Here is a 57,671-nt window from a genome sequence, read left to right on the forward strand (position 1 = left end):
CTTACAAGCTGGGCTCCCTCTGCTTCGCCTTTTTCAATGTATTGGATTGTTCGTGCTTTATGCGAATCTCTAATAACCGGACCGAGAAAAACACCTTTATCCAGGCCGTTGCCGATCTTTATTTCTTCTGCTGCCTTTACTAACGCATCAACCAATTTGTCCCCAATATCACCAACCGCGACAACAACCGCGCAAGCCATGCAACGCTCACCGGCAGAACCAAAGGCTGCACCAAGAATGTTCGTCACTGTAAGATCAAGATCGGCATCAGGTAAAACGATGGTATGGTTTTTTGCACCTGCAAGAGCTTGAACACGTTTTCCGTTGGCCGCTGCATTTTTGTACACATATTCTGCAACTGGCTGAGAACCTACGAAGGAGACTGCTTTCACTTGTTCATGATCAAGAATTCCATTGACCACATCATGAGCTCCATGTACAACGTTCAGAACACCATCCGGCAGACCTGCTTCTTGGAATAGCTCGGCTAAGCGGCTTGCAAGCAGCGGTGTGCGTTCAGAGGGTTTTAAAATAAACGTATTTCCGCAAGCAATCGCCAGCGGGAACATCCAGCAAGGAACCATCATTGGGAAATTAAACGGTGTAATCCCGCCGACTACTCCAATCGGATATCGATACATACCCGATTCAATTCCTGTTGCAATGTCCGGAAGCTGTGATCCCATCATTAGAGTTGGTGCCCCAGCGGCAAACTCCACGCATTCAATGCCGCGAAGAACCTCTCCATATGCTTCATCGTAGCTTTTTCCATTCTCACGGGTAATAAGACGGGCTAATTCATCCCAATGGTCCACAAGTAATTGCTGATAACGAAACAAAACACGGCTCCGCTTTGGGACAGCAACATTTTTCCATGTATGAAATGCTTCTTCCGCCACAGCTACTGCTCGATCTAAATCCTCGCGATTAGAGATGGGAACATGAGCAAGCGCTTCCCCTGTAGCCGGGTTTGGCACTACTTCAGTCTTTTCAGAAGTGGAAGCAACCCACTTGCCTCCAATAAAATTTTTAAGTGTTTGTATTTCTGTTGTAATAGACATTTTCATTCTCCTTTTCTATTTATCTGGTAAATTAATTATGATTGAATCGTCGACTTGCTGACAGTAAAGTCATAGTTGTAACAACGGTGGTATAGATCCACAATTTCTTGAAAGGAAGGAACTCTAGGATTATTTGCCGGGCTGCCGCTTGCCAGCGCATCTGTTGCCATTTTTTCAACCACCTGCTTGAACCTTTCTTCGTCCACGCCCCATGTTTTCATGTTCGGGATGTTTAGATCCAAGCACAGTTTTTTAATTTCATTAATGGTCACATCTGCCAGTTCTTCACTTGTCAACGCTTTCAAATTTGGTGAAATCATCCGCCCTATAGCTGCTAACGAGTCAAGCGCTTGTTCTTTAGTGAATTCAAGTACTGCAGGAAGCAGCATTGCATTTGAAACACCATGGGGCACATGAAACAAAGCCCCAATCGGGCGCGACATTCCATGAACCAGTGTAACAGAGGCATTGGTAAAAGCAAGGCCGGCTTGCATGGCAGCAATGGCCATTTCCCCTCTCGCCTCCAGATCTTCCCCGTTCTCATAAACGGCTCTTAAATGGTTTGTTATTGCTTCGATCGCAGAAAGTGCCAGTGTGTCCGTTAACGGCTGAGATAACCGTGATAGATAAGCTTCGATTGCATGGCAGAGAGCGTCAATCCCGGTTGCTGCCGTCACGTGCTGAGGCGTTGAAATCGTAAGGGATGAATCAACAATGGCTACACACGGAAGAAACGATGGATGTTTAATCATCATCTTAATATCTTCTTTAGTGTTCGTGATTATCGTCACATTCGTTACTTCCGAGCCTGTACCGGCTGTTGTCGGAATCGCTATTAGTGGCAGGGGGGCCTTCTCAATCGGAGTTCTGCCTCCCACATAATCGCCAATATACCCGCCGTTTGTTGCCAGCACCGCTACCGCTTTGGCCGCATCTATACAGCTGCCGCCTCCTACAGCCACGATGACATCACATTGCTCATTTAAACAAAGCTTTAGTGCTTCAGCGATATGTAAATCTGTTGGTTCAGTATTCACATCGAGATATGAACTGTATCGAACATTGGACTTCTCGAAATATTGTTTACAAATTTTTACATGACCTACTTTTTCCATGACACGATCACTGATCAAAAATACCTTTTTTCCGTGAGATACTACTTGCTCCCCGAGCTGAGTTAAGGAATTTTGACCATAAAGAACTGTTTTGGGCATACAAAACTCTGAAAATTCTTTCATAATTTTCCCTCCTTGAATTTCCTTTCATTTTCAAAGATGCAAGAAGCGTGCCACAGATAAAATTTTGTTATACATGACTTTTCAACATGCAAAGGTGTCCGAATTCGCAGACAATAGTAAGTTATGTGTGTACATTCATACGGACACTCAGCCGGATAAACCATGTTTTTTTAGCTTTTCATAAAGAGTAGAACGCTGGATTCCCAGGTTCCTAGCGGCGGCCGCTTTGTTTCCATTTACTTCTTCAAGCGCCTTAATAATTGCTTCTTTTTCACTAATCAATATCCGATCTTTTACTTCCTCTAATGTCTTTTTGGTGTCAGTGGAAATCTCGGCGGTTTTTGCCGCATGATTAGGAAATATTACTTCGGTATGAAATTGGGCAGGTAAATCTTCTTTAGAAATCTCCTGGTCTTCTACTAAACTCACCAGCATTTCAATCGTGTTAACAAGTTCGCGGACATTGCCCGGCCAGTGATACTCTTTTAGAAGCTCCATCGCCTCTAAAGTGAAGACCTTCTGAGGCATACCAAACCGCTGGCAAAATCCCTGCATGTGATGCGTCAGCAAAACCGGAATATCGTCTTTTCTTTCACGCAATGGAGGAATATTCATCCGGATAATATTAAGGCGATAGTACAGATCCTCTCGAAATGTTCCTTCCCCCACCATTTTTTCAAGAGCCTGGTTGGTTGCCGCTACAATTCGTACGTCCACCTGTTGCCTTTTTACCCCTCCAACCCTTTCCACTTCCCGGTCCTGTAATACCCGAAGTATTTTCGATTGCATAAGGAGCGGCATGTCCCCTATTTCATCAAGGAACAAAGTCCCTTTATTAGCCTGTTCAAACTTGCCAGGCTTGCCTCCCTTACGTGCTCCTGTAAATGAACCTTCTTCATAGCCAAATAACTCCGACTCAAGCAATGGCTCTGGAATCGCTGCACAATTCACACTGACAAATGGTCCTTCTGCAAAAGGACTTAATTGATGAATCGCCTGTGCAAATAACTCCTTACCTGTACCGCTTTCCCCAGTGATCAAGACGGTAGAAGGAGTGTTGGCTGCTTTTTTGGTCATTTTTTTTACAGAGTGAATCGATTCACTATCTCCAATGATTTGTTCAAAATGACTATCCATTTTTAAATGACCAGGGTTTGACACGGCAGGTTCGGTGACTTTTCTTGATAATTCTTGCATCCGGCCGAGGATATTATAGAGCTCCGTTACACCTTCAAAAATAAGCATGCCAATGACGCCGATGATCTTTCCCTCTTTCTGGATGGGAATGCGATGAACGACCATATCCTGTCCCTGAATTCGTTGAACGTAGCCCTTTTCCTCGATACCTGTTTCACCAACGATATGTAATCTTGTATTTTCGATGATGTCTGTTACATGTTTTCCAATAACATCCTCACGCTTCTTGCCGATGAAACGGCAGTACGCATCATTGAATTCTTGAATAACACCATTTATGTCAATTACAGCAATACCTTCGTAGGCGCTTTCTAGAATAATGCTTAACGTTTCAGCCGTATGAAGCGTTTCTTGCAGTTGCCGCAAATGGTAAGAATAGGAATGGAGAATATCGGTTCTCGTTAATATCCCAACCAAGCATCCCTTGTCATCTACAACAGGTAGACGACCGACTTTTATTTGCCAGGCATTAGCGATGGAGTCATCAGACCCGACAGTAACGATTGAACGCTTCATGACTTTCTCAACAGTTGCATTTGGCGAGTTCCCTTCAACAAATAACTTCATCAAACGCGACTTTGTGAGTAGACCAATCACATGGCGATCTTGTGAAATCACGGGTAATCCATCAATGCCATGCAAATCTAGTAAATGGACTGCCTCTCTTAAGGTTTGATCTGGCTGTACTGTAATCGGAGAAGGGGTCATCCATTTATGAACGGGCTCTTCATTTTTTACCTCTTCATAATTGATGGCTGTATCTTTATTAAAATCCTGAAGCATTACCCGACCTCCTTCTGAATGATCAATGTGGTTGAAATCATTATATACAAAATTTTTCAAAATGTCTGTCTCTCGATACACATGCAGGAAAATCCGACACTTTTTCTTATAAGCACAAGAGTAAGATATTAATCCCTCGATTCCTCCCTAATGTGTTATAATTCTCTCATTGTGAACCCCTCCACCTAAATCAAAGATTAAGATGGAGCTTGCGCCGCTTCGGCTTTTGGTTAAAAAAAACATATATAGAGGTACATAGATGAACGTCACTTACAAAAGGTCAGAAAAGTTACGCCAGTTTTTCATTATTTTACTTCCGATATTAATTACCCAGCTTGGTTTATATTCGATGAATTTTTTCGATATCATGATGTCAGGCAAATATAGCACAGACGATGTTGCCGGAGTATCGATTGGAAGCTCGATCTGGGTCCCCGTGTATACCGGTTTAAGCGGGATTCTGTTGGCGATTACCCCGATTGTATCTCAGCTTATTGGCGCAAGGGAAAAAAAATCTGTTCCATACTCTATCATTCAGGGAGTCTATTTGGCAGTTGTGATGGCTATTTTGATTATCATCATTGGTTCGATTGTATTAAATCCGATTTTAAACGGAATGGACCTTGCCCCGAAGGTACATCAGGTTGCCCATGATTACCTTGTCGCTCTGTCATTGGGAATGATTCCTTTATTTATTTATAATGTGCTGCGTTCTTTTATTGATTCACTCGGCCAAACAAGGATTTCAATGATCATCACCCTCCTTTCACTGCCGGTTAATGTCCTGTTCAATTATCTGCTTATTTATGGAAAGTTTGGGTTTCCTGAGCTTGGCGGCGTTGGCTCTGGCTATGCGACAGCGATTACCTATTGGGTCATCACTTTCATTGCCTTCTTTGTGATTATCAACATACATCCATTTGCGGATTACAAGATTTTCAAGACTTTTTATAAAGTTTCCTTCAAGGAATGGGCTTCTTTATTAAAGATCGGGGTGCCGATCGGATTCTCGATTTTTTTTGAAACAAGCATTTTCGCTGCTGTCACTCTCTTGATGAGCGGGTTTGATACCATCACGATCGCTTCTCATCAAATTGCGATGAATTTTGCTTCATTTCTGTATATGATGCCTTTAAGCATTTCGATGGCGCTTACGATTCTTGTCGGTTTCGAGGTAGGAGCAAGACGACTGAAGGATGCCCGGGAATACGGTTTGATTGGAATCTTTATGGCGGTTTGCATGTCATTGCTTTGTGCACTTGTCATTTTCCTTTTCAGAGAACCGGTTGCTTCGATTTATACTGAGGACGCAAAAGTAATGAAGCTTACGGCCCATTTTTTAATCTATGCACTATTTTTCCAGCTTTCTGATGCAGTCGCGGCCCCGATTCAGGGAACGTTGCGCGGTTATAAGGATGTGAACTTCACATTTCTAATGAGCTTACTTTCTTATTGGGTTATCGGTCTGCCAACCGGTTATCTGTTTGCCAATCTTACTGACCTCGGAGCATCCGGCTATTGGATCGGCCTGATCACGGGCCTCGCCGTTGGTGCTCTTGGTCTTTTAAGCCGATTGATATATGTGCAAAGAGTTAAATTTCCGAAGCAATATGGATATAATGAATAGTCTTGCATAATAAAAAATAACGTGCGCAGTGCACGTTATTTTTTATTCCTGATGAATTTTATTCAATACGTCTGTTCCTCCGGTAACTGGAATGACACTTCCCGTTATAAAATCAGATTTTTCGTCGCAGAGGAAGCTGATGACCCTGGCCAGATCCTCACCCGTTCCCGGCCTTCCAATAGGGACAGCCGCGTCCTTTTGCTGATTTGCCGCATCGATACTGCTTTCTTTCCACTCACCAATAATATCACCTGGACAAACCATATTTACAGTAATGCCATTTTGCGCTTCTTCAAGGGCGAGTGTTTTCGTCAGTGAGGTCAAGCCGCTTTTCGCCGCTGCAAAAGCCGAGCGATAGATCCATCCCGGCGCAGTGTCACTTCGCTCAAAACCAAAGGTTACGATCCGGCCCCACTTCTGGCTCCGCATATAGGGAATTACTTGCTTCGCCATATAGAAAAAACCATTTAAATTCCCGCTTATTAAATAATTCCATTCTTCGCTGGTGTATTCGATCATCGTTTTTCGTTCATGTATATACGGACCCGCATTATGGATGAGAATATCAATTTTGCCGAATGTATGCAGCACTGTGCCGACTGCTTGTATGCATTCGGCTTCATCCGCCGCATCCCCTTGGACTGCAATGCAGTTGACCCCGTATAATTTCTGGAGTTCATTGATAAGTACTTCTGCTTCTGATTTGCTCTTTCGATACGTAACAGCGATAGATATTCCCGATTGTGCCAGCATTATCGCTGTTTTCCGGCCAATGCCCGTTGCCCCGCCTGTAATCATAGCTATCTTTTCCTTCACAGAAAATTACCTCTTTATTCGTGACTTTATTTTATTATACATAATTTTCTTGCATTCTCTATCTTAAAGCTATTCTCGATTGCTTTTCTTTAACCGATAGGCTGGAGGCTGCATAGGATAAAACATCAATTTATGATGCCGGTTGGGAACCAAAGATAACGTATTATGGATCTTTAAGAAAATAGAAGAGAGGAATGCAATATGTTTCCCTGGAATATGCTTTTCCCTTTTCAAAAAAATGACAGTAACAACATTAAAAATATGCAGCCTGACGAAATTCAATCATTTATCGATCAATTATTTTCCCAGGTAATTCCCGGTAATATGCAACAAATGATGGAACAGCATCAGTCAGGAGCACCCTTTCAGAGCGCACAGCAGAACGTTCAAGGCAACAAGGCTAATCAATATCCGCTAAATGCTGAAATATTTGAAACACATTCAGAAGTATATGTACGGATTCCGATACAAAGTCCTGAAATGGTTAAACAGGCAAAGATCTATCATACATCTAATCAATCGATCATTGAAGGCATACCAGCCCCAGAAGATAAACATGTGTTTACTCTGCCGGCCATTGTCAAGAAGAAAGGTGCCTCGGCGAGATATAAAGAAAAGACATTAGAAATAAAGCTACTGAAAAACTTTGATTTTCAGTACTCCCAAATCGACGTATCCGAAGTATGAGCGATACGTTTTTTGTTCTTTATAACTTGACTTGTACTTCTTGTGAATGGCCTCTTTACGATATGTATCCGTTTGGTGGGAAAATTCACAAGAAGCAGATGACCCGAATGTCAACTTCAATCTAGAAAGGAATAATTCGGGGAGTTTAAGCCATAATAGTAAAAGACCAAACCGAAAGACGGCTTGGTCTCGAAAAGAAATATTTTATTATTTTCCAATGAACATTTGAGTCCAGTAGTCTCCTGAAGCTACATGCCCCACTCCAATGTGTGTGAAGTTGGCATTCATGATGTTTTCGCGGTGGCCCTGGCTGTTCATCCAACCTTGTACAACTTCTTGTGGTGACTTTTGACCCATGGCGATGTTTTCACCTGCATGGCTGTAGCTAATGCCGAATTTTTTCATCATATCAAACGGAGAACCGTAAGTTGGGCTGTTATGGTCGAAGTAGTTTTTGTCTTTCATATCCTGTGATTTGATTCCTGCTACTTTGCTAAGCTCATTGTCAATTTGAAGAGCTTTCAGGCCTTGTTTTGCACGCTCTGCATTTGTAAGTTCAACAACCTGTTTCTCAAATTGGCTTACTTCAGAGCTAGTAGGTGCGGCAGTATTATCTGCTGCTGGTTTTTGCTCTGCTGGCTGCTGTGCAGCCGGCTTTTGTGCTGCTGGTTGTTGTGGCTGTTCAGCTTGCTCTTGCGGTTGTGCAACTGGCTTTTGTGATTGTTCAGTCTGTTTCTGTGGTTGTGCAGCCGGCTTTTGTGGTTGTTCAGCTGGTTGTTGTACTTGCTGCTTCGGTACATTATATTTTGATAGATATTGGTTTACTAGTTTTTCAGCCTCTTGTTGATTAGAAACCTGGAAAATAACAGGTTTTACTTGATAGTCTATAGTAGAAGCATCAGCTTGCTTTACTCCTGCCCCTGATAAGATGACAGCTGCGGCAGCTGCGGCTGAGAAAAACATTTTCTTTTTCATATTCTAATTCCTCCCGTAAATTCTTAGTTTGTTTCGTGCAAAATCATCATAACATGCGTTTTTCGTAATATTAGGACCATGTATTTCCATTGCAGTTTATTGCTTTTTAATTAGGGTAAAAGAACGAAATGTAAATCTATAAAATTATCAAGAAATCTCGTAAAAGTACGGTTCAATGGTAGAATGGCGTAATTTTCGTGTTCTCTCTTAATTTACCTGCTTCTGGTAGCCATGTCCCTGTATTTCCATTTACCTACTAGTAATGAAGTATTGACAATGGTTTCTGATAGGCCACCTTTGTAACATATGTTACTTCGGTATTACAATTGTTAACTAGATTACTAAGATATTTACTTTCTATTTATTGCACAAAAAAGAACCCAGTTTGCCAACAGGGCCCTTCTTTAATATATCGCCTATTAATGTTGATGGGAGGATTCTTTTGCTTCCTCCTCATTATGGTCACTATGATCCATTTGCCCGCTGCCTTTCTTCTCAGGAGCGCTCGGCTCACCGACGATAAATTCCTTTTTCGGCATCGTATGCATCCTTTTCGCCGTAACATGGGCATAGACATAATACGTTCCTTCTTCAGAGAAGGCCTTCTCAAGCTTATAAATCCCATCATCTCCGTTTACAGCTTCAAGTTTTTCGTGTTTATCGCTTTGTGAACGCCATATTTCAAATGTGACCTCATCGGCATCCGTCACTTTCTCATCTCCATAAGTAACCTTTGCTTCAAAACTGACTGGTTCATCTAGCTTCGCCTTTTCTGGCTGCACAGTAAAATCGACATTCAGCATCTTTGGCATTTCTTCCTTTTGCTCGCTTGTGGCACAGCCGCCCAAAAGAGCAAGCACCGCGAGCGTGAGTATCAGCCATTTCCTCATCCCAATTGACCCCTTTTAATCATTTATCCTATTTTATTGCAAATAATATAGATTGTGAATACTAGCAACTAAATTAGAAAAATCCTTAAACAGAATCCTTCCCTAGAGTCCTTCCATCGTCCTTACATATATTGAAATCAATTCTGCCTTTTCACGTTCCGATAAATCCGAAGAAATCACTCGTTTTACGCTGCTGAAAAACTTTTCGAATTTATGCTTTCGAGTTCGCGGATGTGCATTCTCATCAAGTAACTCCCTCCTTACAAGCTCGTACAATATATCTTCTCGATCAGAACTTTCAGCTGACATTGTCCGATTGTTCCATAGCAGCAAATAAGATTTTAATAATTCCCTTGAATGATGTTCGTTCAACACGTACTAACCACGCTTCCTTTAAAATGTTTTCCTATATCGTACATATTTTGATCGACTTTGGCAAAAATAAGGAGTAAAAAGGAGTGAATAGATTGTCACAAGTATATCGATGCCCTAACTGCAAAACGAATAAATCCCGATTCAATCTAATCCAGCAGGTTTCCACTCCTGTTAAAAAGGATCCGAACTCCGGAGAAATCGTCCAACAATTTACAAGCGACACGTTAGATCCATTCCACCTTGCTTATAAAGGTCCGGAGGTAAGGGTTCAATGCGGGGCGTGCGGACTGATTGAAGACGAAAAAACATTTGCCGCTTTTGGAGAAATGGATCGATAATCGCATAAAACGAGGCAGGAAAATGCCTGCCTCGTTTTATGCCTGGATGTATTTCATTGTAGCTTCTTAATGAGCTCATGCAATGTCGACAGCTCTTCCTCCGTAAACTTGCTGAATTTCGCAACCATATATTCCGTCTTCTTCTGTTCCAGATCATTAATCAGCTCTTTCCCCTTTTCGGTTAACTCAAGATTTACGATCCGGCGGTCATTTTCGACACGATTTCTGGTAATCAGTCCCTTTTTCACAAGCGAGTCTGTCACTGTGGTAATATGGCTTGCAGAGACGTCTAATTCCTTTGAAAGTGCCGAGGCCTTTTGCGAGCCGGAAACCGCGATAAATTTAAGAACTAGAAATTCGTTGCTGTTAATGACGGAACCGAATAGTTCATTGAATTCCTTTCTCATGTTGCGAAAAATATTTTTAAATTCTTTTTCAAGAAGATACATTTTTTCTTGATTAATAATGGTAATCATTCCTTTTCCCTATCATTATATAGTTAATATCGATTATAAGTATATTGTAACCTTCGTCAAGGATAAATGAAGCAAAAATAGTATAAAAAAAGAAAAACCCGTTTTCATATACGGGTTAAATCGGGTTACATCTAATTGTTTCTTTTCGTTTAGTCCTCTTTGGCCATTCCAAGCATTATCACTTTACTTCTTCTTTTTCATAGATAGGCACCCAGCCCTCTGTGGTCACGAAAATTCGCACAGCAACCACTTTCCTGTCTTCCTGAAGGGTGAAATAATGGCGGGTTGACTCAGGTACAGAGATCAAGTCGCCAGGATTCAAATTTACGTCAAACCATTCTTTGTCCTTGCCTTCGATTACAAAGATGCCATGTCCGCTGACAATGAAGCGGACTTCATCATCGGAGTGATGGTGTTCCTGTTTGAAATTTGTAAGAAGCTGATCTAGATTTGGTGTACCATCCGAAAGGGAAATCACATCGTGAGCTTTATAGCCCCTTCGTTTAGAGATATCAGCAATTTCCGTTTTAAATGTTGCTAGAATTCCATTTTTGTCTTCATCGGAAAGCTTGAACTTTTTTTGAAGGTTTTCCGGAAGCTTTGAAATTTCCCATTGCTCATAGATGACTCCCTGTTCCTCTAAAAATACGATTACTTTTTCTTCATTTTCAATTACTTCGTTAGTGGTATGGATTTTAATGGTTGCCATTATTTTTCCCTCCTCATTTTTATACCTTCGTTGTAAAAGCTTTTTGCTGATTGAGCACTAGTGTATATTGAAATAGGAATTCACAAGCTTCGAGAATTTTTTTTGCTTCAAGGCCTGTTTTTCCCCAAACAGTAATGCCGTGATTTCTGATTAAAACAGCTCCGGCGTCATCATGAATGTGATGTGAAAATTCATCAGTCAGTGTTGGAATATCAGCATGATTATAGATAATTGGCACAACCAATTCGGCATCTTCTTCCCATCTGCCAGTTGCTTTTATGATTTCATGTCCTTTAAAGACAACCTTTCCTGCATCGCCAAACAGTTCAGATATGACATTGTTTTCGACGGTATGGATGTGGAGCACACTTCCAGCCGCCGTCCGGCTGTATATTTCTGTATGCAGCAGAGTTTCTGCAGAAGGCCGTAGATATGTTTCTTCTGCTGGATTTCCATTCGCATCCACTAAAAGAAAATCTTCGTTTGTTTTCTTCCGTTTATCCTTGCCGCTTGCCGTGATGAGAAAGTTTCCGGACTGCGCCACTTTGATAGAAAGGTTTCCGCTTGTACCCATGAACCAGTCCCTGCCTGCCAGTTCATCCTTAATGTCGGCAAGTTCACTCCACAATGCTGCCAATTCGCTCATACGCTAACCTCCAGACGAGTCCTAAGGTGAGTGAGGCAATCAAAAAAGGTTTCAAAAGGATGGAAGGCAATCCCTTCCGCGCGGCATTTTTCAATCAAAAAATCTCTCGCAAATACGAGATCTGCCTGTTTAGCGGCCTCTAAATCGGTAATCGAATCCCCGATGACAATTTTATAATGATCGTCATCAGCAAGCTGCCGCATGATGGTCGGCTTGCAGCAGCCGCAGTCATTACTGCACTGTTCATCACATGTATGCGGCCAGTCAATTCTGATGTATTCCCCGGAAAAGTCAGCCCTGTTACAGTACACATGATCCAGTTCAAGATAGCTTTCCAGCAGAGGCTGAACGAAAAAGTCGATTCCGCCGCTGACTACATAAAAGGGAATGTGCTGTACTTGCGCAAATTGGAGTAATTCCCTGAAACCCGGCCTAATTTTCGCCTCCCGAATGACAAAATCAATCATATCCTGCCGTAAGTCTGACTTCATCCGGGAAAACATCTTTCCGACGCCTTCTGAAATGCTTACTTTTTTCTGAAGCACGTCATTCGCTATTCGCTCCCAGCCCTTAGGTGCAAATTCCTTCATCAAGGCAATGATATTGTCGCTGTCTGTTATCGTTCCGTCAAAATCACAGAAAATGATCGGTCTCATTTCGGCCCCGCAGGTACACCTCCCCAAAGTTCGAGCGCTTTTCGTAGTTCAGCGTTATCATTTGCACGGCTTGTAAGTTCCTCGCCTGCCAATACAGCATCAACCGCCTGCCTGAACGCCTTGCCGCCGCCTCTTGCCCCATCAGGATGGCCATGGACGCCGCCGCCTGCATTGATAATACTGTCTATACCGAAATCAGCGATTAAATTCGGAACCATTCCTGGATGGATCCCGGCTGAAGGAACAGGAAAAGCGGTTTTCCATTCACTTTCCTGCTTAGTCAGCTCGCATGCAATGCCCAATGCATCTGTCTTTGGAATCGCGACATTGCCATAAGGGGAAGGAAACAGCGAGTAGTCTGCTCCCGCATAACGGACAAGCTTACCGAGAAGCAATGCATTGGACAACCCGTAGAATGCTGAAGCAGTCAACCCGCCGCTGAATGCCGGGTGAGCCATAAGCGGAATCTTAATATCCTGATCTTCCCTCAGGCTCTGGAGTACATCAAGCCCATAGGAGAACACATTGAATAATAAAGCATCCGCCCCCGCTTCAACCGCTCTCTTCGCTTTGTCGGCAAGCTTAAATGTCTTCCCGGTCAAATTGACTGCATAAAGCGTCCGATGCCCTGTTTCTTCATAAACCTCGCTTAAAATTTTCTTGCCGTTTTGGATCCGCTCGTCAAAAGGCGTCAGGTCGCTATCGAACAAAATTTCATCGTCCTTTACCAGATCCACGCCTCCCAGCGCCTGTTCCCTGAGTTGTTCGCCTAGGTAGGAAATGTCACGGCCGATGACCCCTTTAAAAATGCTCATAACAAGCGGCCGATCGTACACATCCAGAATATCGCGGATGCCCTGGATTCCGTATCTTGGTCCCGGAAATGACTTTCTCAGCTCCCCTGTAAATTCAAGATCCAAAAGCTTAATTTCTCCGTCAAGCGAAAGTTTTCCGAAAGCCGTCGTTAAAATCGCAGGCAAATCTGCGGAAAAGTTTGCGGCCGGGTAAGCAATTTTGACAATCGATCTATATGTGGATGCTCCGAAATATGAATTGACATTTTCTAATTCTTCCAGTGCTTCGACCGAAAGTACACGCCCTTTATGCTTTTTCAGCTGCTCCCTTTGAAGCTCAGGCAAATCGGTCCAGGTACCTATAGTCAAGCCTAAGGCAATGCCTTCCGCTTTTTTCTCATGGCTGCCTTTCGTATCATGCAGTAAATATGTAGCAATAGCCTCACTCATTCGATTACATCTCTCCTAACTTTCCTCTCTGGGAAAAATAAAAAACCCCTTCATAAGAAGAGGCTTTGTGCCATCTTCTTATCTCTCAGCCTATTAAAGCTGCCAGAATTAGCACCGTGCTTTGCGGATTTTCTCCGGCGTTATCGCCCCATTTCACAATGGTATTACAGTCGGTTGCCGGGTTTCATCGGGCTAGATCCCTCCACCTGCTCACAATAAGAAAACGAATATGAATTTTTTCATAATTGAATATACATAACAAATCACTTTGGATTATGGCAGTAATTTTTCTTCCTGTCAATCCAAAAGTATTTAAATGACATATATTTTTGATCAGCTAAACATCTGGAGTGATTCAATCCGGCGGACAGCTTCTAAAAGACGTTCTTCTGTTGTAAGCAGGCCTGCGCGGACGTATCCTTCGCCAAATTCGCCAAAGCCTATCCCGGCGGCCACGGCTACATGGGCATGATTCAGGAGATAATCTGAAAATTCCTCGGACGTGTAGCCTTTAGGAACCTTCAGCCAGGCAAAAAATGAACCTGCGGGGGCTTTCACATCCCAGCCAATCGACTGTAACCCTTCTATGAATACATTTCTGCGTGATTCATATGTTTTTACTAACTTTTCAACAGACTCCTGTGAAGCTAATAACGCTTCTGCAGCGGCTTCCTGGACGGCCGGGAAAAGGCTGACATAAAGGTGATCCTGCAACAGCTCGATCGCTTCGATCACGCTCTCGTTTCCAATGGCGAATCCAACACGCCAGCCGGCCATATTGTATGTCTTTGACAAGGTATAGATTTCGATTCCCACCTCTTTGGCACCGTCAATCTGCAGGAAGCTTACCGATTTTTCTCCATCAAAACCAATTCCCCCATAGGCAAAATCATGCACGACACAAATCGACTCTTTCTTGGCCAGTTCTACTGTTTCCTCGAAGAATTCCTTTGTGGCAATTGCCCCAGTAGGATTATTCGGGTAATTCAAGAACAACAACTTTGCCTGTTCAAGGGCATTCCTGCTTAAGTCACGATAATCTGGCAAAAAGTCATTTTCCTCTTTCAATGGCATCCTTTCTATTTTCCCTTTAGCCAAAGCGACTCCTGACAAATAGTCAGGATAACCCGGGTCAGGAACCAGCACAGTGTCTCCAGGATTCAACAAACATTGGGGAATCTCTACCAGGCCTGCTTTTCCGCCAAACAGAATCGCTACCTCTTTGTTTGGGTCCAGTTCCACACCAAATTCCCTTTTGTAATATTCACAGGCTGCTTCTTTCAGGTCCGAAATCCCTCTAAAGGGTGAATACCTATGATTTATCGGGTTTTCTGCTGCTGTCTGCAGCTTTTTGACAATATGGTCAGGTGTCGGCAGATCAGGATTTCCCTGGCCGAGGTTAATGACGTCATGTCCTTGAGCAGCGATTGCAGCCACTTTGGAAACTAACGAGGCGAAAAATTGTGTTGGAAGTGTATGTAATAAATCGGATTTCTTGAATTGCACCGTATGCCCACCTTCTCTGAAATGTCTTGAAATATTAATCACAAATGATATATCTTTAGTTTAATGATGTAAAGGAAAGTTTTCAAGAGACTGTTTAGGGCCAAGATTCACTGTGAATTCCCGGGAAGTTTGGTTGAATGTTTCGTTAAATTAATTTCAGTTTGGTTGATTTCATCGTTGTTTCATTGAATTATTTTTTAGGACCTTTTATTGGTTGAATTAATCTCTAATTGATTCCCCGTTTTAAGAGCGATTACCCAAATTTATGAGCTTTTAGCCAAATATAAGCGGTGGTCGTCTTTCCCAAGAAAGACGGCATGTAATTCCGGTGATTTTACATTTTTTTATTGACAAAGGATTTTTAATATTGGTATTATTTTTATCAAGAATGAACAACTGAATCTATCATGAAATGCAAGTTGGCTATGCAAATATACGTTGCCGTGTTCTGCTAACTAACCGATACTTGCATTTACATACTACTCTTATCAAGAGCAGGCTGAGGGACAAGGCCCGATGAAGCCCAGCAACCGACCGTAATACCATTGTGAAATGGGGCGAAAAATTCGCCTGAACGCTGTAAGGCACGGTGCTAATTCCACAGAAAGGGAACTTTCTGGCAGATAAGAGGTGCGAAGCTGCATCTTCAAGCCTCTTTCGTTGCGAAAGAGGCTTTTTTCGTTCCATTCGAAGTCGAAAATTTTATGTTGCTAAACTCAGCTTTGGCTGCTTACCTTTTGATTTTTGCTGATTTCGGAATTTAGTTGCTGAATTTTTGATTTTGTGGTTAATTTTTGGATTTGGTTTCTAAACCTATGATTTTGTTGGAATTTCCGCGTTTAGTTGCTAAATTTTTAACTTGATTGTTATTTTTATATTTTTATAGTGAAAAAGATTATTATATGGAGGAAAAACGATGAATCAACAACCTCAATCAGCATACGAACCATTGTCCGAAGGTTCGGCGATCCTACTTACAAAAAAGCTTGGACTATTCAATGAGACAGCTTCACTTGAGTGCAGGGAAATCGGCGATGGCAACTTGAATTATGTTTTTCACATAACAGATAGCAATTCTCGGAAAGGAATTATCATCAAACAAGCACTTCCTTTTGCCAAGGTCATTGGCGAAGCTTGGCCGCTGACATTGAAAAGGGCAGTGATTGAAGCAAATGCCCTTAAATTGTTCGGGAAGCTTTGCCCGGAATATGTTCCTGAAGTCTATTACGCCGATGAAGAACTCGCAATCACGGTTATGGAAGACCTGTCCCATTTAACGATAACACGAACCGGGTTTATTGAAGGAGAATCGTATCCGCTTCTTTCCAGGCATATTGGCGAATATATGGCAAAAACGTTATTCCACACCTCGGATTTTGCGATTGAGCACGGCAGGAAGAAGGAATTGGCAGTTCAATTCTCCAATCCGGAATTATGCAAAATCACGGAAAGCTTTGTTTTTACCGATCCTTTTTTTGATGTGGAATCGAATGACTTTGAAGAAGAGTTGAAAGCGGAAGTTGTTTTGCTCTGGAACGATTCAGAATTGCAGCTTGAAGCAGCAAAACTAAAGAAAAGCTTCATTACCGAGCAAGAGGCGCTTCTGCATGGCGACCTTCATACCGGAAGCATTTTTGCATGTGAGACAGAGACAAAGGTCATTGATCCGGAATTTGCGTTTTATGGTCCGATCGGCTTCGATGTCGGCCAGTTTTTTGCCAATCTGCTCTTTCAGGCTATCACACGCAAAGGAAAAGACAGGGAACTCATGTTCAAACATGTCGAAGTGACGTGGGACGTTTTTACGGAAACTTTTAGAACGCTTTGGGAAAACGAAGGAATGGAAGCATTCTGCAAAACAAAAGGGTATTTGGATTATATTCTTCAGAAAATCCTTGAAGATGCGTTCGGGTTTGCCGGCTGTGAACTGATCCGCAGAACGATTGGCCTCTCGCATGTGAAGGATCTTGATGGCATTGAGAATACTGCTGAACGCATTGCTGCCAAAAAAGCGGCTCTCCAGGCAGGGAAAATCTTAATCAAACAGCGCAAAAACAAGACGGATATCTCCTTTATTATCAATACAGTTAAGAAGCCAGCATTAACAGTGAATTATTAATCGATTTTTTTCAGAAGGAGTATTGCCATGCAGAAAATACTGAACATCCCATATTCCGTCCAATGGAACGATACACATATTACCATATTGAATCAGCAGGCGCTGCCGCATCATACGGAATTTATCGATCTGCATACGCCCGGCGATGTATTTCAGGCAATCGTCAGCCTCCAGGTCCGCGGCGCACCGGCAATCGGGATTACTGCAGCGTTCGGAGCGGCTCTATCAGCGATAAATGCAAAGGAAGAAGAGCTTGCGGCATTTAAAAAGAAAGTCGAGGAAGATATTCAGCATTTAGCTTCCTCCAGGCCTACAGCGGTGAACCTGTTTTGGGCTCTGAGAAGAATGGGCAGCGTCCTAGCCAAAGCGAAGACGGTGAACGGTGCAAAAACGGCTCTTGTCCATGAGGCTATTTCCATCTTTACAGAAGATGAGGCTGTTGGCCGCACAATTGGGGAACACGCATTATCCTTATTCAATACCGGAGACTCCATCATGACGATTTGTAACGCAGGAAGCATCGCGACCGCCCGCTATGGAACGGCCCTCGCCCCGTTCCATCTTGCCAGGGAAAAAGAGATCTCCTTAAAGGTGTATGCTTGTGAGACCCGCCCCGTCTTGCAGGGTGCACGCCTGACAGCCTGGGAGCTCATGCAATCAGGGGTGGACGTAACGTTGATTACGGATAATATGGCTGCACATACGATTCACGCAAAGGGGGTCCAGGCGATTATTGTCGGTGCTGACAGGATTGCCGCGAACGGCGATACAGCCAACAAAATTGGTACATTGGGACTGGCTATTCTCGCCAATCATTTTGGGATCCCTTTTTATGTTGCGGCTCCTTCCAGTACTTTCGATTTATCGTTACCTGATGGGACTACAATTCCAATCGAAGAACGTAATCCGGAAGAGATCACCCATATCCAGAATATCAGGGTGGCACCCAAGGATGTTGCTGTGTTCAATCCCGCTTTTGATGTGACGTCTGCTGAATTAATCACGGCTATCATCACTGATAAAGGAATCATCTCTCCTGATTATAAGGAAAATATTGCGGCAGCGATCAGATAAAATGACGAAGGCCATTTCATAGCGAAATGGCCTTCCAACTATTTTTCGAAAAAATCCTTTAACTCTGTTTGGTTACGTTTCATATCTAATAATAAAACGGATCCTGAATGGGGATATATCTGATCAGTGAAACTTCCCTCAACTGGTATTCGCAACGTGTTCACTTCTTCAATTGGGTTAAAAAGTAGGGACGAGCCATATTCGAGATAATCCTTCATTTTCATATCTGAATCAGTCAATGCCATCGCTTCATTAAGTAAATGGGGCATCGATACGATCCCTTCAACAGATGAAAACCGTTCCGTCATGTTGTCTTTTAATTGGATAAGCACCTCCTGCTGCCGCTGTACCCGGCCAAAGTCACTTTCACCATCATGGCGAAAACGGACGTATTTCAGGATTTCCTCTCCATGGAGAATATTCTCCCCCTTACTTGCTTCAATGCTCATATCTTGAATCATTTCAGGTTTCACGTCTACCTTTATGCCTTCCGGGGCTAGCAGATCGACTAGCTTTTCAAATCCTTTAAAATCGATCGTAACTACATGATCCACCTTAATATGAAAGTTATGATAAATCGTCTTTTTCAAAAGCTCGCTTCCGCCAAGATAATAGGCGGTATTGATTTTATTGGAGCCAAGCTTATATCCGGGGATTTTTACATAACTATCCCTCATGATCGAGGCGAGCTTGACTTTCTGTAGATGCGGATCATACTGGGCTAACAGGATCGCATCCGACCTGGAAGAAGGCTCTCCCCTCGAATCCACGCCAGTCAGTAAGAAAGTTTCGCTACTGCTCGTAACATCATCATGTGCTGACTCAGTAGCATGATTTTTCTGATTTTGTTTAGCTGCAGAGTCAAGCGGATTTGTTTTGCTGTCATGCGGCACTCCCATACAGCCGGAAAGAAGAAGCATCAAACATAAGAGTGCAAGTACGCGTTGTCTCATCACGTTCACCTCTGTTGGGAAAAGTAACCATAGCATCCCCCAACCATTGGCAGAATATACAGCCCGAGTAAATAAGGAAAGGAAGAACTACATATTGATCTACCATTACGGATGCAATCAAAATGCTAGATGTAGGGAATATTTCTCCTCAGAAAAAGGCCACCTCTTTAAGATGGCCTTTCCAGCTTATTTCACTTCATTCTTTAAAACTTCTACTGCTTTCTTCATTTGTGTATCATTTTTAAGGATCTTTTCGCGTAATGTACCCATCAATTTTATGGTTGTTTCGCCCTTTATTGTACCGGTGACTTCAAGCTTATTGTCTTCCTGGAACTTTTGCACCGCTGACTTAGTCTTTTGATCATAGAAACTGTCAGTATTGCCCGGATTGTATCCGGCTGCTTTCAGCATTTCTTCGGCTGCTTTAACTTCAGCAGAAGAGGTGGATACTTTCAGCTCTTTATCCGGAGAGATATAAGGCAAATTCGCATAAGCCGGTAATGAAACGCCAATATCGGGCTTTATTCCTTTTTTATGAATCCAATTGCCTTTCGGCGTCAGCCATTTGGCTGCCGTGTATTTAAAGTTGGATCCGTCTTTGAAATCCTGTGCTGTCTGGACTGTGCCTTTACCAAATGACTTTTCGCCGATAAGCTGAACATCTGCGGCTTCACTGACGGCAGCAGCAACAATCTCCGATGCACTTGCGCTGCCTTTATCAATCAGGACGACAAGCGGCGCTTTGAATTCACCATTGTTTTCTGATTTAAAGGTTTCTTTCTTGCCTGTCCGGTCCTCCACCTGCAGGATTACTTCTCCCTTTGGAACAAACATGCTGGCAATCTTTGTCGCCTGGTCAAGCAGTCCGCCGGGATTGCCGCGCAAATCAAGAACAAGGCCTTTCATGCCTTCTTGCTTCATTTTCTCTAAGGCAGTACGAAGCTCTTTCTCGGTGTTCTCGGAGAAACTTGTTACCTGGACTTTAGCGATGCCGTCCGGAAGCATTTCGGCATAAACGGTTTCAATTGGGATCGTATCGCGCACAATGGTAACTTTAATTGGGTCAGATCCACTTCCGCGGGAAATCATTAAATCCACTTTCGTTCCTTTTTTTCCACGGATATGTGTGACAGCCTCTGTTGAGCTCATCCCCTGGAGGCTTTTCCCATTAACGCTTAAAATAATATCATTAGGCTTTATTCCTGCTTTCTCAGAAGGAGACCCTTTGATCGGAGAGACGATCATGATCTTTGAGTCCTGTTCCTGTATTTCTGCGCCTATCCCTTCAAAGGAGGATGATATGCTTTGATGGAAGTTTCCCGCTTCCTTTTCAGTCATATAGTCTGAATACGGGTCGTCGAGTGATTGCACCATGCCGTTTATGGCCCCATTTAAGAGCGTGCTGTCTTCAACATCTTTATAATATTGTTTTTTTAACGTGTCATATGTTGAATATAATTTACTGAATTCCTCACGCTGATTTCCGACATTTGGGGCGATAGACTGAACCTTTTCGTTGCCGAAAGTCAGGGCAATGGTTGTAATTCCTGCTGTTAAAAAGATTAGCAAAAAAATACCCATGATAAACGGGAATTTTTTTATCTTTATGAATTTAGAAGCATCGTTTGGCTCCTGCTGCTTATTATCCTCTTCCACTACCGTTTCACCACTTTCACTGCACTGTTATATGCTAAGCTTTTGGATTATAGACTCTTTTTCAGGATGGCTGAACACCATTTACCGATCACTAAATTTCAGTAACGGATCATTCCTGGATGGCCGCTTCTAGTGCAACTTCGATCATTTCATTGAATGTCGTTTGCCTCTCCTCAGCGGTAGTTTCCTCTCCCGTCAGGATGTGGTCGCTGACAGTTAGCACGGATAGGGCTTGACGGCCGAATTTAGCCGCAAGTGTATACAAAGCTGCGGTTTCCATTTCAATAGCAAGGATTTGGTACTTTGCCCACTTTTCCAGCTCGCTGTTATCATTGTAAAATTGGTCTGCTGTAAACACATTGCCTACTTTTAGCTGAAGGCCTTTTTTAATGCCTGCTTCATATGCTTTTCTAAGCAATTCGAAATCTGCCGTTGGGGCATAATCGACTCCGCCGAATGTCAGGCGGTTCATTTGTGAATCGGTTGACGCACTCATAGCGAGGATGACGTCCCTTACGTTCACATCTTTTTGGATGGCTCCTGCAGTCCCTACGCGAATTAGCTTTTGGACGTTGTAACTTTGCATAAGTTCGTTCATATAAATGGAAATGGAGGGTACACCCATTCCGGTTCCCTGTACCGAAATCCGTTTTCCTTTATATGTGCCTGTATAGCCGAACATGTTGCGAACTTCATTATATAGCTTGGCATCCTCTAAAAAAGTCTCGGCAATATATTTGGCACGAAGCGGGTCGCCGGGAAGCAGCACCGTTTCTGCTATTTCATTTTCATTTGCTCCAATATGTACACTCATTTGCAAGCCTCCTCTTAACTCAGGGCATTTCGCATCAAGCGATATTCTTTACAACTATATCATAATGTCCCCACGAATGGAAAAAGGAACCCTATTAACACGATAGTTTCCTGCTTAATTTTCGGCGATTAGCCCTAAAATATAAAAAGGGACGGAAATCCCTAAAAATTCACTTATTACACTTCTTTACGGAGGTTAACATGGGAAAAAAACATCGGAATCGCTTAAGCCCTAAAAGGAATAATCATATCCCTGCAGAGGCCATAATCGCTGAGCATGAAGCACACAGAAAAGAGAACTCAGCCAAAGAAAGAAAGTAATAAGAAAAGCGCAAGCGTCTTGTAAAAATGAACGTCGACTAATATTCGCCACGTCCTTATGTCTTCGGCAGCACCAGCACGTCCTGTCCGTCGGGCTAGGCTGCTTGTACTAGACATCGATACACATTGAAAAAGTAATACTTTCTTACCGTTTAAAAAACACCGCCATTTACAGGCGGTGTTTCCCTTCATCTCGAATATTAAGGGGCTGTTGTGAACGTTTCTGTCAAAATAGGTACGATTTGTTTTTTGCGTGAGACTACACCTTTTAAAAGAGCTGTGTTATTGGAAAGTTGAACGTTATAAGCTTTTTCCACTACTTCTTTTGCATTTCCTAACGCAAGGACGACCGAGTCATTCGTTAAGATATCTGTTACAACAAATAAGAATAGATCCAGGTTCTTTTCTGAGATAACATATTCAATTACGGCTTCAAGCTCACTTTGAAGAGCAAGAACTTCTGTGGCATCCACAGTATTTACTTGAGCAATTTCTACCTTGCTATTACCCATTGGAAATTCTTTGGCATCAAGAGTAATAAGGTCTCTTACTGTTTTATCGCTGAGATTTGCACCAGCTTTTAACATTTCGAGTCCATAGCTTTGGATATCCACTCCTGCAATTTCAGCTAATTCCCGAGCTGTTTCAACATCTTCTTCCGTGCATGTTGGGGATTTGAAAAGCAAGGAATCGGAAATGATCGCAGATACCATTAAGCCTGCAGTTTCCTTTGTGATTGCGATTCCCTTTTCTTTATATAATTTATGTAAGATCGTCGCTGTACAGCCGACCGGTTCGGCACGGTAATATAAGGGATCGCTCGTTTCAAAATTGGCGATGCGATGATGGTCGATAACTTCCAGTATTTGCACTTTGTCAAGGTCGTCCACACTTTGCTGGCGTTCATTATGGTCAACAAGAATGACGCTATTCACTTCGTTTGCTACCGTTTCCATTAAACGCGGTGCCTCAGCCTTAAAGTAGTCAAGGGCATATTGGGTTTCCGCATTGATCTGCCCTAAACGGATCGGTTCGGCATTTACGCCTGTTTTTGTTTTGAGTTCAGCATAAGCGATGGCAGAACAAATAGAGTCTGTGTCTGGGTTTTTATGTCCGAATACTAGTACTTTTTCCATGATTCTCTCCTTGGTCATTGATAAAATAGTTGACGGGGCAATTCAGCGAACTGGTTCCCCATTCTTCTTTTCTATTTTATCATAAACTGATGCTGTGTGAACCTTTCCATCTAACTTTAGAAATGCAATGTTTTCCTCGATTTAAGAAATTGGAAAAACTTAACCATACCGATAAAGCTTTATCCTTGCTTATACATACCTGCTGATGAACCCATTTAATTTGTCCTTCATTACAGGGATATCGGAAGACGATATAAATCCTCTCACCTTTGTCTCGTCCGTCTCCATTGCTTCGGCGAACAATCCGGCAAGCCCCTTAACTTTTCTATCCACTTCAATCAATATTTCCGCTTCATCGCTGCTCTTCATGAAAAAAACAACTTCAAGTTCATCCAATTTACCCCTGTAAGACCCTGAGTAGGCGGCAAACTCAAATTCCTGGATAAACGGTAATCTATTTCTGAAACGGTGAGGAGCTTCTTCACAATCGGCATTTTTCAGTTTGAAACCAAGACCGCCCAGCGCAGAAAAAGCGGATTCGACGAGTTCATTAGGTTCAATCCGAATAAAATCCTCGTCTTTTGGATCAACGGCATTTTTGATATCAAGGCCTGTCGAAATCCACACTTTCGTTTTTCCATATGTCAGAGGTGTTTCAATTGGTAGCTTGATGCTGAATGGGATCTCATGTTTCCCTTTCGAAGCAATCTCAAACGGTTCATTCAAGCGAAATCTTTCAATTGTCGCTATCTGTTGATACTTTCGATCATCATGTTCTTTCATAAAATTTGTATGCAGGGAAAGGTAGATTTCACCAATGCTCTGGCCGACACTGCCGCCTTTGATTTCCACTGCTCCAGTGACCAGATCTCCCGGCCTGAACTGCTCCCTTTCAAGTTTAGTATCAACCTGTGCATTGCCAATGCCAATGCTTGCCAACACTTTGTTAAAAACGGACATTCTGCTCACTCCCATTGTTTTTCAATATGTTTTTTTATTTCCGATAACGCCTCGCTGCTGCTCTGGAATGGCACATCGCTCATGAGCAGCTTTTTAATAATTCTTTTGGATTCTGGAAGAAGTGTTAACTCTTCGTCCCAGGGCCTCTCTTTTTTTATGGTAGCCTGATAACTCGAATACAGCAAAAATAGCAGGAAATGACCCAAGGAATATAAGTCACTGCTAAAATGGACAGGTTTTCGTGGATTTTCCTCTTCCTTTTCAGAACTGGTTTTTTCCACTTTGCGCGCAAGACCGAAATCGATAATTGATAAACATTCCCCATCAGTGAGTACATTAGGGATGCGGAGATCGCGATGGATAATGCCTCTTTGATGCAGTTCAATTATCTTTGTAAGCAGCCGGGAGACTATTAAAAAAGACTCCTGTTCGGTAAAAACTTTTCCCTCAGAGAAGATCAACTCCTCAAACGTTTTTCCGGCTTTATATTCCATGATAATATAAGGAAGGCCCCTCCAGTTTCCTTGGTCGATAAGAGCTGGGAAAGCACCATCCTGAAGCTCATCCAGTAATTGGGTTTCAATTGTAAAACTGCTCCTTGCTTCCCCTGAACGCAATTTATGATAATTCATTCTTTTTAAGATATAAAAGCGGTTTTCCGAAAAGTCATAAATTAAATAGGCAGTCCCGAAGCTTCCCTTTCCTATTTTTCTTTTTAGCTGCCATCTTTCCTCTTTGAAAAACGAATGGATAAAAATCCAATCAACAAGCGGTTCTGCTATCGACCTTATCACGATTCATGACCTTTCCTGCGCCTGTATATTTTCAACTGCTTCGGAAGCCGCGGGCAGAAGAAGAGAAACTCTTCTTGTGCTTTTTCTGGTAATGCTTGTGTCCGTACTGTTGATGGTTTTTTGTATGCTTCCAGTTGCTGCTTGAATGCTTATGCTTAGAATGGCCGCCGTTCAATAATTGTTGCAACAGTTTTTTAATCATTACATATCCCTCCTGTCATCTTTCTAGTTAATACGTTTCGATTTCTGCAAGGTTTCAAAATTTGCATAATAAAACGACGGGGAGTCCGTCGTTTTGTATTCCGCTACTTAAATTAAGGGTCATACGATGTTTTTGGATGCCGCTCATTCCTCTGTTTCTTCATCAATAATGCATTTGTCAAGTAAGTAATCAAAGGTAATATCAGCGAGATCTTCCAACTCATTCTCTGAAGGAACATAACCACGCCTCATAAGCTCCTGAAAAAAGAATTCGGCAATTTCTTCTGTATCAATCACAACTTCAATTTCCCGCATATCATCGCCCCCTTACTCTAAGGTGTATGAATGAAGGTCCTCATTTATTCCTAGCTTGTTTTCATGGAGATTTTGCTAGTCCCTCTTCCCTTTGTGATGCACTTCACCTGCTATAACTTTGATCTTCATCATCGCCAGATCCATCACTTGTCTATACTCATCGTCTTCATACATCTTGTATAAAATCTGGTAATCATTATATAAATCGAGCAGGCCGTCGATTAGCTGTTTTTTTTCTGCGTTCAGTTCGATTCTTTCTTTTTCGGATTTACGCGAAGCCGGAGGTGTGTCATTCTGATCCTTTTTCACCGGCTTCTGATTGATTGGATGCAGCAAACCAAGTTTTTGGATGATTGTATCGGCCCTCTCCGCGTCGGCAATTAAGGTTAACTCTTCCTCATGTGCTTCAAGCCACTCGCCGTCGGAAATTCTCGATAACTCATAAATGACGTCTTCCCACGAGTTTTCCTTATATCTCCATATTTCCGTGCGGAAGCCATTCACTTTAAAATAATCGCCTCCATACCCTTCCACCTGGACCAGGTCGCCAAAGAAAAATTTATACTCTATATCAATGTGTTCTTTGTCTAATAAGACTTCTCCTTTATATTCCGAGATATACTGAAGGGTACTTTCTATATATAACCCTTTACTGTGATTGACTTCATACACATATGTTCCATCTATATACGTTACATCGGTTATATTACCAACAGTGCCATACATCGTAATGACTACTGTATCACCTTTCTTGAATTTCGGTTCTTTTCTTTTTTCCATTAAAGACATCCCCTCAGGCATCCTCAAGTTTAATTAACTTAGTATATGCAGGAGGAAGGGTAACGGTTTCATAGGAAAAGTCCCTTACTAAAGTGATGGGATCAGCCTTCCATGTGAATATATAAATCCCATGCTTGATCAAAAACAGACATATTGTCAAGATAATTCCCGTTCATTTCAAGATATGAACTTATTTCATGATAACTAGAAGATTGCTTTGGAAAGCCGTGATCTTCATATGCGTTGTTTGCAAACGCCGTGATGTCATCAATATTTTTGGCCTGCCGGTATTTCATTAAAAAATGATAGAAAGATTTCATGATATCCTCCTCATAGAATTCATTAACGTTTATTATAAATAATATCCCGTAAAATGAAATAAAAAATAACCCGGACCCGGGTTATTTTTTATCGTCGACTGTTTTATCGCGAATTAACGGACAGTAAGTTTGAAATGTAGCAAGGCAGGGAAAAGAATCCCCGCCTATGTTTATACCGATATTAACTGAAATCGAAGTAATTTCTTTTCAGCAGCCTTGGCAATTTCATTAATCCGTCAAATGAAATCGCTTTTGCCAGCTGTGCGGTATTTATCAAAAAAAGCTGGTCTTCAATCTCTTTAACGATATCGTCATCTTGAAAACAGGCGCCACAGCCGTCACATTGCTTGGATGGGGTGTCGGTAATTTCGATCGCTTTCGTGCCGTCCGGCAGTTCCCAATAAACTGAGTCTGAAGTGTTTACAACAGTGCCTTCCTTGCACCATGGACACATCTCCATTTTACTCCTCCTTCCCCCCCATTTGTTCGTGTTTGGTTTTGTCTTTCGCTTGCTGTGCCAAAAACTTCTTTTCTTTAAGGGCATCCCGTTTCTCCCGCTGATCTTTTAACGAAGCATGCCCTGGATTGGTATGATAATCTTTTCTTCTGTCCATTCGCTTCAACCCATCCGGCACAAGGTTCAATCGTTTATCATTCATTAAACCGGAAATGCCGATATCAGACCTTTTCTCTTCCATTTCGGGATAAATCTGCTTGAAATAATCATCCGCTTTACCCGGTGTGTAGTTCTCTGTCTCTGGATAGGTGGTGATGACTCCTTCAAAATTGCGAAGGACCGTTTTGGTCGGTGATTGTGAAATAATATAATTGGGTTGAAGCGTTATTTTCCCGCCTCCCCCTGGTGCATCGACGACAAAGGTAGGTACGGCATAGCCGGACGTGTGGCCGCGGAGCCCTTCGATGATTTCCAGGCCTTTTGAAATCGGTGCCCGGAAATGCCCGATTCCTTCCGATAGATCACATTGATAAATATAATAAGGACGCACCCTTATTTTCACAAGGTCATGGACCATTTTTTTCATGATCGCCACACTGTCATTGATACCGGCAAGAATGACAGACTGGTTGCCGACCGGGACCCCTGCATCCACAAGCATTTCACACGCCTTTTTGGATTCTTCGGTAATCTCAATTGATGTATTGAAATGGGTATTCAGCCAGACCGGATGATATTTTTTTAATATATTGCAAAGATTTTCGGTAATCCGCTGTGGGAACACAACCGGCGCTCTTGTGCCAATGCGGATGATTTCAACATGTGGGATTTCACGCAAATTCTTTATAATGTATTCCAGAATCGTGTCATTGATAAGCAAACCATCTCCGCCGGAAAGAAGGACATCGCGCACCGCCGGCGTATCCCTGATGTATCCGATTGCGGCATCGAGCTGCTTTTTGGGAACCCCCATGCCAATTTGCCCCGAGAATCTGCGCCGCGTACAATAACGGCAATACATCGAGCACTGGTTTGTCACCAAAAACAACACACGGTCCGGGTATCTGTGTGTTAACCCCGGAACAGGTGAATCTTCGTCTTCTTCAAGCGGATCTTCCATATCGTATTTCGTTTTGTGCAATTCCTCTCCAATCGGGACAGATTGCATTCTAATCGGGCATCTCGGATCATCGCGATTCATCAGCGAAGCATAGTAAGGTGTTATATTTAAAGGGATGGTTTTCGTAGAGATCCTGACGCCTTCTTCTTCATCAGGGGTAAGGTTAATCACTTTTTTTAAATCATCAAGGGTGCGGATCGTATTGGTCAGCTGCCAGATCCAATCATTCCATTTTTCCTCTGGAACGTCTTTCCAAAGTTCAATGTCTTTCCAATTTCGCTTCGGTTTATATAAATCATGAAACACGGCAATACCTCCTGTTTTCGATTATCTATAATATAATGCAAGAAGCATGCCAATACGCTGAAAAAATCATTCTCTTTCGTTTAACTGTCCGGTCAGTCGGCCGCGTTTTTTGATTTTATATTGAAGGGTCTGCCGGGGGATTTCAAGGATTTTCGATGCCTGCAGAACATTGCCGTTAGTCTGGATCAGCGCCTGTTGAATTAACTCTTCCTCTGTCTTCTTGACCGCTTCCCTTAAGGGGAGCAGCGGAGCGTCCTTCCAATTTTTTGAACCGGAAAATCCGTTAAAAAAGACAGGCAGTTCATTTTCTGTCAAAACGGTTCCTTCAGTAACGTTCATCATATATTCGATCGTATGCTTTAATTCACGCACATTCCCCGGCCAATGGTAATGCAGAAATGCACTTTTCACCTTAAGGTCAAGTTCTTTTACAGCTTTGCCGAGGTTTTGATTAAATGTGGAAATAAAGTTCTCTGACAGCAGGAGGATATCCTCCTTACGCTCCTGTAAGGAAGGCAGCCTATAGCTCATCACATTCAAGCGGTAAAACAAGTCGGCGCGGAGTTTATTTTCCTTTAATGCTTCCTCAGGATAAATATTCATTGCCGCAATCACCCTTACATCGACGGACGTGCTTTTCATCGCGCCTATCCTCCTTACAAGTCCGTCTTCTAACACTCTTAATAGCTTTGATTGCAGTTCAATCGGCATCGATTGCAGTTCATCAAGAAAAAGCGTTCCGCCATCTGCCAGTTCGAACAGCCCCTGGCGGTCCATCGCCCCTGTGTAACTGCCTTTTGCCGTACCAAAAAGCAGGCTTTCCAAAAGCGAATCAGGGAGTGCCGCACAGTTTTGGGCAATGAACGGCCCCTTTCGTCTGCTGGATTCATTATGGATACTTTGGACAAATAATTCCTTGCCGACTCCGCTTTCCCCGAACACCAGTACAGATGAAGAGGAATCCGCTGCTTTTTTCCCCTGTTCAATAATATGGAGAAACTGAGCGCTGACTGTCAAAATATCAGTAAATGTATAAATGGCTCCGTTATGGTTTGTAGGCTTTTTCTTCTGCTTTGTCATGCTGCTTTCCAGATCCAATAACCGTTCTGACAGTACCCTTAGTCTTGATACATCTTTTGCTATTTCGACAGCCCCGATGAGGTCACCCTCCACGAAGATAGGCAGCGTGGTGTTCATGGTTTCAACCATTTTCCCATGAAGATTGACATACGACTGCCCTTTGTACGTAATCGGCTTTCCTGAAGATATGACTTTCAATAGTGTGGAAGAGCGCCTTGTCAAGGAAGGGAATGTTTCCAATAAGGGCCTGCCCAACACCTCGGATATTTCCATCCCATCATTGTCCGCGGCTACTTGGTTATAAAAAACCGTGGTTCCTTTTGTATCGATTACATGGATTCCTTCATCAATGCTCGTTAAGATTGCTTCTAAAACTTCACGGGTGTTATATTGTTCTGCAGACACGATCTCACTCCTCATGGCTTTCGTTTATCCCGCTTTACCGCCGCATGAAATCGACAGGCAGTCGCGGCGAACCGTTAAGCGGAGATAATCCCTCCTGACGGTCGTTTCGCTTTTTACCATGTATATGAGAAAGTGCCGAAAACTTGCCGCTTTAGGCTGAAAATCAGGCATCAGCTATCAATCTTCACCCAGAGGTTCATATCTTCGATTTTATCGAAGATGTAGCAGTTGTTTGCCAGCCGTCCCCTATATCCATACCCTAGCTGAAAAAAAACCGCATTCATCCCAAAAGAAAGCGCGCGGGAAATCGAATAGACACAAAATATTTCCTGATCTGCCAGGTATTTTTCCAATTGCGATATTAACAGCTTTATTAAGCCAAACTGCCGGTGATCCGGCAAAGTTGCACAGTCGGTGATTTCTGCATGATGGTATCTGTAATTTACTTCGGCAGAAGCAGCGCTGACGATATGGCCTTCCCATTCATATACATAAAAAACCGTTCCAGCCTTCATGCATTTTATTACATATTCCGGATCATTCATCGGAACCGGATAGATCTCGAACACTTTCCCATACAATCGGGCCAGTTCCATAGCATCCGCTTCATCGGCTTTACGTATTTTGTATTCTAGAGGCGGATCTGCATAATCTTTCTTTTTTAGAAGCGAAAGGACTCCATTGAGGATGCGATCCTCTTCTATCCAATGATCGCTGTTCCTCCTGTCAAGGATGAAATATTTTGCAAAAAAGAAGCAATCACTGCCTAAAAAATATTTATCCACCGATCCTTCATAAAGGAAGCCGCGGCTGACCATGTCCTGAAAGTTTTCGACCCTGGCCTTAAATATCAGCTTTTCCACCGTATTTTCAACTGCAAGCTTCATCGCTTCCGCCACACAGAGATCAAAGTTCCCAAGATAATCATCAACCCTTACCCTGCGATTAAAAGGATCCACGGTAATATCCAGAGAATACCCCTGCTTTTTTATCTGGAGTTGCTGTAATTGATTTTCCATCTTTTCCTCCTGCAAATTAGCTTTTGGCGTCTGGTTTTCTAGTTTGTCGTCACTTTTTAATTTTTGGCGTCTGGTTTTTCTGGTTTGTTTGTCGTCACTTTTAATTTTTGGCGTCTGGTTTTCTGTTTTGTCGTCACTTTCATTGGCTAAAGTGTAACAAAAGGCCTGATTAAATGGGAATCAGGCCTTTTGCTGTAAAAAAAACTATTTATATAAAATGCTTATAATTTCAACGAATTGCTGCAAGCAACAATTGCTTCCTCCAAGACCTCGAATCCCTCATCAAGCTGTTCTTCGGTAATAACCAGTGGAGTAAGCAGCCTGATCACATTACTGTGCAGCCCAGCACTCATCAGCACCAAACCGTTTTCATGGCAGCGTTCCAGAATCTGCTGTACCAATCTCTTCGCTGGCTTTTTTGTCGTTTTATCCTCAACTATTTCAATTGCACACATAGCGCCAAGATTGCGGACATCGCCGACTTGTTCGATCTGTTCTTTCAAGGGCGCAAACCGTTCTGTGAATGCTATCCCTATCGATTGTGCATTTTCCAGAAGATTCTCTTCTTCAATCTGTTCAATGACTGCCAGTGCCGCTGCACATCCCAGCGGGCTTCCACCGTATGTGCCGCCGATTTCTCCGGCATTCGGGACATCCATGATTTCACTCCGGCCAGAAACGGCACTGATCGGAAAACCTGCGGCAATCGACTTGGACATCGTTATCAAATCGGGGACGACGCCGTGATGTTCCATTGCAAATAGCTTCCCTGTTCTGCCGAAACCGGTTTGCACCTCATCGGCAATGAACAGAATCCCGTGCTCTTCACAAATGCTTTTCACACCTTTTACAAAATGGCCGGACGGAATATTAAAACCGCCCTCGCCTTGAACGGGCTCCATAATGACCGCCGCCACTTCTTCCGGGGATACCTCAGCCAGGAGATATGTTTCAAACTTTTTCAGCAGCTCTTTGTCATGTTCTTCAGCAGTCTGCCCCGATTGATAGTAGTCCGGGTATGGAAGCTTATACGTATCCGATGGAAATGGACCGAAGCCAAACTTATAGGGCTTTACCTTGCTTGTAAGCGACATCGCCATGTAAGTCCGTCCATGGAACCCTCTCTCAAAGGAAATGATCCCTTTCCGGCCGGTATATTTGCGGGCAATCTTCACAGCATTTTCAACAGCTTCCGCCCCGCTGTTTAAGAAAAACGTTTTTTTCACATGTGATCCTGGGGTTATCTCGTTTAACTTTTCGGCAAGCTTGATGTAAGGTTCATACATCATGACATGGAAGCATGGATGTATGTAGGAATCCAGCTGTTCTTTGATTGCTTGGACCACCTTCTCAGGGCGATGTCCGGCATTCATTGACCCAAGCGCCCCCGCGAAATCAAGGAATGTATTGCCGTCTACATCCGTAAGCAGGGCACCCTTTCCTGATTCGGCAAATACTTTCATCGTATTGAAGGGTCCCCGGGGGATGCTGGCATCCTTGCGCCTCATTAATGCCTGTGATTTCGGGCCCGGTATTGCTGTTTTAAGATCAATGAATTTATGTTTCATTTTCAGTTCCCCCTTCATAGACTGCCGGTTCCGCTGTGCCGCACCAGTTAATGATTGAAAGCGCGATAATTTCCGCGGCTTCGATGACTTTGTCTATTTCAATATATTCATCGGCATCATGGGCCAATTCAGTCTTCCCCGGCCCAAAAACAACGACCGGTATCCCGCCAATATTGGAAAGATAACCGCCATCGGTGCCCCATGGTGCGGCTTCAATTACAGGCTGTTTACCTTTGACTGCTAAAAAACTCTCGGAAATGGTTTGCATTAACGGGTGATTCAACTCAAGGTTTCCCGGAAGCCACCTGGCCCCAAACAACTCCAGCTCAATCGGTTTTGCTTGAAACCATTCATTGCCTGTATTCAAACGGGCAATACAGTCCTCAAGTGCTCTTTCAGCAGCTTCCATTGTTTCAGCGGGTGCAATCCCGAACCTGCCTTCAATGACAGCTGTATCCGGGACAGATGACGGCCATTCACCGCTTGAGATCTTCCCGATATTAATTGGTATTGGGATCGGAATCGTTTTATAGAGCGGATGATTCAGCATATCATTTCGTTCTTTTTCCAGTTTCGTAATTTCATTGATCACATCCATCGCCAGTTCTATCGCATTAACCCCTTCATATCTTGTGCCGCCGTGGGCGGACTTGCCTTTTATCGTGAGCCTGAACCACATCGACCCCTGCTGGAGTGGAAATAGCTTCATATTCGTCGGTTCCGGGATAATCGCCCCATCGGCATGATAGCCCCTTAATACAGCCGCCAGGGTTCCGGCACCGCCGCTCTCCTCTTCGATGACACTTTGAAAAATGACATCCCCCTTTAATTCGATTTCCAGGGATATAATCGCTTCCAGGGCCAGAATCAATGAAACAGTTCCGCCCTTCATGTCGGTCGTTCCCCGGCCAAACACCTTGCCGTCTTGCACCATGCCGCTGAATGGATCCTCTTGCCAATCTGTAAGATTGCCTTCAGGTACTACATCAATATGGCCATTCAATATCAGTGACTTCCCGCCGCCTTTTCCTTTCTTGACAGCGACAAGATTAGGATTGCCGCTGAAATCCGTTCGATCACAATAAAAATTGGGATGATTACGCAATTTCTCATCGCCAATTTCCCATAAATCAATGGACAGCCCCAGCTCCCTGCATGTTTCTGCCATCAGTGCCTGGGCCTTTCCCTCCTGCCCTCTTCTGCTCGGTTCCTGGACGAGTCTTTGCAAAAGCTTTATTCCTTTCATCCGGTGTTGTTTCAGCCATTGTTGGATGTCGTGCCCATGAGCCATATAACACTCCTCCTGTTTCTACTCACGATAAACCGTAAGCGTATCTGACACTTGAAATGAAGCTTCTGTATATTTTTTTATGTCATCGATTGTAAAAGGGGCAAACAAATCGGTTAACAGCAGCCCGTCAGCCAAAACAGAAAATACACCCATTTCTGTTATCACCATATGTACACACTCTTTAGCAGTCTGCGGCAGGGTGCAATTTTTTACAAGCTTTGATGAACCGGTTTTTTCTCGATGATTCATGAGGACAATCACCTTTTTTGCTTTTGCGGCAAGCTCCATGGCCCCTCCCATACCGGGTACCCTTTTACCGGGAACAATCCAGTTGGCAAGATCGCCGCTTTCGCTTACCTGAAGTGCGCCGAGTATCGTCACGTCCACCAGGCCTTTACGGATCATCCCGAATGCAGCCGTGCTGTCGCAATACGAAGCACCGACCTGTAACGTGACCGGGTAACCGCCAGCATTGCATAAATGGGCGTCTTCTTTCCCTAAATCCGGTGATTTTCCCATCCCGACAATTCCGTTTTCAGCGTGGAACATGATTGTATGATCCGCTGGCAAATGGTCAGGTACAAGAGAAGGAATGCCAATGCCGAGATTAACAAGCATCCCGTCTTTAATTTCCATTGCAGCGCGCCTGGCAATCTTATGTCTTACTTCTACTCCCAAACCCATTGCCAATCAACCCCTTTCGATTCGACGATATGGTCGATAAACACGCCCGGTGTAACCACTTCCTCTGGATCAAGGGTACCGAGCGGGACAATTTCAGCAGCCTCAACGATCGTAATCTTCCCTGCCATGGCGGCTAATGGATTTGTATTACGGGCACTTTTATCAAATATCAGATTTCCATACGGATCTGCTTTTTTGGCGTAAACAATCGAGACGTCTGCTGTCAGGGCTGTTTCAACTAAGAAGCTTTTTCCAGCCAGGGTGACTGTTTGCTTGTCGCTGTTTACAATTTCTTCTTCCAATCCAATGTCTGTAAGGATGCCGCCAAGACCCATTCCTCCGGCCCGCATCCTTTCCACAAGCGTCCCTTGCGGCGAAAATTCAACTTCGAGCTCTCCTGAAGTCATATATTTCCCGGCATTCGGATTGGAGCCGATATGTGAAACGATGATTTTCTTTGCGCGCTTTTCCGTCACTATTTTGCCGATGCCGATATCAGGGAATCCGGTATCATTGCCGATCAAGGTCAGCTCTTTAATACCAGAGTCCAAAATTAAATTAACTAAGCCAGGCGGTGTACCGATTCCTCCAAACCCGCCGAACATGATGCTCATTCCATCCTTGAATAAATAGGTAATATCAGTTAGCCCGCATATCTTATCAAACGTATTTTGTATCAACACTTTCCACTTCCCTGTTAAGGAGTCATCGGTTCGGACAACAATGTTTCTGCAAATTGCGAAAATGTGTTTTTCAACCTGCGGATGAGCTCTTCGATTTCGCGTTTGTTGATCGAAAGCGGCGGTGAAATAATGATGGCGGCCCCGGTGACCCCATCCAGCCCGGCAGCGGCCGGATACAAAAGCAGGCCGTTATCGGCTGCCAGGCCGATGATTTTATTGGTGATGTCAATGCCGGCCGGGAATGGTTCCTTGGCTTTTTGATCTTTGACAAATTCAATTCCGATGAGAAGACCCTTTCCGCGGACATCGCCAATAAATGAATAGCGACTTGCGAGCTTATCGAGCAGATTGCGTAAATACACACCGGCTGTCGCGGCTTTTTCAAAGATCCCGTTTTTCTCCAGATACTCAAGGACCGCCAGTGAAACGGCACAGGATTGGGGGTTTGCACTGAAGGTATGCCCTCCCATGATCGATTTTGAACCATTTAAAATTGGCTCGATTACTTTATCCGTCATCACTGCGGCAGCGATCGGCGTATACCCTCCGCTCATTCCCTTGCCGAATGTGATGATGTCAGGCTCCACACCCCAGTGATCACAGGCAAGCATTTTCCCGGTCCGGCCAAATCCGGTCATCACTTCATCAGCAATAAATAAGACTTCATATTTTTCACAGATTCGCTTTATCTCAGGGAAATAGCCATCCGGCGGGGCAATCGCCGCCCCCGCTGCGCCGATTACAGGCTCGGCAATAAAAGCGGCAACATTGTCAGGGCCTATTCTGCGGATAGCCGACTCTAAATCCGCTGCACAGGCCAGCCCGCAGCTTGTTTCCTCGAGGTTATATGGACAGCGGTAGCAATACGGCGGGGAAACGGCCGGGTAAGACTCCAGAATAGCTGTAAACCTTTCCCGCCTCAGCGGATGCCCTGACATTGATAATGCTCCAAGTGTAATTCCGTGGTAGCTCATCCATCTGGAAATAATTCTATTTTTTTTCGGTTTTCCTTTTTCCTGCCAGTGCTGTATCGCAATTTTAAGAGCTGTCTCCGTTGCCTCCGAGCCGCTGTTCACAAAAAAACTCCAGGTGTATCGGTCATCCGTCATCGCAGCAATTTTCGATGCAAGAGCTTCAGCTGCCTCGCTGGTAAATTGTGACCGATAAACAAACGAAACCTGCTTTGCCTGTTCAACCATTGCTGTTGCAATCTCTTCCACTCCATGTCCAATGTTTGCGGTCACGGCCCCGGACGCGGCATCAAGATATTCCTTTTCGTCCGTATCATATAAATAAACACCTTTTCCATGACTGATCATCGGATATTCTCCATCGAGGACAGGCTTGATCAATGATGAATGCTTCATGCTCCTCTGCACGCTCCTTTTTCGCCTCAGGCAAAACTGGCAATATAGTAAAGTGTATGATGAAGCAGCTATAATCTTTCATGCTATTTAATAATTAGCCGGCATAATAAAAAACAGCTGAAATCGTGATGATTTCAGCTGTTTTTTATTGATTGTATGAAAATACTATCCAAACTATACGATTTACTATCCAACCCTGCGATGCAACTGCGACTTTATTGGTAATAAAACAACTTTTAATCTTGTCCTTTTTTACCTGCAAAAAAAGGCCGGCCCCAAGTATGAGACCGGCTTCTTATGACTATTAGTTGTAGCTGAAGGAGGCACCGATAATGATTAGAAGAATGAACAATACGACGATTAACGCAAAACCGCCGCCAAAGCCGCCGCCGTAGCCACCACCGTCACCATATCCACCCTGACCATATCCACATCCGCATCCGTACATGAAATCCACTCCTCTTCATTTCTAAATTCTCATTACACCCTTACAATATGTAAATCAGCCCGCCCTGGTGTGTGTATTCGCCTATTTTAAAAAAAGATTACATTTTTGTGTTTTTTCTATTTCTGTCTATTACAAATTGGAGTATAATTTGAAAACAGACAGAAAATAGTATAAATAATAAATTGACTTTTGGGGGAAAGGTTTTGAAAAAGAAGGACTGGTTCAATGCTCCTTACATCACAGTTTCAGTCGTGATTATATTGTTTTGTTTTTTCACGTTCCAAAAAAGCCAGACAACATACGGTTTCGATGAAACATTAACTGTTTATGAAAAGATGAAAGAGAAAGACCCAATAAGATATACGGTGATTGGCGACAGTATCGGCCGCGGATCTGGTGCCGAAACACCCGGACAAAAGTGGTTTAAAGTTTTAGAGAGAAGGATGTTTAGCGAGCATGGCATACGAATGTCCGGTAGCTATATTGTCCAAAGCGGCGCTACTTCTTTTGAAGGATTATATAGGCTGTCACAATTTGAGAATTCGGGCAAGTCAGACCTTGTTTTCATCATCTTTGGGGAAAATGACCGGAAATATATGAAGGCTAAGGATTTCAGTGTCATATATGAGTCGCTTATCAGAAAAGCGAAAGCCGTTTATCCTAAGGCCGAAATTATGACGATCACTGAGAGCTGCCTGACATCCAATGACTTTGCTGCAGAAATCGATGCTATTTCAGACCATTATCATGCATCACATATTGATATGCGGCCCGTATTTCAAAAAACAGGATTATCCGCTGCGGAGCTTACAAAGGATCTTGTTCATCCAAATGGACGCGGTTATCAACTTTATGCCGATGCGATTTATCAGCAGTTAACACAGGATACGATTAGAAAAAAAGAGATTGCTGCAATTGTTGATCCTATTCATGAAGACACGTATGAGAATTACGAGTCGATTTCTTCTTTTCAAAGAAAAGAAGGATTTATCATAAAGGATGGCTATATGACCAGCGGCCAAAAAGGAAGTCAACTTGAAGCAGAGTTCTATGGAAATGCACTCGGGGTGAATCTTCTGAGAAGTCCTGACGGCGGGGAAATAAAGGTATATATCGATGGGAAATTCGTGACTTCCATGAGCACCTGGTGGCCCTTTGCAAGTGAGCGAAATCTATATATCGCCAACGGTTTATCAAATGGCGTCCACACCGTTCGCTTCGAAGTATCGGGCGGGAAGTCACATAACAACATTTCAAATGACTCGATGACCCGCATCTCCTCGATTATTGTAAGTAAATCTTCTAAATAAAAAACTCCGCGCCGGGCGCGGAGTTTTTTTATTTCGGTTTGATTGTCAAAAGAGGTGTTTCTCCTCTTTTCAATTGTACTTCGGTCGTCTTATCGATACTTTCAGCAAGATCCCCATTTGTAATGATGATCGGCGTCACTGTACTTTTTGCTTTTTCCTTGATGATCGCAAGGTCGAATGTTACCAGTTTATCACCTTTTTTAACCTTGTCTCCTACTTTTACAAAGCTCTCAAAACCTTCTCCATTTAAGGAAACTGTCTCCAAGCCGATGTGTATCAGTATTTCGATGCCATTGTCTGTCTGCAGACCAACCGCATGCTTGGTAGGAAAAACTTGCAGCACCTTGGCATCGAGCGGTGCAACCACCACTCCTTCAGCAGGTTCAATCGCAAGTCCATCCCCCATCATTCTCTCTGAAAAAACGGGATCCGGGACGTCTTCAAGCTGTACAAGCTTCCCTGTTACCGGAGAGGTCACGATTTCTTCGGTTTTCTTGCCAAATAATTTCTTAAACAAATCATACACCAACCTTTGCTCAAACAATTGTCTATACAGTGTTGCCCTATTAATAAATGCTGTATTTATTGTTTAATTAAACAAATTTTTGTATTCGCCATAGCCTTCTTTTTCAAGTTCATTCACAGGAATGAACTTTAACGCCGCTGAGTTGATGCAATATCGCAAGCCGGATGGCCCTGGTCCGTCATTAAAGACATGCCCTAAATGGGAATCTGCTGTTTTGCTGCGTACTTCCGTGCGCCTCATTCCGTGCGTTAAATCGGTTTTTTCGATGACTTCTTCTTCACCGAGCGGCTTAGTAAAGCTTGGCCATCCGCAGTCAGAATCAAATTTATCCTTGGAGGTAAACAAAGGTGTTCCGGAAACAATATCCACATACAGCCCTTCCTCTTTATGATTCCAAAATTCATTATAATGCGGCCGCTCTGTGCCGTTATTTTGTGTGACCTCGTATTGTATAGGAGTCAGCTTCTGTTTTAATTCTTCTTTATTAAACTTACTCATTTGATTCACCCCAATTTTTGTCAATAAATGCAGCACGTCCTGAACCTATGCGGTACGCGTTATAGTGTGCAGGCTGTTTTTTGTAGTAATCCTGATGATACCCTTCAGCAGGATAAAACTCTTTCACAGGCAATATAGGCGTTACAATCGGACGGGAAAAGCGGCTGCTTTCCTGTAATTTCGCTTTCGATTGTTCGGCCATTTCTTTTTGTTCCTGGTTATGGTAAAAAATTGCTGTTTGATAAGAACTTCCCCTGTCACCAAACTGGCCGCCCGCATCAGTCGGATCAATCTGCTGCCAAAACAGTTCAACTAGCTTTTCATATCGGAACACTTTCGGATCGAACGTGATTTGAACAGCTTCGTAATGTCCGGTTGTATCCGAGCAGACCTCTTCATATGTGGGGTTTGCTTTCGTCCCCCCGGTATATCCGGAGACGACTGACTCGATTCCGGGCTGTTCGTGGAACGGCTTTACCATGCACCAAAAACAGCCGCCGGCGAAGGTTGCTTTCTCAAAAGTCTTTGTCATTGACCATCATCCTCCATTTCAGCCTATTTAATGCATTCTAACGTTTTTTTCGATTGCTGTAAAATGATTTGCAACATGTTTAACCTCTACTGCGATGGCACAGTCAACAAAAAAGTAATATTATCGTTTTTCAAATCAAATCTCTCCGTCTTCACCCTTACATCGCTTTTTAGTTTCATATTTTGCAGGGAGACATATATGGATTCATCATTTGGCTGGATACTGACCCAGTCTGGGGTTTTATAGCGTTCATTTACAAAATTCAATACATAAGAAACAGGAAGGTTCATCTGTCCGAGTGATATCGATTTTTGCCGTAAAACGAGATCTCCGTTTTCAAGCGCTTTCGGTTCAAAGGTCATTTTCAGCTCCATTTCTTTTCCGAAAATGGGCAGCGTCCCAAATAGCTCGACATCATTTGTGAGGTATACTTCATAATGGATCGGACCGGTCATTCCTTCCTTGGCGAGATACTGATTAATCAGCTTATTTAAATCATTTTTGTTCGTGTTAATTTCAAATTGAATATCCTCTTCTCTGGAAACACTCCGCCTGATTTTTTCATCTTCCACAGGCAGAGCAGCAAGGAAAACCACTGTAAAAATGGCAAACAGATTTACTGCTAACAAACCAAAGAATAAGAATTTCCATTTAAGGCTTTTCATGCTTTATTCCTCATCCCCTTTGGCACTGGCCTCCAATGTATCTTCAGTAAATTTGTTCTCTTCCATATTTTTGTAAATCCGTGCTGCAATCAATTCATACCCACGGTCATTTGGATGGAAATAATCTTCTGTAAAAAGCAAATCTTCTTTTGATTGTTTGAAGATGTCACCTATTTCTATAAAATAAGCATCGCCATACCGGGAAACAATTTCGCGGCTGCTTTCATTCCATTCGTCCATGATCAGATCCAGTTCCTTGAAAGCAGTCAGCCATTTCGAAAATGGATTGTATAAGCCGACCAGATAAATTTGCGTACTGCTATTATATGAACGGACCCTGCTCATTATTTTCTCTAATCTTTCTTCATACCCTGTTTTTGCCTGTTCAAACTGGCCCATCGTTAAATTCGAGAAGTTCTCACGTACGACTTTCATAATATCATTGCCGCCAATCGTGATGATCACACAATCTGCCCTGATGATATCCTGACGAAGCTTTTCACTGTCCAGTCTTTTTAATAACTGGTCCGTCCTGTTCCCTCGTATGCCATGGTTGATGAAATTGGCAGTTGTAATCTGTGGTTCCTTTTCAAGCCGGTTTCTCAAATATGGCAAATAACCGCCCGCTTCTGTGCTGTCCCCTACCCCCTGGGTAAGGGAATCTCCTATCGAAACAATCCGGATTGGATCGGGAAAAAAAGAAACCGGGATGTCCTTCTTAGCCAGACTGATGCTTTTATTCTGTCCGACACTCTCTACATAAACGGGCCTGTCATGGGAACAGGCCGATACCACAATGGCGCACAAGAAAAGATAGGTGATTTTTAGCTTCATGGTCCTCACCTTCCTTATAAATTATTCTCATTTTATTATTTCCTAAAAGCAAAAAAACAGGTGAAAGAAGACCTGTTTAATATTTCTGCAATATCTTAATATGTTTGATGATTTCTTCAATAGGTATTTTATTAAGACCGGTATAATATTGGATGATCTTGCCTTCTTCGTCAATCAAATAAAAATCGGTTCCATGGATGACCTGATCTTCATTCTTTGGTTTTTGGACTATCGTCTTAAAGTTATCCATAGCGAATTGTTCAATCTCTTTTTGGCCATAGCCGGTCAAGAAATGCCAGTTGGAAAAATCGGCATTGAATTTTGCGCCGTATTCTTTCATAGCTTCAGGTGTATCCACCTCTGGATCAATGGAAAAGGAAACAAATTCGATGTCTTTGATCCCCTCATCTTTCACCTGTTTTTGCAGTTTTGCCATATTTGCAGTCATCGGAGGACAAACCGTTTCACAATTCGTGAATATAAAATCAGCAACCCAAACATGTCCTTTCAGGTCACCTTTCGATAAAGGCTTTCCTTCCTGATCATTGAAGGTAAAATTTTCAATGTCCCAGTTTTTCGCGTCAGGAACGCCCTTGGAACTGCAGCCTGAAAGGAGCAGGCATACCATAAAAATGGCAGCTAGCGGTTGTTGAAGCTTTTTCATTATTCTCCACCCTTTGATGTATTAAGTACCTATCAATTTTATCAGACGGGAATAAAGCAGGGAAGAAAATAGTTTTACAAATTAGTGTCTGTTACATGGCTCTTGCTGTTAATGCCTGTCATGAATGTTTCGACAAACGAATTAATGTAGCTGGCATAATTAAAATCAGATGCAACTCTGTGGATTGGATAATCCACTGTATCTACCCTTTTACGGAAGTCGCCGATTGTCTGGCCATACCCCGCTCCAGAAGTGGTAATCACTTTTACAGGCACTTCTTTGAACTTTACATTCTCCGGCTTCTCAACAGCCCACATGACCAATAAATCATGAAACGGCGCCCCCCCAATCATAGAAGGAATCATTTTCTTATAAGCCTGGGAGTAAAAATCATACATTAGCTTGAGCATATTGACCGCTTCCTTGCCATTTTCCTCAAAAGCGATTCCCAGATAATCCATAATCTGAGGAGGAATAGTCGCCTTCTGCGTCACATTTAACGGGAAGATATTTATTTTGGCAGAGGCGTAGGTAAAGACAACGTTAGCTGCAAAAGGATCTCCGTAAATATTCGCTTCTGCAACAGGCGTCACGTTTCCAGGAAAATTAAAAGCGCCGCCCATAATGTAGAACTGTTTGATTGTTTTCATCAAACTGGGGAAAAAAATAAATGCAGCCGCAAGTGAGGTCAATCTTCCTACCGACACTATTGTTAATTGTTCACCGTATTTTTCGATGAGTGGAATAATCTCATAGATATTCTCTACATTTGATACCGGAGTTTTCGGCATGTTTATTGGTCCCAGCCCACCGAGTCCATGTATCTTCGGATAGAATTTCGGTTTTCTTCCGGTAAGCGGCATTTCCGCACCGCCAATGATCGGTATGCTTGCCTCTTTACATATCTCATCAAGATACCTCGCATTCCGGACAGCATCATGTTTTGCTACATTTCCATAATCGGCCACTATTCCTATTACGTCAATCTCTACAGAGTAAAAGGCATACAACAAAGCGAAAATATCATCTATCCCAAAGTCGCCAAAAAATAATACTTTTTCACCCAATCCAATCACCGCCTCCAGAGGATAACCTTTTACATTTGTATTTATATTTATTGTATGTTTGAGTTAATGGATTTTTCTTGATAAAAATTTAATTGATGAATCACGATAAATATGGAAAACGAAAAAGAAAATCAGATTTTCTCCGGCTACTATGATAAGATATATCCGAACATTCAAAAGTAGGTGATATGATTTGAAGAGAAAATACACAATTTTTGGCTCGATCATTCTTTCGGCTTCTCTATTTTTAGCAGGCTGTGGAAACGAACCATCCTCCAAATCGGACAAAAAAGAAGATACCCACTCGGATAGCCATCAACAACATGCCGGAAATGGAGACATCCGTGAAGAAACAAAATCAGCGGATTCACTGCCCCACTTCTTGAAAGGGAAACCGGAGGATATGACCGCCATTTATGCCGCTTCGGCTAAGCATCAAGAACTTCTTGAATCTATCCCATGCTATTGCGGATGTAGTGAATCTGCGGCCCACCGCAATAATTATGATTGCTTTATCCATGAGAATAAAAAAAATGGAGCAATTGTGTGGGATGATCATGGTACAAAATGTGAAGTCTGTCTGGTGATTGCGGCCGAGTCCATCAATCAAAAGAATGAAGGCAAAAGTTTGGAAGAGATCAGGCAATATATTGACGATAAATATAAAGAAGGATACGCGGAACCGACCCCAACGCCAATGCCAAAAGGATAACTTTCGAACAAAGTTATCCTTTTCTTTTCAATAAACCCCGGTCCATAATTGGATCGGGGTTTGCTGTTTTTTATAATTAATCCCAATAATACATAAGAGCCATCGCTCCCTCACCGGCATGTGTACTTATGACGGCAGTCGTGCCTTCAATTTTGATGTTCTCAATTCCTGAAACTTCCTTAACGGCGTCCCTTACTTTTTCCGAAAGTCCATATCCATTCGCATGGGCGATTCCGACACCTTTGACGATTTTCCCTTTTGTATCCGCTAAAAACCGGTTAATCAGATTTTTGACTATCTGAGATTGGCTGCGCGCTTTTGCGACGGGATTTAGTACACCGCCCTCAAGGATCGCAATCGGCTTGATATTCAGCAACGAACCAATAAACGCTGACGCCTTGCCGATTCTCCCGCCTTTGACAAGGTTTTCAAGCGTATCAATGACAATGATCAGCCCGGTCTGATTTTGAATCACAGCCACCCTTTCAGCTATTTCAGCGGCTGACTTTCCTTCACTTGCCATTTTCGCAGCTTCGATCACTTGAAAGGAGAGCGCCTTCGAAATGAATTTTGAATCAATAACAGTCACTTTTGCGTCTGTCATGCTTGCTGCACTCTCGGCGGAACGGACAGTGCCGCTCATGCCGCCGGTCATATGAATCGAGATGATTTCGCTCCCATCTGCTGCAAGCCTGTTATACACATCCAGGAATGTACCTGCAGATGGCTGTGAACTTTTTGGAAGCTCTTTTGAACTTCTCATCATATCAAGAAACTGAGCCGATTCAAGCCCTAATTTATCTAAGAAAACCTCACCATTAACCGAAATGGATAGAGGAATCATTTCAATATCATACATCTTTAATTCTTCTACTGTCATATCAGCCGTAGAATCAGTCACAATCTTCACCTTGCCCATCATTTCACTCCCTACGTTGCAATTCTCTTGTATTATACATGCAAATCTTCCTTTAATCGAGGATAAATCGGTCAGCAGAAATAGGCAAAAATAAAAAGGCCTCTTACATGCTGGGATCGGTCTAGAGAAAACAGGGATTCACCCGTAAGCAGCAGGTTTGTTTCTAGATGCTGCCATTTCTCTATATTTCCCAGAACAACCGCAATGTAAGGTGAGCCTTTGCAACTATGCGTTATTCCGCCATTCTTCTTTAAATATTTTTTCATAAACCGGCCATTTCAAAACGCTCATCAGATATCGCTTGAATGAATAGACACTTTTTCCATCTTTGTTCTCATAAATAAAATTAATAAACATTCCCAGTCTTACACTCAGCATAAAATGATCGGTATCTCCAGGCATCAAGACGGGTATGTCTGTAATTTTCACCTTCTGTCCAATGTTATTGTTGAACTCCAGCGTTTTGAACAACAAAATATCAATCCTCATTTATAACCGTTTACAAACATTATACACGACATGCAGAATACTATTACATGCTTATCTTTATTCTATATCGAAAACTGTATCGCCGCAATAGAAAAGAGGAGCAGTTTTCTTAAATTCCTTCTTCTGTTTCGTATTCTGCCTCATGCAATGCTTCCCTTTTCTGCTTCCGCCTGAATACTACTTTGGACAGCGAGATGCTGATTTCATACAAAAGAAGCAGAGGAATTGTTACTAAAAAGTCGGACATAAAATCAGGAGGTGTGATCGTTATCGCAATGATTATCAACACGAAATAGGCATATTTTCTCATTTTTTGCAGAACAAACGGATTAATGATTCCGATGGATGTAAGAAACATCGCTACAACCGGCAATTCGAATAAAATCGCAAACGGAAGTGTCATATTCAAAACGAACCGGAAATATCTATCTGCTGTAAAATTCGTCACAAACATATCACCGCTTAAATCAACGAGAAAATTCAACACGGTCGGGAAAATGACATAATAGCCAAAAGCCAGCCCTGCGATGAACAGAATGAATAACGCCGGGATATACGATAGTGTAGCTCTAATCTCTTTTGGCAGCAATGCAGGTTTTACAAACAGCCAAAGCTGCAAAGCAAAAACCGGAATCGTAGCCGCTACCGCAATAACGGATGCCAGCATGAAGTACACCCAAATAATGTCACTGGGCCCTAATACGGCCAGCTTAACATCCAGGTCCTTGACAAACCATTTATAAATATCTTTGACGTAAATGAATCCTAGGATGAAAAAGATTACAAAAGAAACAGCTGTAATGATCAGCCTTTTCCTTAATTCATCCAAGTGGCCGATGAGATTTACTTCTTTATCCTCCAAAATTGATCAATCCTTTTCTAGTGAATCTGAATATGTAAAAGCGAAACGCCTCGTAAAAAGGAACGTCGTGATACAAAAAGGTGTAAGACGCATTCATCTCACACCCCTGTTGCCTTATTATTTGGCAGCTTTTTTCTTATCTTCTTCGAATTCATCCATTACGTCGCTTGTTAATTCACGTGTTGATTTCTTAAATTCGCGCAAAGTCTGTCCAAAAGCTTTCCCGATTTCCGGAAGCTTTTTAGGTCCAAAGATGATCAAAGCCAGTATAAGAATTAAAATTAAGCCCGGAATACCAATATTTGAAAGCATGGAAACATCTCCTTTAATGTCGTAATCAATTCTACTGTCATTATAGTATTTTTTGATTTCAAATGAAAGCACCTGACGGATTCTTCATGGTAAATTCATATAATTAACAATTTCTTCATCAACCCAGACATGATAGCTTGATCCGAAATACTATATTATTTTACATGAATCGGTATATATATTCCAGTTTTAAATTAATAAATGAAATAAATTGCTGTCCTTATTGACTTCTACGAAAGGAAACCCTTTCTGTTCCATCCTCAGAATCAGTCCCTGGTAGTCGTTTTTGTTTTTCAGTTCGATCCCTACCAATCCAGGGCCATTCTCTTTATTATTCTTCTTCGTGTATTCAAATCGCGAGATATCATCATGCGGACCGAGCACTTCATCGAGAAATTCACGCAGGGCACCGGCCCGCTGCGGAAAATTCACGATAAAATAATAAAGTAGCCCTTCATAGAGCATCGATTTCTCCTTTATTTCCTGCATCCTTCCAATATCATTATTGCCTCCGCTGATCACGCAGACAATCGTTTTGCCTTTGATCTGTTCGCGGTAAAAGTCAAGGGCTGCGACCGGAAGCGATCCCGCCGGTTCGGCAACGATTGCGTGTTCGTTGTATAAATCAACGATCGTTGTACAGATCTTGCCTTCAGGAACAAGCACAATGTCATCGACGTACTCACTGCAAATCTTATACGTCTTCTCTCCGACACATTTGACAGCCGCTCCGTCCACAAATGTATCGATTGTTTCCAGCGCCTCTGCCCTGCCAAGATTGAATGCATGCTTCATCGACGGCGCCCCTTCCGGCTCTGCACCGATGCACTTTGTTTCGGGAGAGATGCTTTTGAAATAAGTAGACAGACCGGCCATCAGCCCGCCGCCGCCAATCCCGGCAAACACAAAATCTATTTTCTCATCACAATCGTTTAAAATCTCGACAGCCACCGTCCCCTGTCCGGCCATTACCTGTTCATCATCAAACGGGTGAATGAATGCCCTATTTTCCTCTTCTGCACAAAGAGCTGCCTGTGCGAAGGAGTCGTCAAATGTGTCTCCCGTTAAAATGATCTCAATGCTATTTTTGCCGAATAGTTCCACCTGATTCACTTTTTGCCTCGGAGTGGTGGCTGGCATAAAAATTTTCCCATCGATCCCCAAGGCACTGCATGCATAGGCAACACCCTGTGCGTGATTGCCTGCACTTGCACAAACAATACCGTTTTCCGTTTCGGCTTTTGTCAGGTTTTTCATTTTATAAAAAGCACCGCGAAGCTTAAATGACCTTACATGCTGCAGGTCTTCCCGTTTCAAATAGACATTACAGTCATATTTCTCTGACAAGCGGCTGTTTTTCTGCAAAGGAGTGTGGGAAATAACATCTTTCAACTCCTTGTATGCGATAAGAATGTCCTCAATTTGAAGCCGCTTTTTCACAGAAGCTGCCTGATTCATTATATCCCTCTTTTTCTTCTAGTATTTAATCCGTACATTATAACACTGTAAATTGATAAATCAACAGACTTTTCTAAAGATTCACGATGCAATCATGCCTGAATAGGGGTAAATCGCAACAATAAAACGGCCCTCAAATCTGAAGGCCGCTACCATTCATCTTGTCCTGTTTCAACATTAGGATTACCCTTGCGTTCTGAGACGACAAAGTCATGCGGATATAGATTATTTTCATCAACAACTCCCGGGGTAACCGATCGCTTTACCCATTCATGTTCATCGATTTCAGGGAAATAAGTATCCCCTTCGAACCTATGATGGATTTCCGTAATATAGAGACGGTCTGTTACAGGAAGGACTTCTTTAAAAATCTCAGCCCCGCCAATCACAAATATCTCCTCATCCAAAGAATCTGAAAGCTGTTTGACTTCATCAATGGAATGAACGATCGTGGCCCCTTCTGCTTTATAATCGGTCCTGCGGGTCACGACGATGTTTTCCCTTCCTGGAAGCACGCTGCCGATCGATTCGAATGTCTTGCGCCCCATAACGATCGGGTGTCCCATTGTCACATTCTTAAAATACCGTAAATCTGAGGGCAAATGCCAGGGCAGTTGATTGTGCTTGCCGATCAAGCGGTTCTCATCCATGGCCAGCATAAGTGAAATCATACACTGACAACTCCCTTGATATCCGGGTGTGCCTCGTAGTTTTCATGAAAGTTAGTCTGTTTAATAATTTCTATCACCTTTTTCTTTAATAAAGCATTGTTTTTGAATTCACCCGGAAATTAAATAATTGGGTGAAACTAGTTAAGATGACCATATTGTACCATAGCGGTCTTAACAATAAAACAAAGAAGAGCACTATATAATAGCAGACAAAGATCGCCTTGTATGGATATATAAATAACGAGACATGAATATATTTGAAATTATAAGTTTTTCGGATAGCAAATAAAGGGAATAGAAAAAGCAATATGAACAAATATTAACAGAGGTGATAATATGTCTATTGTGAAATTTCCAAGAAATTATCGAAGAAGCCCAGGACAAGTGGAACAAATTATACATAATTTACAACTTAAAAGGAAAGATTTTTTAGAGAAAACCAGTATACAACACTATGAGTCGAATTCTGCAACATCAAAAAAACAATAGGAATTTACCTATTGTTTTTTGATGCTCTTTTGGCATAGTTCGCAACAGCTAAAATATCACGTTGGGATTTTTCCGTATCTGATTTTCTTTGCATGGTACGTTTCTTAATTATCTCTTCTGCAGTCAGCCGTTTTCGTTTTTTCATTGGCGGTTTAACCTGTAATTGAATCATTGTTTTGTCTCTCCTTATCGTTTGGTAGTATACACGGATATAAGAGATTGACTAAATCGTATAGTAGATCTAAATTCATTTTACCAAATGGATTATCACTATTCAATCTCTTCATACTTGAGTCGTCTATAAATAGTTTAATAACAAACAATTCTCCAGTGATTTTGTGTTCATATTTCAGAGTGTAACCTTCGGTAAACTTCAGATAGTGATTGTCCGTTCTCAATATCTCTACACATGGTTCCCTACGGTGGGCCACCGAATTAATATCGACATCACTCTCAACAGTTCCCCTAGCCTTGAATTGTTTTTCTAATTTCAAATAACCTTCTTTATATTTATAAAGCACAAAACCGTTGAATATATTCAGAACCTTTTGATCAATTTTATCTTCAATAAATGATTCAATAATATTTATGGTTTTCTGAGAGAGTTTTTCAAGAAAAAGAATTTCTCTCTCACTTTCCTTGATTTCTTTTTCGAGTATTTGAACTCGTTTGGTGTGCATTTCAACTATTTTGTCAATTTCTCCTTTATTTTGACCGCTTTCTATTTGTTTTTCCAACTCTTCATATTCCTTTTTTAAATCCGCAATTTCAAAGTTATCTCCATTCAGATATGTCGAAAATAGCAAGAATTCATTTTTCCTTCGTTTCTTATACGCATCATAATGAAAATGGGGGCTTTCAATATCACACATTTCTTTTAAGTGAGTATATACCGAATATATGTACCAAAGAACAATAATAATTAAACTTACCCATAGCGATTTTCCAGGTGAAGCCCATTCAGTCACAAAGGCCGCACCAGGTGGCAACAAAAGAAGGACAATGCCAATTATTAGTCTCATTATCGTCCCGGCGTCTTTGAGATTCTTTAAACTCAAAGGAAAGAGATACATTTCATAACGATAACGTTGGCCGTGATATTGTTCCTTACTTCTTCGTAATATTTTAAGCGTTTTGTCATAGGTATCAATTAAATCATTTATTTGTTTATTGTACTTCATCCCAGTTTACATTTCTTCCCCTCTTAATTTGTCATTATTCTTGTATCATTATATCATTTGACTCACAGTAATTTCTTGAAAATATTTATTTTTCAAATTTTTACAGAATATTGAACCTAGTCTTTTACGATTAATAAATAATAAAAACGCATATTGGTGATCACCAATATGCGTAATTTTTATTTTTAGTATCCTATTAAACGGCTACAGGAGCTTTAATTGGACCATGGGGATCATATCCAATCAACTCTATGTCATCCATTGTGAAGTTATAGATGCTTTTTACCAGCCGGTTTAGCTTTATCGTGGGAAGGGGACGAGGTTCGCGGGATAATTGCTTTTCAACCTGTTCGATATGATTAGAATAGATATGCACATCTGCCCCTGTGTATACTAATTCTCCCACTTCTAAGTCACATTCGTATGCTAGTAAATGTGTGAGAAGTGCATATGATGCTATATTAAAAGGCAGACCCAGAAACACATCAGTAGAACGCATATTGAACATACAGCTTAATTTTCCGTCTACTACATAGAATTGAAAAGCAAAATGACACGGTGGAAGCATTTGTCCCTTCAATTCTGAGATACTCCAGGCATTACAGATAAGCCGCCTAGAATCTGGATTCCGTTTTATCTCATCAATAATATACTGGATTTGGTCGTAGACTTGTCCATCCGCACCTTCCCAGCTTCTCCATTGCTTGCCATATACGTTACCGAGATTTCCAAATCTCTGTGAAAAATCATCATCATGTAACACTTTTTCTTGGTAAATGCTCATTTGTTCCCGATACAGTTTATTAAACTCTTCATCTAGTTGACTTCGGATTCCGAAATTGGACATGTCAGGTCCGATGTAATCTTCCGACTCTACCCATTTCTGAAAACCCCATTCGTCCCAAATATGATTATTGTTTTCTAGCAAGTACCTTACGTTTGTATCACCCTTTAAGAACCATAGCAGTTCGCTAACGACCAATCTAAAGGGTACCCTTTTTGTAGTTAACAACGGAAAACCATCTTGCAAGTTGAACCTCAGCTGGTAACCGAATGTTGAAATGGTCCCTGTACCAGTTCGGTCTTCCTTCCTGGTCCCCTTTTCTAAAATAAATTGGCACAAATCTAAGTATACCTTGTCAGCTTGATTCATAATAAAAGCTCCCCTTCGTCATCACCCCATTCATTCCCTTTTTAGATTATCAGTTTAACTGTTTAATGAAAAGGTACGTATTGGGTGCCTTCTTTTTTAAAAGCGCTCTATCAGAGGCGTCTAAATAATACATGGAAAATGTTTCCGCAAAATATTCTTCTGGATGCTCGAGAAAATAAGCTTGTCCCGGGAAAAGGCTTGTTGATTCCTCTTTCCAGATCTGTAAGAACGCTTCGTCTTCGCGAATTTTGCCATACACTATCGTATCAATCGTATGGGCCAACTCGTGAAGCTCGAGGTTTACTGAGCCATGGCCGCTCCCTTTTTGGCTGGCGCCTATCTTGACAAGAACAGTTCTCGATCCTCCCATACCGGGTACATCATCCCATGTGTGGCCGACGTTAGTGTATCCTCTCGGCGTCTCACCCTTCAGATGCCGTGCGCTCCGATTGTCAGTCAAACTGCCTGTGAACAATTTAATCCGTACATTCTCCTCTACTAACCGTTCAAGCATGAAAGACGGAAGAATGCTGATTCTTTTAATGATGGAATATGCCTCTTTGCTGTCAAAGGAAGAATTCGAGAAAATGAACAGTTTCTGGAGGTCTTTGTCATTCTCGATGAGCTGCCTGTGTTTCAACGAATTATCTTCAGGCAGTTCAGCCCAGGTTATGCCTTCTTCGGATGCAAAAGTAAAAGAATAAAAGGAAAATAGAACGACAGAAAATGCGAAGACAAAAGCCAGCTTCTTTAGATACATACTATCATCCCTTAATGGAAGTTTCACTTTATCAATAAAAGTGTTCAGAAAGAAAAACCCGATAGTTTCGAAGAGGATTATCAATGATTACAGAGTCTTTTATATTACTAAAATTATAACATATGAATATCGAGAAAGCTGGATTGAACGATGCTTGATTACTGGAAACTGACTAAATGGAGGTCTGCGCTTAGCTAAATATGGTAACACTATGGGTGGCTGACTCATATATAGTTAGTACTCAGACTCTACAGGGTGATTGGGATGGGACCGTATAGCAAACATGATATTCTCGAGCAGCATCCGGAACTAGCCGAAGACGTGTTGGACGTTTATAGCAGCGAAATATTCATATATCTCGATTTATTCCTATTTGCGTTATTTCTTGCCTTTTTCCTGTATCCAAACATGAATTCACATTGGCCAGCATTTATCATACCATCCGTTTTCTTCACTGTATTCTCACTTTTATTCAGGCTTATGTGCAGAAGCAGATGAATATCCTAGCCAGGCAGTTTTTTGTTTCAGTACGGAACAAAAGCGCAAGCGCCTTGGTCAGCCCCGACAAGCATAAGACGAGCAGCTGTATGGGGAGCGATTTTCTCCCCATCAGATGATTGGCTTATGACCTCGAGGGGCTAGGCGCTGGAGCTGGATGCAGATAACCTAGATTAAATTATCCACATAAAATAATTTTATAATCTCCTTAACAATAAAAAAAGCAAGCGGATAACTGCCTGCTTTTTGATGACGTATCTTAATTTCGGTGATATTTTAAATTCAGCAAGTCATTATACCAGGGAAGCAAGCGTTTCAATCAATGCCTGAACCCCTGCTGAAAGAACATCCGAAAGTTTTTTGCCGACCGAGGAGAAAAAGTTGAAAGCTTTCATTTCTTCGAGCCTTTGTTTCTTTTTCTCCAGATCATGGCTTGTTACCTTTTGGCCAAGAATGGCTGCTTCCATGTCCCCTCGATTCGATTCCTTTACGGTAAAAGCACTGTTCAATGCAGGGTCATCATAGCCTTTCATATTCTTCATTCCTTGATTTGCATGCTGCATCCCAACCAAAATCCCGAAGAACAACACCAGCACAATACCGAGGCATTTAAGTGAAAACCGAATCATTTAAGGATCACTTCTTTCTGGATCTTTTATTTTGCTTCTGACTTTCCTGATGTATTGCTTACTTCATGGGCGTCCCAATAAAATTCACTGAAAACATCCGTAAAAACATCGATGGTTGCATACATTTCTTCAAAAGTATTATCGACACCGCCTACTTCGATCAGCATCGCATTTCCTGATAGATCCTGATTATAGACACTATTATCACCTGAACCGCTTTTTTGAATGATTCCTCTCGAGAGACCAGGATATTTTTCTTGAAAAGCATTGTGCAACTTATATGCAAGAGCACGGTTTTTTTCAAAATGCGGATTTTTGCCGCCAATTACAAAAGCAATTTTCGCGTAGCTTTTGCCTTTAATCTTAGTAGTTGTGTGTATTTTTCTACTTGAATCACGATGGATATCGATAAAATATTCAAGATTTTTATTCGAGGCCATGACCGATTGTACGAGGCTGCGTGATTCCTGATATGATTTCGGGTATTTTAATCCTTTTTGATTTAACCGGTCCATCACATCGGTTTTATCAACAGTAGAGCCGATTCCTTTTTCCAGGAAGTCCTGTTGCAGCCTGTCCCCAAGCCTTGTAATATTTATTTTTGAGTGTTGCGCCAAATCTGGATTTGTTACACCCTTTAAATATGGCAAGAATGATTCCCTGTTATGCGTGTGATAAATATGGACGACCTTTTTGCCATTCGTTGTTACGTCTGGAATTTTGCCATCCTGGTTTTCAGACTCTTCCAATTTGTCAACGTTTTGCAGTTCTGCTTCTTTTCCCTCTTTTAATAAACCCTCAGGTGGAGATGATTCAAATGGCAAGTTTGTATAATTCGTGCCTTCTCCGGCAACTAATATTTCGCTGTCAAAAATCGAGAAACCTGGAAGCTCCCTGCCGAGCAGGCTGCGCGGATCATCCAATGATATATTAGCCGACATTTTTAACATTTGCCCGCTAAAACTGGTTGATGGTTTTCCATCGGGCATCACCTGAAAAAAGTTATGATTTTCATTCGCCAGCAATGTGAACAGCATCTTTCCCGAAAATTGGTTTGCTACGGTATGGACTGATTGAGAAGATATTCTATATTCAGGTTTCAGCGACGTTACTATTCCACTCAGGGAGAAAGTCAAAAGAAGCAGTGCGAGAATCGATAAAAACCCTTTCATTATCATTGAACCATTGACTACTACGATTATTCCTGCGTGTTGGTTTCTTCTCATCCTTCCACCCTTTCCATAGCATGTCTATTATTAGATATGACTTTGATAGAAAGAGTAGACCATGATTTTTGGGTTAACAGAATAGATAGAACCTCCATAATCGGAACCATATTCCCCGACGTTACCGCGTATAGTACCCTGTATTTTCCTGATCGATCGATTGGTGAAGCGCTGCGTTCAAGCCGTTCGCAATCAAATTGGCAATATCCTCGATAAATACGTCCACTTCTTTTGGTGTCACCATTAGATTGTGCCCGATTGGAGACAGCACCTCCGCAATCAATTTTCGCTTCTCTTCATCAGACAAGGTCCCTACTATCCCGAGGAATGTCTGGCGATGCTCTTCACCGGGCATATCTTCCTCCGTCAATTTTTTCTTTTTGCCAAAGCTGAACCCTGCCGGCGCAAGTGCACGTGAAGGCCGGTCTCCTTCCCGCAATTCACTCCCGAAATGCTTTAGGATAAAATCAATCGTGTCACTCGTAATCGATACGGCGTCGACCACTGTCGGAATCCCGATGGCAATCACAGGTATCCCCAGCGTTTCCTTGCTCAGCTCTTTCCGCCTATTCCCTACCCCCGAGCCCGGGTGAATCCCTGAATCAGTAATTTGGATCGTCGCATTGACTCTTTCGATTGATCTTGCAGCAAGTGCATCAATGGCAATGATAAAATCAGGTTTGCTTTTTTCAATGACACCTAGGATGATGTCACTCGTCTCGATTCCAGTAATGCCCATGACTCCCGGGGCAAGCCCGCTGACCTGACGAAACCCTTCTTGCACCGATTCCGGCTGCAGTTTAAACAAATGTCTCGTAATAACGAGGTTCTCTACCACCGCAGGCCCAAGAGCATCCGGCGTCACATTCCAGTTTCCCAGTCCGACCACGAGGCAGCTGCTGTCTTGCGTTATATTCAAGCGCTTTAAAAAATGTGCCATTTCGTCCGCAAATACTTTTTCTACTTTCTTTTGCAAATCGGTGTCCTGCTGGCGGATTCCCTGGGCTTCAATCGTTATATAGCTGCCCTGTTTCTTCCCCAGCTCCTTTTCACCTTCTTCAGTGATCTCGACCAGGGAAACCTTTAAGTCGTCTACTTCCTTTTCTTTAATGATGACGCCTTTGAGTTGAGAGGTATTTTCTTCCTCGGATACTCCTTTTTGTGTAAGTCTCATTTCCCTTGCTTCCACAGCCAGGTCAGTCCGAACAGAATATTTGCTTAAATCAAGATTCTTATTCATTGAGAGCCTCCATATATTCGGATAAGTTTTTCAATCTATACATTCTAGTATTTTCCATACTTCCACTTTCCCATTCTGCTGATATTTCTATTTAATTATTCATATTTTTGATATAATATCGATTAGACTATATAAAGTTTTTGCTCAGGAGCAATTATTCCTTTTTTTCGACTCTATTCCGGTATTGCATAAAAGGGTACAGTCTGATACAATATAATTTGTGCTATTTGAGTATGGATTTGAAAAGTCGAGTTCATATAGTCTCGATTCCTTGTGTAGGAGGTGAACGGAATGCCAAATATTAAATCTGCTATTAAACGTGTAAAAACGAACGACGAACGCCGCGCTCATAACTCAACTGTAAAATCTACAATGCGTACTTCATTGAAAAACGTTGAAACTGCATTAGCGAACAACGAAGTTGAAGCGGCAAAAGAAGCTCTTCTAACAGCTTCTAAAAAGTTGGATAAGGCTGCATCTAAAGGATTAATCCACAAAAATGCGGCGGCCCGTAAAAAATCTCGTTTAGCGAAGAGACTTCATTCATTAAACGCTTAATGAATGGCAATGAACGATCCGCTTCCGGATCGTTTTTTTCAGCCGCAAAAAAGGTGAGAGACGGATTGTCTCTCACTTTTTTTGCATATTAAGGGATTTCCGGTTGGTTCGTTCGGAAAATCTCTGTTTAAGTTTTCGGACTTTAAAAGCAAGGTAGAACATGAAGTTTTGTAACTGTTGATCTTATTCGCCCTCGCTACTCTACTGTTTTTCAATTACCGGATTTTTAAAAGCAGCAGCTCGAGCGTTAACGCTTTGTCTGCCTGGCCTGTTTTCATTTTGTAATCCGCTTCGGCCAGTTCATTTATGATCGATAATAGTTCGCTCTCATGGAATCTCCCTGTTTTCTCCTGGGCCAATTTAACACGGTATGGATGGACGCGAAGGGCACCGGCGATCTTTTGCTGGCTGTATCCTTGTCTCGCCATTTCTTTGACTTGATACATCAGCCTTACCTGGCTCGCAATCAAACCAAGAATTTTGATTGGTTCTTCATTTTGCCTGAGCAGTTCATGAAAAATGCTGATGGCTCCTTTTACATTTTTCTGGAGCACTTCGTCCACAAGCGTAAACACATTCTGTTCGAGCGACTTCGCGACTAATTTTTCAACGATTGCAACATCAATTCTTTTTTCGTTATCGACGTATAGTGCCATTTTGTCTATTTCATTAGTCAGAAGCATTAAATTGGTTCCGGCAAGCTCCAGCAATAGAGCTATAGCGTCTTCATCAATTTGGACCATCGAAGCGGCCGCCCGCTCCCTGATCCATACCTTTAGCTCATTATCGCCAAGCTTCTTAGCTTCTACCGTAACTGCTTTGCGTTTCAGTTCCTTGGTAATTTTTTTCCGTTCATCCAGTTTCTCATACGGCGCTGTAAGCACAACTATCGAATAGGGAGCTGGATCAGCAATGTACTGCTCCAGTTTTTTTAGATTATGTTCGACTTTTTGTTTAGGTTTCTCGGCCGTTAAAAAAAAGGGATTCTGCATAAAAACAAGACGTCTTTCTCCTATGAAAGGGAGGGTTTCAACGTCTTCCAGAGCTGTTTCTATCGGGGTTTCCTCCAAATCGTACTGGGAGAAGTTAAAATCGGTTTCCTCTTCTGTAAGGGCATGCTGCAATAACAATTGCTTTGTTTCATTAATAAGAAAAGCTTCCGTTCCGTATAGTAAATACACAGGGGCAAACTTTTTTCTTTTCAGGTCTTTCCAAACATCTAATACCACTGTACCGCCTCATTTATATGTATTCTGTCTATTATGGTATAGATGGTTTGGCCATTTGACAAGATATATGGGAACTGACCATCTTTCAGGCCAAT

Annotated in this window: 63 protein-coding genes and 2 riboswitches (2 of these 65 cut by a window edge); of the genes, 9 read left to right on the forward strand and 54 right to left on the reverse strand. The window is 42.3% G+C overall.

The genetic code is table 11. The annotated features are described in order from the left end of the window. The 3 genes from ELQ35_RS00290 to ELQ35_RS00300 all read right to left on the reverse strand — a co-directional run. Window positions 1-1,061 carry the 5' portion of a CoA-acylating methylmalonate-semialdehyde dehydrogenase gene (locus ELQ35_RS00290; protein ID WP_126862864.1) on the reverse strand. Its footprint begins 400 nt before the window's first position, so 1,061 of the gene's 1,461 nt are visible here — the first part of the coding sequence; its start codon is at window positions 1,059-1,061; its stop codon lies off the left edge, out of view. Between the two features lie 35 nt (window positions 1,062-1,096). Then, a complete protein-coding gene (locus tag ELQ35_RS00295; RefSeq protein WP_126862865.1) occupies window positions 1,097-2,299 on the reverse strand; it encodes an iron-containing alcohol dehydrogenase in 1,203 nt (400 codons plus the stop codon). 147 nt (window positions 2,300-2,446) lie between these two features. After that, the gene (locus tag ELQ35_RS00300) at window positions 2,447-4,279 is read right to left on the reverse strand and encodes a sigma 54-interacting transcriptional regulator (protein WP_126862866.1); all 1,833 of its coding nucleotides are present in this window, start codon (window positions 4,277-4,279) and stop codon (window positions 2,447-2,449) included. Between the two features lie 259 nt (window positions 4,280-4,538). Between ELQ35_RS00300 and ELQ35_RS00305 the strand changes: the two genes are divergently transcribed. Beyond that, window positions 4,539-5,906, forward strand: coding sequence for an MATE family efflux transporter (locus tag ELQ35_RS00305; protein WP_126862867.1), 1,368 nt, complete (start codon window positions 4,539-4,541; stop codon window positions 5,904-5,906). Window positions 5,907-5,948: 42 nt separating this feature from the next. Here ELQ35_RS00305 and ELQ35_RS00310 read toward each other — a convergent pair whose 3' ends face one another. Beyond that, complete coding sequence (locus ELQ35_RS00310) at window positions 5,949-6,722, reverse strand: SDR family oxidoreductase (RefSeq protein ID WP_126862868.1); 774 nt, start codon at window positions 6,720-6,722, stop codon at window positions 5,949-5,951. Window positions 6,723-6,923: 201 nt separating this feature from the next. Here ELQ35_RS00310 and ELQ35_RS00315 point away from each other — a divergent pair, with 201 nt between their 5' ends. Continuing rightward, window positions 6,924-7,409: an Hsp20/alpha crystallin family protein gene (locus tag ELQ35_RS00315; RefSeq protein WP_126862869.1), complete on the forward strand. Its 486-nt coding sequence runs from the start codon at window positions 6,924-6,926 to the stop codon at window positions 7,407-7,409. Window positions 7,410-7,616: 207 nt separating this feature from the next. Here ELQ35_RS00315 and ELQ35_RS00320 read toward each other — a convergent pair whose 3' ends face one another. The 3 genes from ELQ35_RS00320 to ELQ35_RS00330 form a co-directional block, all read right to left on the reverse strand. Beyond that, on the reverse strand, window positions 7,617-8,384 hold the full coding sequence (locus ELQ35_RS00320) for a CAP domain-containing protein (RefSeq protein ID WP_126862870.1): 768 nt from the start codon (window positions 8,382-8,384) through the stop codon (window positions 7,617-7,619). A gap of 419 nt (window positions 8,385-8,803) precedes the next feature. Beyond that, complete coding sequence (locus ELQ35_RS00325; protein ID WP_126862871.1) at window positions 8,804-9,274, reverse strand: FixH family protein; 471 nt, start codon at window positions 9,272-9,274, stop codon at window positions 8,804-8,806. A gap of 102 nt (window positions 9,275-9,376) precedes the next feature. Then, complete coding sequence (locus ELQ35_RS00330; RefSeq protein WP_126862872.1) at window positions 9,377-9,649, reverse strand: hypothetical protein; 273 nt, start codon at window positions 9,647-9,649, stop codon at window positions 9,377-9,379. Between the two features lie 92 nt (window positions 9,650-9,741). Here ELQ35_RS00330 and ELQ35_RS00335 point away from each other — a divergent pair, with 92 nt between their 5' ends. Then, window positions 9,742-9,987, forward strand: coding sequence for a DNA alkylation repair protein (locus ELQ35_RS00335; protein WP_126862873.1), 246 nt, complete (start codon window positions 9,742-9,744; stop codon window positions 9,985-9,987). Between the two features lie 53 nt (window positions 9,988-10,040). Here the strand turns inward: ELQ35_RS00335 and ELQ35_RS00340 are convergent, their stop codons facing one another. The 6 genes from ELQ35_RS00340 to ELQ35_RS00365 all read right to left on the reverse strand — a co-directional run bounded on the left by ELQ35_RS00340 (window position 10,041) and on the right by ELQ35_RS00365 (window position 15,224). Continuing rightward, window positions 10,041-10,463, reverse strand: coding sequence for a MarR family winged helix-turn-helix transcriptional regulator (locus ELQ35_RS00340; RefSeq protein WP_185861588.1), 423 nt, complete (start codon window positions 10,461-10,463; stop codon window positions 10,041-10,043). A 178-nt stretch (window positions 10,464-10,641) separates the two neighbouring features. Then, on the reverse strand, window positions 10,642-11,172 hold the full coding sequence (locus ELQ35_RS00345; protein ID WP_126862874.1) for a 1,2-dihydroxy-3-keto-5-methylthiopentene dioxygenase: 531 nt from the start codon (window positions 11,170-11,172) through the stop codon (window positions 10,642-10,644). 19 nt (window positions 11,173-11,191) lie between these two features. Then, window positions 11,192-11,818 carry a methylthioribulose 1-phosphate dehydratase gene (locus ELQ35_RS00350; RefSeq protein ID WP_126862875.1) on the reverse strand — a complete coding sequence of 209 codons (627 nt, stop codon included), beginning with the start codon at window positions 11,816-11,818 and terminating at the stop codon, window positions 11,192-11,194. Further along, on the reverse strand, window positions 11,815-12,474 hold the full coding sequence (locus ELQ35_RS00355) for a 2-hydroxy-3-keto-5-methylthiopentenyl-1-phosphate phosphatase (RefSeq protein WP_126862876.1): 660 nt from the start codon (window positions 12,472-12,474) through the stop codon (window positions 11,815-11,817). The genes ELQ35_RS00350 and ELQ35_RS00355 overlap by 4 nt, the downstream gene beginning before the upstream one ends. Beyond that, window positions 12,471-13,718 carry a 2,3-diketo-5-methylthiopentyl-1-phosphate enolase gene (gene mtnW, locus ELQ35_RS00360; protein ID WP_126862877.1) on the reverse strand — a complete coding sequence of 416 codons (1,248 nt, stop codon included), beginning with the start codon at window positions 13,716-13,718 and terminating at the stop codon, window positions 12,471-12,473. Before mtnW ends, ELQ35_RS00355 begins: the two co-directional genes overlap by 4 nt. 75 nt (window positions 13,719-13,793) lie before the next feature. After that, window positions 13,794-13,940: riboswitch (SAM riboswitch) on the reverse strand. Between the two features lie 111 nt (window positions 13,941-14,051). Then, window positions 14,052-15,224: a pyridoxal phosphate-dependent aminotransferase gene (locus tag ELQ35_RS00365; RefSeq protein WP_126862878.1), complete on the reverse strand. Its 1,173-nt coding sequence runs from the start codon at window positions 15,222-15,224 to the stop codon at window positions 14,052-14,054. Between the two features lie 482 nt (window positions 15,225-15,706). After that, window positions 15,707-15,854, forward strand: a riboswitch (SAM riboswitch). A 286-nt stretch (window positions 15,855-16,140) separates the two neighbouring features. On the opposite strand from ELQ35_RS00365, the gene mtnK reads away from it, so the two are divergent. Next, window positions 16,141-17,343, forward strand: a complete 1,203-nt coding sequence (gene mtnK, locus ELQ35_RS00370; RefSeq protein WP_126862879.1) for an S-methyl-5-thioribose kinase — start codon at window positions 16,141-16,143, stop codon at window positions 17,341-17,343. A gap of 27 nt (window positions 17,344-17,370) precedes the next feature. Beyond that, window positions 17,371-18,417 (forward strand): S-methyl-5-thioribose-1-phosphate isomerase, encoded by a 1,047-nt coding sequence (mtnA, locus tag ELQ35_RS00375; RefSeq protein WP_126862880.1) that lies wholly within the window; start codon window positions 17,371-17,373, stop codon window positions 18,415-18,417. A gap of 38 nt (window positions 18,418-18,455) precedes the next feature. Here mtnA and ELQ35_RS00380 read toward each other — a convergent pair whose 3' ends face one another. From ELQ35_RS00380 to ELQ35_RS23615, 20 genes are all read right to left on the reverse strand, one after another. Beyond that, window positions 18,456-19,370, reverse strand: coding sequence for an LCP family protein (locus ELQ35_RS00380; RefSeq protein ID WP_185861589.1), 915 nt, complete (start codon window positions 19,368-19,370; stop codon window positions 18,456-18,458). 186 nt (window positions 19,371-19,556) lie between these two features. Continuing rightward, window positions 19,557-21,026 carry a lmo1851 family serine protease gene (locus ELQ35_RS00385; protein WP_246025913.1) on the reverse strand — a complete coding sequence of 490 codons (1,470 nt, stop codon included), beginning with the start codon at window positions 21,024-21,026 and terminating at the stop codon, window positions 19,557-19,559. Window positions 21,027-21,135: 109 nt separating this feature from the next. After that, window positions 21,136-21,840 (reverse strand): purine-nucleoside phosphorylase, encoded by a 705-nt coding sequence (gene deoD, locus ELQ35_RS00390; RefSeq protein ID WP_126862882.1) that lies wholly within the window; start codon window positions 21,838-21,840, stop codon window positions 21,136-21,138. Between the two features lie 520 nt (window positions 21,841-22,360). Further along, window positions 22,361-23,296: a manganese-dependent inorganic pyrophosphatase gene (locus ELQ35_RS00395; protein WP_126862883.1), complete on the reverse strand. Its 936-nt coding sequence runs from the start codon at window positions 23,294-23,296 to the stop codon at window positions 22,361-22,363. Between the two features lie 189 nt (window positions 23,297-23,485). Continuing rightward, on the reverse strand, window positions 23,486-24,256 hold the full coding sequence (locus ELQ35_RS00400; RefSeq protein WP_126862884.1) for a sporulation protein: 771 nt from the start codon (window positions 24,254-24,256) through the stop codon (window positions 23,486-23,488). Window positions 24,257-24,261: 5 nt separating this feature from the next. Continuing rightward, complete coding sequence (locus ELQ35_RS00405) at window positions 24,262-25,050, reverse strand: serine/threonine protein kinase (protein ID WP_185861590.1); 789 nt, start codon at window positions 25,048-25,050, stop codon at window positions 24,262-24,264. Between the two features lie 31 nt (window positions 25,051-25,081). Then, window positions 25,082-25,252, reverse strand: a complete 171-nt coding sequence (locus ELQ35_RS22410; RefSeq protein ID WP_185861591.1) for a hypothetical protein — start codon at window positions 25,250-25,252, stop codon at window positions 25,082-25,084. Window positions 25,253-25,395: 143 nt separating this feature from the next. Then, window positions 25,396-25,566 (reverse strand): YozD family protein, encoded by a 171-nt coding sequence (locus ELQ35_RS00410; RefSeq protein WP_126862886.1) that lies wholly within the window; start codon window positions 25,564-25,566, stop codon window positions 25,396-25,398. 75 nt (window positions 25,567-25,641) lie between these two features. Further along, the gene (locus tag ELQ35_RS00415; protein WP_126862887.1) at window positions 25,642-26,346 is read right to left on the reverse strand and encodes a hypothetical protein; all 705 of its coding nucleotides are present in this window, start codon (window positions 26,344-26,346) and stop codon (window positions 25,642-25,644) included. A 101-nt stretch (window positions 26,347-26,447) separates the two neighbouring features. Further along, window positions 26,448-26,666 carry a YozE family protein gene (locus ELQ35_RS00420; protein WP_126862888.1) on the reverse strand — a complete coding sequence of 73 codons (219 nt, stop codon included), beginning with the start codon at window positions 26,664-26,666 and terminating at the stop codon, window positions 26,448-26,450. A 181-nt stretch (window positions 26,667-26,847) separates the two neighbouring features. Beyond that, window positions 26,848-27,126: a YokU family protein gene (locus ELQ35_RS00425; RefSeq protein WP_370873401.1), complete on the reverse strand. Its 279-nt coding sequence runs from the start codon at window positions 27,124-27,126 to the stop codon at window positions 26,848-26,850. A gap of 1 nt (window position 27,127) precedes the next feature. Then, a complete protein-coding gene (gene kamA, locus ELQ35_RS00430) occupies window positions 27,128-28,549 on the reverse strand; it encodes a lysine 2,3-aminomutase (protein ID WP_126862889.1) in 1,422 nt (473 codons plus the stop codon). A gap of 66 nt (window positions 28,550-28,615) precedes the next feature. Next, entirely contained in the window at window positions 28,616-30,034 is a 1,419-nt protein-coding gene (locus ELQ35_RS00435) for a sigma-54 interaction domain-containing protein (RefSeq protein ID WP_246025914.1), read from the reverse strand. 170 nt (window positions 30,035-30,204) lie between these two features. Continuing rightward, on the reverse strand, window positions 30,205-31,053 hold the full coding sequence (gene ablB, locus ELQ35_RS00440) for a putative beta-lysine N-acetyltransferase (RefSeq protein WP_126862891.1): 849 nt from the start codon (window positions 31,051-31,053) through the stop codon (window positions 30,205-30,207). Window positions 31,054-31,274: 221 nt separating this feature from the next. Further along, complete coding sequence (gene gabT, locus ELQ35_RS00445) at window positions 31,275-32,639, reverse strand: 4-aminobutyrate--2-oxoglutarate transaminase (protein ID WP_126862892.1); 1,365 nt, start codon at window positions 32,637-32,639, stop codon at window positions 31,275-31,277. After that, entirely contained in the window at window positions 32,611-33,912 is a 1,302-nt protein-coding gene (locus ELQ35_RS00450) for a peptidase (RefSeq protein ID WP_126862893.1), read from the reverse strand. The genes gabT and ELQ35_RS00450 overlap by 29 nt, the downstream gene beginning before the upstream one ends. An 18-nt stretch (window positions 33,913-33,930) precedes the next feature. Next, window positions 33,931-34,596 (reverse strand): 3-oxoacid CoA-transferase subunit B, encoded by a 666-nt coding sequence (locus ELQ35_RS00455; RefSeq protein ID WP_126862894.1) that lies wholly within the window; start codon window positions 34,594-34,596, stop codon window positions 33,931-33,933. Next, the gene (locus ELQ35_RS00460; protein WP_126863148.1) at window positions 34,581-35,273 is read right to left on the reverse strand and encodes a CoA transferase subunit A; all 693 of its coding nucleotides are present in this window, start codon (window positions 35,271-35,273) and stop codon (window positions 34,581-34,583) included. Before ELQ35_RS00460 ends, ELQ35_RS00455 begins: the two co-directional genes overlap by 16 nt. 20 nt (window positions 35,274-35,293) lie before the next feature. Further along, window positions 35,294-36,646, reverse strand: a complete 1,353-nt coding sequence (locus ELQ35_RS00465) for an aspartate aminotransferase family protein (RefSeq protein ID WP_126862895.1) — start codon at window positions 36,644-36,646, stop codon at window positions 35,294-35,296. 304 nt (window positions 36,647-36,950) lie between these two features. Next, window positions 36,951-37,094 carry a YjcZ family sporulation protein gene (locus ELQ35_RS23615; RefSeq protein WP_126862896.1) on the reverse strand — a complete coding sequence of 48 codons (144 nt, stop codon included), beginning with the start codon at window positions 37,092-37,094 and terminating at the stop codon, window positions 36,951-36,953. A gap of 203 nt (window positions 37,095-37,297) precedes the next feature. Here ELQ35_RS23615 and ELQ35_RS00475 point away from each other — a divergent pair, with 203 nt between their 5' ends. Further along, window positions 37,298-38,404 (forward strand): SGNH/GDSL hydrolase family protein, encoded by a 1,107-nt coding sequence (locus ELQ35_RS00475; RefSeq protein ID WP_246025915.1) that lies wholly within the window; start codon window positions 37,298-37,300, stop codon window positions 38,402-38,404. A 28-nt stretch (window positions 38,405-38,432) separates the two neighbouring features. Here ELQ35_RS00475 and ELQ35_RS00480 read toward each other — a convergent pair whose 3' ends face one another. The 7 genes from ELQ35_RS00480 to ELQ35_RS00510 all read right to left on the reverse strand — a co-directional run bounded on the left by ELQ35_RS00480 (window position 38,433) and on the right by ELQ35_RS00510 (window position 43,190). Next, on the reverse strand, window positions 38,433-38,921 hold the full coding sequence (locus ELQ35_RS00480) for a PTS sugar transporter subunit IIA (protein WP_126862897.1): 489 nt from the start codon (window positions 38,919-38,921) through the stop codon (window positions 38,433-38,435). Between the two features lie 72 nt (window positions 38,922-38,993). Beyond that, on the reverse strand, window positions 38,994-39,428 hold the full coding sequence (msrB, locus tag ELQ35_RS00485; RefSeq protein WP_126862898.1) for a peptide-methionine (R)-S-oxide reductase MsrB: 435 nt from the start codon (window positions 39,426-39,428) through the stop codon (window positions 38,994-38,996). Then, window positions 39,421-39,960, reverse strand: coding sequence for a peptide-methionine (S)-S-oxide reductase MsrA (msrA, locus tag ELQ35_RS00490; RefSeq protein WP_126862899.1), 540 nt, complete (start codon window positions 39,958-39,960; stop codon window positions 39,421-39,423). The genes msrB and msrA overlap by 8 nt, the downstream gene beginning before the upstream one ends. Before the next feature lie 86 nt (window positions 39,961-40,046). Beyond that, window positions 40,047-40,625: a YpmS family protein gene (locus tag ELQ35_RS00495; protein ID WP_126862900.1), complete on the reverse strand. Its 579-nt coding sequence runs from the start codon at window positions 40,623-40,625 to the stop codon at window positions 40,047-40,049. 3 nt (window positions 40,626-40,628) lie between these two features. Then, the gene (locus ELQ35_RS00500; RefSeq protein ID WP_126862901.1) at window positions 40,629-41,459 is read right to left on the reverse strand and encodes an SGNH/GDSL hydrolase family protein; all 831 of its coding nucleotides are present in this window, start codon (window positions 41,457-41,459) and stop codon (window positions 40,629-40,631) included. A 76-nt stretch (window positions 41,460-41,535) separates the two neighbouring features. Continuing rightward, the gene (locus tag ELQ35_RS00505; RefSeq protein ID WP_126862902.1) at window positions 41,536-42,123 is read right to left on the reverse strand and encodes an SCO family protein; all 588 of its coding nucleotides are present in this window, start codon (window positions 42,121-42,123) and stop codon (window positions 41,536-41,538) included. Window positions 42,124-42,197: 74 nt separating this feature from the next. Continuing rightward, the gene (locus tag ELQ35_RS00510; RefSeq protein ID WP_126862903.1) at window positions 42,198-43,190 is read right to left on the reverse strand and encodes a nucleoside hydrolase; all 993 of its coding nucleotides are present in this window, start codon (window positions 43,188-43,190) and stop codon (window positions 42,198-42,200) included. A gap of 193 nt (window positions 43,191-43,383) precedes the next feature. On the opposite strand from ELQ35_RS00510, the gene ELQ35_RS00515 reads away from it, so the two are divergent. After that, complete coding sequence (locus tag ELQ35_RS00515) at window positions 43,384-43,902, forward strand: PCYCGC motif-containing (lipo)protein (RefSeq protein ID WP_126862904.1); 519 nt, start codon at window positions 43,384-43,386, stop codon at window positions 43,900-43,902. 76 nt (window positions 43,903-43,978) lie between these two features. Here the strand turns inward: ELQ35_RS00515 and ELQ35_RS00520 are convergent, their stop codons facing one another. The 13 genes from ELQ35_RS00520 to gpr form a co-directional block, all read right to left on the reverse strand. Beyond that, window positions 43,979-44,821, reverse strand: a complete 843-nt coding sequence (locus tag ELQ35_RS00520; protein WP_126862905.1) for a DegV family protein — start codon at window positions 44,819-44,821, stop codon at window positions 43,979-43,981. A gap of 225 nt (window positions 44,822-45,046) precedes the next feature. Further along, window positions 45,047-45,295, reverse strand: coding sequence for a DUF2535 family protein (locus ELQ35_RS00525; RefSeq protein ID WP_126862906.1), 249 nt, complete (start codon window positions 45,293-45,295; stop codon window positions 45,047-45,049). A gap of 124 nt (window positions 45,296-45,419) precedes the next feature. Next, entirely contained in the window at window positions 45,420-46,172 is a 753-nt protein-coding gene (gene tatC / locus ELQ35_RS00530; protein ID WP_126862907.1) for a twin-arginine translocase subunit TatC, read from the reverse strand. A 117-nt stretch (window positions 46,173-46,289) separates the two neighbouring features. Continuing rightward, on the reverse strand, window positions 46,290-46,484 hold the full coding sequence (gene tatA / locus ELQ35_RS00535; protein ID WP_126862908.1) for a twin-arginine translocase TatA/TatE family subunit: 195 nt from the start codon (window positions 46,482-46,484) through the stop codon (window positions 46,290-46,292). A gap of 189 nt (window positions 46,485-46,673) precedes the next feature. Beyond that, entirely contained in the window at window positions 46,674-47,942 is a 1,269-nt protein-coding gene (ilvA, locus tag ELQ35_RS00540; RefSeq protein WP_126862909.1) for a threonine ammonia-lyase IlvA, read from the reverse strand. 149 nt (window positions 47,943-48,091) lie between these two features. Next, entirely contained in the window at window positions 48,092-48,613 is a 522-nt protein-coding gene (locus ELQ35_RS00545; RefSeq protein ID WP_126862910.1) for a dihydrofolate reductase, read from the reverse strand. Window positions 48,614-49,106: 493 nt separating this feature from the next. After that, complete coding sequence (locus ELQ35_RS22415; protein ID WP_185861592.1) at window positions 49,107-49,274, reverse strand: hypothetical protein; 168 nt, start codon at window positions 49,272-49,274, stop codon at window positions 49,107-49,109. Continuing rightward, entirely contained in the window at window positions 49,255-50,283 is a 1,029-nt protein-coding gene (locus ELQ35_RS00550) for a hypothetical protein (RefSeq protein ID WP_126862911.1), read from the reverse strand. The genes ELQ35_RS22415 and ELQ35_RS00550 overlap by 20 nt, the downstream gene beginning before the upstream one ends. Window positions 50,284-50,479: 196 nt before the next feature. Next, a complete protein-coding gene (locus ELQ35_RS00555; RefSeq protein WP_126862912.1) occupies window positions 50,480-51,436 on the reverse strand; it encodes a thymidylate synthase in 957 nt (318 codons plus the stop codon). Window positions 51,437-51,485: 49 nt separating this feature from the next. Continuing rightward, on the reverse strand, window positions 51,486-52,196 hold the full coding sequence (locus tag ELQ35_RS00560) for an anthrax toxin lethal factor-related metalloendopeptidase (protein ID WP_126862913.1): 711 nt from the start codon (window positions 52,194-52,196) through the stop codon (window positions 51,486-51,488). A 791-nt stretch (window positions 52,197-52,987) separates the two neighbouring features. Further along, the gene (locus tag ELQ35_RS00565) at window positions 52,988-53,323 is read right to left on the reverse strand and encodes a YqxA family protein (RefSeq protein ID WP_126862914.1); all 336 of its coding nucleotides are present in this window, start codon (window positions 53,321-53,323) and stop codon (window positions 52,988-52,990) included. A gap of 26 nt (window positions 53,324-53,349) precedes the next feature. After that, window positions 53,350-54,549, reverse strand: a complete 1,200-nt coding sequence (gene spoIIP / locus ELQ35_RS00570; protein WP_126862915.1) for a stage II sporulation protein P — start codon at window positions 54,547-54,549, stop codon at window positions 53,350-53,352. 121 nt (window positions 54,550-54,670) lie between these two features. Beyond that, window positions 54,671-55,789, reverse strand: coding sequence for a GPR endopeptidase (gpr, locus tag ELQ35_RS00575; RefSeq protein WP_126862916.1), 1,119 nt, complete (start codon window positions 55,787-55,789; stop codon window positions 54,671-54,673). A gap of 291 nt (window positions 55,790-56,080) precedes the next feature. On the opposite strand from gpr, the gene rpsT reads away from it, so the two are divergent. Further along, window positions 56,081-56,347, forward strand: a complete 267-nt coding sequence (rpsT, locus tag ELQ35_RS00580) for a 30S ribosomal protein S20 (protein WP_126862917.1) — start codon at window positions 56,081-56,083, stop codon at window positions 56,345-56,347. A 215-nt stretch (window positions 56,348-56,562) separates the two neighbouring features. Here rpsT and holA read toward each other — a convergent pair whose 3' ends face one another. Next, window positions 56,563-57,576, reverse strand: a complete 1,014-nt coding sequence (gene holA / locus ELQ35_RS00585) for a DNA polymerase III subunit delta (RefSeq protein WP_126862918.1) — start codon at window positions 57,574-57,576, stop codon at window positions 56,563-56,565. A 55-nt stretch (window positions 57,577-57,631) separates the two neighbouring features. On the opposite strand from holA, the gene ELQ35_RS22420 reads away from it, so the two are divergent. Then, window positions 57,632-57,671 carry the 5' portion of a hypothetical protein gene (locus ELQ35_RS22420; RefSeq protein ID WP_185861593.1) on the forward strand. Its footprint extends 104 nt past the window's final position, so only the first 40 of its 144 coding nucleotides appear in the window; the start codon lies at window positions 57,632-57,634; the stop codon falls past the right edge of the window.

The sequence above is a fragment of the Peribacillus cavernae genome, assembly GCF_003989135.1.
In the GTDB taxonomy this organism is placed as follows: Bacteria; Bacillota; Bacilli; order Bacillales; family DSM-1321; genus Peribacillus; species Peribacillus cavernae.

Coding starts and splice junctions, on each gene's coding strand:
- ELQ35_RS00295 (WP_126862865.1), bottom strand. CDS start 2,299: ATGAAAGAATTTTCAGAGTTTTGTATGCCCAAAACAGTTCTTTATGGT.
- ELQ35_RS00300 (WP_126862866.1), bottom strand. CDS start 4,279: ATGCTTCAGGATTTTAATAAAGATACAGCCATCAATTATGAAGAGGTA.
- ELQ35_RS00305 (WP_126862867.1), top strand. CDS start 4,539: ATGAACGTCACTTACAAAAGGTCAGAAAAGTTACGCCAGTTTTTCATT.
- ELQ35_RS00315 (WP_126862869.1), top strand. CDS start 6,924: ATGTTTCCCTGGAATATGCTTTTCCCTTTTCAAAAAAATGACAGTAAC.
- ELQ35_RS00320 (WP_126862870.1), bottom strand. CDS start 8,384: ATGAAAAAGAAAATGTTTTTCTCAGCCGCAGCTGCCGCAGCTGTCATC.
- ELQ35_RS00325 (WP_126862871.1), bottom strand. CDS start 9,274: ATGAGGAAATGGCTGATACTCACGCTCGCGGTGCTTGCTCTTTTGGGC.
- ELQ35_RS00340 (WP_185861588.1), bottom strand. CDS start 10,463: ATGATTACCATTATTAATCAAGAAAAAATGTATCTTCTTGAAAAAGAA.
- ELQ35_RS00345 (WP_126862874.1), bottom strand. CDS start 11,172: ATGGCAACCATTAAAATCCATACCACTAACGAAGTAATTGAAAATGAA.
- ELQ35_RS00350 (WP_126862875.1), bottom strand. CDS start 11,818: ATGAGCGAATTGGCAGCATTGTGGAGTGAACTTGCCGACATTAAGGAT.
- ELQ35_RS00355 (WP_126862876.1), bottom strand. CDS start 12,474: ATGAGACCGATCATTTTCTGTGATTTTGACGGAACGATAACAGACAGC.
- mtnW (WP_126862877.1), bottom strand. CDS start 13,718: ATGAGTGAGGCTATTGCTACATATTTACTGCATGATACGAAAGGCAGC.
- mtnK (WP_126862879.1), top strand. CDS start 16,141: ATGAATCAACAACCTCAATCAGCATACGAACCATTGTCCGAAGGTTCG.
- mtnA (WP_126862880.1), top strand. CDS start 17,371: ATGCAGAAAATACTGAACATCCCATATTCCGTCCAATGGAACGATACA.
- ELQ35_RS00380 (WP_185861589.1), bottom strand. CDS start 19,370: ATGAGACAACGCGTACTTGCACTCTTATGTTTGATGCTTCTTCTTTCC.
- deoD (WP_126862882.1), bottom strand. CDS start 21,840: ATGAGTGTACATATTGGAGCAAATGAAAATGAAATAGCAGAAACGGTG.
- ELQ35_RS00395 (WP_126862883.1), bottom strand. CDS start 23,296: ATGGAAAAAGTACTAGTATTCGGACATAAAAACCCAGACACAGACTCT.
- ELQ35_RS00400 (WP_126862884.1), bottom strand. CDS start 24,256: ATGTCCGTTTTTAACAAAGTGTTGGCAAGCATTGGCATTGGCAATGCA.
- ELQ35_RS22410 (WP_185861591.1), bottom strand. CDS start 25,252: ATGATTAAAAAACTGTTGCAACAATTATTGAACGGCGGCCATTCTAAG.
- ELQ35_RS00410 (WP_126862886.1), bottom strand. CDS start 25,566: ATGCGGGAAATTGAAGTTGTGATTGATACAGAAGAAATTGCCGAATTC.
- ELQ35_RS00415 (WP_126862887.1), bottom strand. CDS start 26,346: ATGGAAAAAAGAAAAGAACCGAAATTCAAGAAAGGTGATACAGTAGTC.
- ELQ35_RS00420 (WP_126862888.1), bottom strand. CDS start 26,666: ATGAAATCTTTCTATCATTTTTTAATGAAATACCGGCAGGCCAAAAAT.
- ELQ35_RS00425 (WP_370873401.1), bottom strand. CDS start 27,126: ATGGAGATGTGTCCATGGTGCAAGGAAGGCACTGTTGTAAACACTTCA.
- ablB (WP_126862891.1), bottom strand. CDS start 31,053: ATGGAAAATCAATTACAGCAACTCCAGATAAAAAAGCAGGGGTATTCT.
- gabT (WP_126862892.1), bottom strand. CDS start 32,639: ATGAAGGGGGAACTGAAAATGAAACATAAATTCATTGATCTTAAAACA.
- ELQ35_RS00450 (WP_126862893.1), bottom strand. CDS start 33,912: ATGGCTCATGGGCACGACATCCAACAATGGCTGAAACAACACCGGATG.
- ELQ35_RS00455 (WP_126862894.1), bottom strand. CDS start 34,596: ATGGGTTTGGGAGTAGAAGTAAGACATAAGATTGCCAGGCGCGCTGCA.
- ELQ35_RS00465 (WP_126862895.1), bottom strand. CDS start 36,646: ATGAAGCATTCATCATTGATCAAGCCTGTCCTCGATGGAGAATATCCG.
- ELQ35_RS23615 (WP_126862896.1), bottom strand. CDS start 37,094: ATGTACGGATGCGGATGTGGATATGGTCAGGGTGGATATGGTGACGGT.
- msrB (WP_126862898.1), bottom strand. CDS start 39,428: ATGAGTAAGTTTAATAAAGAAGAATTAAAACAGAAGCTGACTCCTATA.
- msrA (WP_126862899.1), bottom strand. CDS start 39,960: ATGACAAAGACTTTTGAGAAAGCAACCTTCGCCGGCGGCTGTTTTTGG.
- ELQ35_RS00495 (WP_126862900.1), bottom strand. CDS start 40,625: ATGAAAAGCCTTAAATGGAAATTCTTATTCTTTGGTTTGTTAGCAGTA.
- ELQ35_RS00500 (WP_126862901.1), bottom strand. CDS start 41,459: ATGAAGCTAAAAATCACCTATCTTTTCTTGTGCGCCATTGTGGTATCG.
- ELQ35_RS00505 (WP_126862902.1), bottom strand. CDS start 42,123: ATGAAAAAGCTTCAACAACCGCTAGCTGCCATTTTTATGGTATGCCTG.
- ELQ35_RS00520 (WP_126862905.1), bottom strand. CDS start 44,821: ATGGGCAAGGTGAAGATTGTGACTGATTCTACGGCTGATATGACAGTA.
- tatA (WP_126862908.1), bottom strand. CDS start 46,484: ATGCTTTCAAATATTGGTATTCCGGGCTTAATTTTAATTCTTATACTG.
- ilvA (WP_126862909.1), bottom strand. CDS start 47,942: ATGAATCAGGCAGCTTCTGTGAAAAAGCGGCTTCAAATTGAGGACATT.
- ELQ35_RS00545 (WP_126862910.1), bottom strand. CDS start 48,613: ATGATTTCACTTATGCTGGCCATGGATGAGAACCGCTTGATCGGCAAG.
- ELQ35_RS22415 (WP_185861592.1), bottom strand. CDS start 49,274: ATGATTCAATTACAGGTTAAACCGCCAATGAAAAAACGAAAACGGCTG.
- ELQ35_RS00550 (WP_126862911.1), bottom strand. CDS start 50,283: ATGAAGTACAATAAACAAATAAATGATTTAATTGATACCTATGACAAA.
- ELQ35_RS00555 (WP_126862912.1), bottom strand. CDS start 51,436: ATGAATCAAGCTGACAAGGTATACTTAGATTTGTGCCAATTTATTTTA.
- ELQ35_RS00560 (WP_126862913.1), bottom strand. CDS start 52,196: ATGTATCTAAAGAAGCTGGCTTTTGTCTTCGCATTTTCTGTCGTTCTA.
- ELQ35_RS00565 (WP_126862914.1), bottom strand. CDS start 53,323: ATGATTCGGTTTTCACTTAAATGCCTCGGTATTGTGCTGGTGTTGTTC.
- spoIIP (WP_126862915.1), bottom strand. CDS start 54,549: ATGAGAAGAAACCAACACGCAGGAATAATCGTAGTAGTCAATGGTTCA.
- gpr (WP_126862916.1), bottom strand. CDS start 55,789: ATGAATAAGAATCTTGATTTAAGCAAATATTCTGTTCGGACTGACCTG.
- rpsT (WP_126862917.1), top strand. CDS start 56,081: ATGCCAAATATTAAATCTGCTATTAAACGTGTAAAAACGAACGACGAA.